Below are 56,309 nucleotides of genomic sequence, written 5' to 3' on the forward strand. Positions count from 1 at the left end.
CAGGTGGTATAAAGCAGGCCCATTGCGCTGCCGCTCATGACGCTTCTCCTTGCAGAATGTGTCGTCACGACAGATATACACGCCCCTCATGGAGGATGCGATGGATCACGGCGCACGCGCACTGGTGCTCTTGTCGGGCGGACAGGATTCGGCTGCCTGCCTGGCGTGGGCGCTGGCGCGCTACGGGCATGTGGAGACCATCGGCTTTACCTATGGCCAGCGCCACAGCGTCGAGATGGAGGCGCGCCAGCGCGTGCGCGAACAGATCGCGCACCATTTCCCCGACTGGGGCACGCGGCTGGGCGAGGACGTGGTGGTGGACCTCGCCGGTTATGGTGCCCTGGCCGAAAGCGCGCTGACGCGCGATGTGGCCTTCGAAATGGGCGCGCGCGGCCTGCCCAACACCTTCGTGCCCGGGCGCAATCTGGTCTTCCTGACCGTGGCGGGCGCCCATGCCTGGCGCCGTGGCCTGTCGCATATCATCACCGGCGTGTGCCAGACTGATTATTCAGGCTATCCTGACTGCCGCGAGGACACGATCGCGGCCCAGGCGCGGGCCCTGTCGCTGGGGCTTGATGCGCCGGTGACCATCGAGACGCCGCTGATGCATCTGACCAAGGGCGAGACCTGGGCGCTGGCTCAGGAACTGGGCGGGGACGCGCTGGTGGACCTGATCGTGGAGCACAGCCATACCTGCTATCGCGGCGTGCGCGATGTGCGCCATGAGTGGGGCTATGGCTGCGGCGCCTGTCCGGCCTGCGATTTGCGCGCCAAGGGCTGGCGCGACTGGCGCGGCGCATGACCTACGCGGTCAAGGAAATCTTTCTCACCGTCCAGGGCGAGGGCGGCCAGGCCGGGCGCCCGGCCGTGTTCCTGCGCTTTGCCGGATGTAACCTCTGGAGCGGGCTGGAGCGCGACCGCGCCAGCGCCGTGTGCCGCTTCTGCGACACCGATTTTATCGGGACCGACGGCGTCAACGGCGCCAAATTCGCCACGGCGCAGGCGCTGGCCGCCAAAATCGCCTCGCTGTGGCCGGGCGGCGGCGTTCCCTATGTCGTGTGCACCGGCGGCGAACCGCTCCTTCAGCTGGACCGCGCCCTGATCGATGCGTTGCACGACGCCGGGTTCGAAATCGCCGTGGAGACCAACGGCACCATCGAAGCGCCCGATGGCATTGACTGGATCTGCGTCAGCCCGAAATCCACCGCGCCGCTCAAACAGATCTCCGGCCACGAGCTCAAACTCGTCTATCCCCAGGCCGACGCCATGCCGGAGCTCTACGCCCATCTCGATTTTCAAGAATTCCGCCTGCAGCCCATGGACGGGCCGGACCAGATGGCCAATGCTCAGGCGGCATATGAATACTGCCTCAAGCATCCCCAATGGCGGCTGAGCTTGCAGACGCACAAGTGGATTGGCGCGCCTTAGGGGGGGCTGCGAAAGCAGCGCCAGGCACCGCCCCCTCACCTTACCTCTCCCCCATAAATGGGGGAGAGGTGGCTTTTGGTGTTGCATCGTCATGGGTTGGGCCAGGCGCTTGCATTTCCCGAAGAAAATCTGCGTCAAAGCCCCCTCGCCCCTCTGAGAGGGGAGAGGATAAAGGTGANGGGTGCGGCGCCATTGGGCGCCGCACTTGGTCTCACCCTTCCGCTTCAATAAAGCCGCGGCTGCGCAGCAGCGGCTCCACCGACGGTTCGCGGCCGCGGAAGTTGATGAAGTTGTCCATCGCCGGGATCGTATTGCCCGAGGAGAACACGGCGCGCAGGCGTGCAGCGGTTTCCGGATCGAAGATGTCGCCGGCTTCCACGAAGGCATCGAAGCCATCATTGTCCAGCACGCCGGCCCACAGATAGCTGTAATAGCCCGATGCATAGCCTTCACCGGAGAAAACGTGGAGGAAGTGCGTGGAGCGGTGGCGCATGGGGATGGCCTGCGGGCTGCCATAGCGCGCCAGCACTTCGGCCTCGAACGCCTCGACATCGATGGAGGTCGGGTCGATGTGGCGGTGATAGGCCATGTCCACCAAGCCGGAATTGAGGAATTCCACCGTGCTGAAGCCCTGGTTGAAGGTCTGGGCTTCCAGCACCCGGTCCAGCAGCTCGCGCGGCATGGGTTCGCCGGTTTCGTAGTGCAGGGCGAAGCGCTCCAGCACTTCCGGCTCGGCGAACCAGTGCTCCATCACCTGGGCGTGGAACTCCACGAAATCGCGGTCCACCGACGTGCCCGCCAGCGACGGGTATTCGGTATTGGACAGCAATCCGTGCAGGCCGTGGCCCAGCTCGTGGAACAGGGTGGTGGCGTCGGTGAACGAAATCAGCGCCGGAGCGCCTTCGGCGGGGCGGTTATAGTTGCAGTTGTTGATAATGATCGGGATGTCGCCGGTGATGCCGTTCTGCGGGCGGAACGAGCTCATCCAGGCACCCGAGCGCTTGCCGGGACGGGCGAAATAATCGCCGTAGAAAAGCCCGACCACCTCGCCGCCATCGGCGCGCGTCACTTCCCAGACGCGCACATCGTCGTGATAGGTTTCGATATCGGTGCGCTCGGTGAAGCGTACGCCGAACAGCCGCTCGGCGACGTAGAACTGCGCCGCGATCATGTTGTCCAGATCGAGATACGCCTTCACTTCGCTCTCATCGAGGTCGAAGCGTTCGGCGCGCACCTGTTCAGTGTAATAGCGCCAGTCCCAGCCCATCACGTCGTCTTCAATGCCGTCGCGGGTCATCAGGGCTTCGATATCGGCTTGCTCTTCCAGAGCGCGCGCGCGCGCCGGCTCCCAGACCTGCTCCATCAGCCCCTGCGCGGCGTCCGGAGTGCCCGCCATGGTCCCGGCGGTGCGGAAATGGGCGAAGGTTTCAAAGCCCAGAAGATTGGCCAGCTCCAGCCGCAGTTCCAGGATGCGGCGGATATTGTCCTTGTTGTCGAACTCGTTGTTGTTGTTGCCGCGATTGTAGAAGGCGGTCCAGGCCGCTTCGCGATGGGCGCGGTTGGGCGATTGCTGCAGGAAGGGCTCCATCATGGAGCGCTGCAGCGTGAGCACGGGCGTGTCCAGATCGCGCGCCTGGCCCGCGGCGCGGGCGGCCGAGGCGAGGCTCGAGGGCAGCTGCCCCAGATCATCCTCGCTCAGCTCCAAGGTCCACAGCTCGCTGTCGCGGCGCTCGTTCTGGGCAAAGCGGGTGTAGAGACCGGCCAGCTCGGCGCGGATCTCGGCGAAGCGCTCGCGGTCCTCGCCTTCCAGCTGGGCGCCGGCGCGCACGTAATTCTCGTGATAGACCTCAATGAGGCGCGCCTGCTGCGGGGTCAGATTGAGCTCATCGCTGCGCTGGCGCAGGTCATCGATGCGGGCGAACAGGTCGGCGTTCAGCGTGATCGCCGAGCTGTGGCGCGCCAGGCGTGGGCTCATCTCCGCCTGGATGGCGTCGAGGGCGTCATTGCTGGCCGAGCTGGTCAGATTGCTGAACACGCGCGCAACACGTCCGAGATCGGCGCCGGCGTTTTCCAGGGCCAGCATGGTGTTCTCAAAGGTCGGCGTATCGGGATTGGACGCGATGGCGTCGATCTCGGCGCGATGGGTCTCCATCGCCGCTTCGAAGGCCGGCACGAAATGCTCGGGCTGGAACTGGCTGAAGGGCGGCGCGCCGTGGGGCGTGTCCCACTGCGCCAGAAGCGGGTTGCTCTGGGCGGCGTCGGCGCGATCTTCGGCGGCACCCGCTTCGGCGGCGGCCGCGGCGTCGGCTTCGGTCTGGGCCACGTCCGGCGCGGGCGGGGTCTGTTCTGCGGGATCGCAGGCGGCCAGCAGCAGGGCGGCGGCAGCGGCGCCAAGGTACAGATGCGTCTTCATGGAATGGGCCTCAGGGGTTGATCGCCGCGCACGTGCGGCCATGTTGGATTGCCCCCTTTTCTAGTCATACAAGGGGAAAAGCGCAATGCCGGGGGGCTGTGCCGGCGAGGACCGGCTGCGGGCCGCGGATGCGCGCGCGCCCGCTCTCGCCTATCTCAGGGCATGGATGACCTACGAGCAGGAGCACGACCATGGCCGAGGCAATGACCACTGCGCCCGAGGGCGAAACCCGCGAACAGGCCTATCAGCGCCTCGCCCGCGAGATCGCCTCTGTGGTGGCGGGCGAGACCAGTGCCACCGCCCGCTACGCCACGGCGGCCTGCCTGCTGGCGCACGCGTTTGCGCCGCGGTTTTTCTGGACCGGCTTCTATGTGGTGGACCCGCACAAGCCGCGCGAACTGGTGGTCGGCCCGTATCAGGGCACGCTGGGCTGCCTGCGCATCCCTTTCGGCAAGGGCGTGTGCGGCGCGGTGGCGGCGTCGGGTGAGACGCTGATTGTGCCCGATGTGGAAGCCTTCCCCGGCCATATCGCGTGCGACAGCCGCTCACGCTCTGAAATCGTGGTGCCGGTGTTTGCGCCCGACGGATCGCTGGCCGCCGTGCTGGATGTGGATTCGACGGAGCCTGACGCGTTTGACGAAACGGACCGCGTCGGGCTTGAGGCGATTTGCGGCGCGTTGTTGGGGTAGTCACCCAATTCTGCTTTCCCGGACGGCGTAGCCGATCCGGGACCCATCCCCTGCCATCTCAACTGTTCAGGCGGCGGCGCAGTCTGGTGGATGGATCCCGGCTCTCCCTGCGGTCGGCCGGGAAGGCAGGTTGTTGAATGCCCCACCTACTCCGCCGCCAAAGCCATCCCCCGCCCCGACCGAACCAGCCGTCCGGGCCGCGCCTGCGTCACCTCGTCATCGCGCACCACCACCTCGCCAGAGACAATCGTCGCGCGATAGCCCTCGGCCTTTTGCAACAGGCGCTGGCCGCCGGCGGGCAGGTCCTGGACCAGGTAGGGGGCGTGCACGCGCAAGCGTTTCGGGTCGATGATGTTGAGGTCGGCTTTCAGGCCCGTTTTGATCCGGCCCCGGTCGGCCAGGCCCAGATAATCGGCCACATCGCCGGTGAGCATCTGCACCGCGCGCGCCATGTCTATGCGCGGCCCGCGCGTGCGGTCGCGGGTCCAGTAGCTCAGGAGATAGGTGGGAAAGCTGGCATCACACACCGTGCCCACATGGGCACCGCCATCGGACAGGCCGGGTATGGCCAGGCGATGGGTCAGCATGGCGTGGACATTGGCGTAGTCGCCTTCGGTGTAGTTGTAGATCGGCATGTAGATCAGCTCACGCCCCTCGCGCGCAATCACCGTGTCGTACAGCTCCTCCCACACGCTGACCCCGCGCGCCGTGGCCCTCGCGCCGATGGAGCGGTCCAGCGTCTGCTCGTAATCGGGATCATCGGACAGGGTGAACAGCTTGGAGGCCACAAACTCCATGTTCTCGATCAGCATGTCGGCGATGGGCGGTACCGACGAGCCGGGGCCTGCGAGCTTGTCGGAGGTCTGGCTTAGCAGCTCGGCCTTGAAGGCGGGCTTGGCCATCTCGCGCACCCGTTCGTCCAGCGGCAGATGGGCGATGGCCTTGTAGGCGGGATAGCCCATGAAGGGGTGGAAGGTGCATTGCAGCCCCAGAAACACGCCGATGGCGCGCGGCGCGACCTGCGCCCTGACGGGATAACCCTCGGCGTCCAGCGCCTCGAGGCCCTTGAGAATCTGGCGCCACTGGTCCGGCGCAAAATCGCGCTGCATCACCGAGATGGAGAAGGGCCGCCCGCCCGCCGCCTTCACATAGGCCTCGATCACCGACCATTCGGCAGGGAAGCTCTCTGAATCGCGCTGCAGATCGAAGTCCGACACCGCCTGGATGACGCCGTGATCGCGTCCCTTGAAGGCGCTGGCGATGCCCGCGAGCTCTTTGGCCGTGGCTTCGGACGCCGGGGTCCATTCGCCGTCGGCGGTGCGGTGCAGGTCTGACCGCCCGGTGGAGAAGCCGATCGCGCCTGCATCCAGCGCCTCGCCCACCAGATCGCGCATCCGCGCAATCTCGTCCTCGCTGGCCTGGGCGTCGAAGCTGGCGCGCTCGTTCATGACATAGACGCGCAAGGGGTCGTGGCCGACCATGGCGGCGATGTCCATGGTGCGCGGCGTGGCGTCCAGCGCGTCCATATAGTCGGGGAAGCTTTCCCAGTTCCACGACAGGCCCTCGGCCAGCGCCGTGCCGGGAATATCCTCCACCCCCTCCATCAGCCGGATCAGCCGGTCGTGATCGCTGGCGCGCACCGGCGCGAACCCGACCCCGCAATTGCCCATCACCGCCGTGGTCACGCCATGGCGGATGGACGGCTCCAGCCGGTCATCCCAGGTGGCCTGGCCGTCATAATGGGTGTGCGCATCAATAAAGCCCGGCGTGACGATGCAGCCCTTGGCGTCAATCGTCTCGCGCGCTGCGCCCGGCGCGTCGCCCATCGCCACGATCCGGCCGCCTGTGATGGCGATATCGCCGGTGAAGGGGGGCGACCCCGAGCCGTCATGGATCAGGCCGCCGGTGATTTTCAGGTCATAGGTCATGGGGTCTCCTTATTCGGCAGGCTCCGCTTTCGCGGCGGGCCAGTGCGCATCATAGAGGCGGAAGGCACCCGCCAGGCCGAGGCCCGCGAACAGATGCCAGATCGACCATACGCCCACCACCGCCGCCGCGCCGCCCAGCCCGTCAAATTGCGAGAGCAGGATCACCAGGCCCAGCCCGGCATTCTGGATGCCGACCTCAAACGTCAGCGACCGGCGGCGCGGTGTGGTGAAGCGCAACATCCGCCCGGCGGCCGCGCCGGTCAGGAAGGCCAGAGTGTTATGGAGGATCACGATCCCCAGCACCGCCCCCGCTGTCGCCGTCAGCAGCGCCCAGTTGGCCGCCAGCCCGCCCAGCACCATGGCCAGAATGCCCAGGAGCGCTGCGATCATCAACACAGGCCGCACCCGCGCTGCAATGGCCGGATAGCGGAACGCGAACGCCATGCCCAGCGCCAGCGGGATCGCCAGAATAAGTGTGGTCTGGATCACGAACGCCGCCGGGCTCACCGTGATCTCGTTCACGATGGCCGCGGTGGGCGCGTAAAGGCTGGTCCAGAACAGGATGGAGACGGGGGTGAGCAGGGCGGCGGCGAGGCTCGACGTGCCGGTCAGCGCCACCGAAAGCGCCGTGTCGCCGCGCCCCAGCTGGGTGAAGAAGTTCGATACATTGCCGCCGGGGCAGCACGCGACCACGAGCATTCCCAGCGCGATAGAGGGTAAAGGATTGATCACATAGATCAGCGCCAGCGTCATCAGGGGCAGGGCGATGATCTGCGCCGCCGCTGCGCCGGTGAATTTGCCAGGCTGATGTTTCAGGAACAGGAAATCACGCGGCCTCAGGCTCAGCGCAACGGAAAACATGATCGCCGCCAGGATCACGGGCAGGATCCAGTCCCCGCCCGGTGCCAGCTCGATGCGCGCAGCGTCCAGCGCAGCGGCGTCCATGATGATCTCCTCCCGACAGTCTGCGAACGGTGTCCGGCCCGCGTCTGGCGGCGGGCCTGTGAACACTGTTCGCCGCGCACCATGGCCGCGCCGGGCGGGCCTTGTCGAGGGGGCGAGGGCGGCGCGCTTGCGTGCGCGGGGCGAAATCTGCACCATGACCGCAGAGCTAAATCATTGAAGGGGCGTTATAATGTTACGTTTTGCGGGACTGGCCGGAGCCTGTCTGATCGGGCTTGCGGCATGTGGGGAACCGGCGGCGGAGCGGCCGGCAGAGCAGCCTGCGGCGGCGGTGCCGGAAGCTGAAGCGCCGGAAGCGGCGACGGCGCAGGCCAGTGGCGGCGACTGGCCCTATCACGCGCCAACCAGCGCCGGGATGACCGAAGCCGACTTCGCCTACCGGATCTCGACCCTGGCCGATGACCGGTTCGTGGGCCGCGCGCCCGGTCACGAGATCGGCGAGACGGCGGCCGACTGGATCGCCGAAGAGATGCGCCGCGCCGGGCTGGAGCCGGCAGGCGAGGATGGCGGCTGGTTCCAGAATGTGCCGCTGATCGAATCCACCCTGGACGAAGCGCGCTCTGATCTGGAGATCAGCGTGAATGGCGAGCCCATGGGCCTGCGCATGGGTCAGGACGTGGTGTTCTGGACCCAGCAGCCGGTGGATTCGGTCGCCATCGACCCGTCCGACATGGTGTTCGTGGGCTATGGCGTCGTGGCGCCGGAGTTTGGCTGGAACGACTATGCGGGCCTCGACGTCACCGGCAAGACGGTGGTCATTCTGGTGAATGATCCCGGCTATGCCCGGCCCGACAGCGGTTTGTTCAACGGCTCGGCCATGACCTATTACGGGCGCTGGACCTACAAGTATGAAGAGGCCGCCCGCCAGGGTGCCGCCGGGGCGATCATCGTGCACCAGACCGAACCGGCCAGCTATGGCTGGGCAACGGTGCGCAATTCCTGGTCCGGCCCGCAATTTATCCTGGCCTCCGCCGCTGACGAGCCGTTCGTGGACGTGGAGGGCTGGATCCAGCTGGAGATCGCCGAGCAATTGTTCGAGGCCGCCGGGCTGAACTTTGCCGAAATGGCCGAAGCCGCCGCCGAGCCGGGCTTCACGCCCGTGCCGCTCGACGGCGCGCAGATGACCGCCACGCTGCATAACGGCCTGCGGGAGCTGAGCTCGCGCAATGTCGCGGGCATGGTGCGTGGATCGCAGCGGCCGGACGAGCACGTCTTGTTCATGGCCCACTGGGACCATCTGGGCGAGCGGCTCAACTTCGCCAGCGAGGATAATATCTATAACGGCGCGGTGGACAATGCGACGGGCACCGCCTTCATCCTCGAGCTGGCCGAAGCCTTCGCAGCTGAAGAGGCGCCCGCGCGCTCGCTCATCTTCGTGGCGGTCACCGCCGAGGAGCAGGGGCTTCTTGGCTCGGCCTATTACGCGCAGAACCCGCTGGTGCCGCTCAACCGGACCGTGGCCGGCTTCAATTTCGACGCCATCCAGCCCGTGGGCGAGACCGAGAATGTCGTCGTGATCGGCTATGGCGCGTCGCAGCTGGAGGACATGCTGCGCGAGGATGCGGCAGCGCAGAACCGCTATCTCAGCCCTGACCCCACCCCGGAGGCGGGCTTCTTCTATCGCTCCGACCATATCTCGCTGGGCCGCCGCGGCGTGCCCATGCTCTACGCCAAGGGCGGCACCGTCCATGTGGAGCACGGGGAAGCGCACGGCGCCGCCATCGCCAACGCCTATCGCACGCTGCATTATCACCAGCCGTCCGACGAGTATGACGACAGCTGGGATCTGTCCGGCTTCGTGCAGGACGGGGAGTTGTTCTACGGCCTGTCGCGCCGCCTGGCCGAATCTGACGAGTGGCCCAACTGGTATGAGGGCAACGAGTTCCGCAGCCTTCGCGACGCCATGATGGAATAGGCGCAAGCTTGCGCGCACGAGAAGGCCGGGCGGAGGCGATCCGCCCGGCTTTTTTGTGTCTGGTGATTGCCTGGATCGTTCAGATCAGAACGGCTTCACCGCCGCGAAGAAGCAGGTCATGGCGATCAGCACCCAGTAGACATAAGCCACGCCCCGGCCGATCGCGATGGAGCGGTTGAGCTTGGCCTCCACCTCCGCATTGGGTCCGGCGGCCAGGATGCGGAAGGTGTCCTGCCACTCATGCATCACCCAGCGCAGGATCACGCCGATGATCAGGGCGAGGCCATAGGTCAGCACCTTGGCGGCATACCATCCCTGGCCCGTGCCGGCCTCGAACGGGCCCAGCCCCATGAAGGAGGTGATGGCGGTGATGATCAGGGCGGGGATCAGCACATAGCGCGTGCAGTCCTCGATGAAGTTCAGCGTTTTCCAGATCGGCTTGCCGCGCGTCAGGAACGCGCCGTAGGTGACGCCCATCCACACCGCCCACACGGCCCACATGGCCACCAGCCATCCGCCGCCCAGCGGCTGGACATTCCACAGATAGCCCATGTGCAGGCCCAGCGGCAGCAGGGTGATGATGCCGGTGCGCGCCAGGATGTCGATGCGGTAGGCGGTGTCCATGTGGCGCATGCGCTCGTCAAAGGACAGGCGCGGATTGACCACCTTGTAGGAGGTCTGGAACACGCCCCATTCCCCGCCCAGCCAGTACACCATGGCCAGAATGTGCAGCCAGCGCAGGATCTCCAGCTCGTACTGGGTCCAGAACTCCAACATCGACGCCTCCCCGTGTCGTGAGGGCAGGGGCACCGGCGCGGCGGCGCGTCATCCTGCTCGATTTAAATGGTATATCATTTAAATCGAGGGCCAGCGCAAGCGCTTCCGGACTGTGCGGGTGGGGTTACCCGCCCCAGGCGCTGACGCGCGGGGGTTTGCGCGGGCGCTCGGACGGGTCTTCGCTGGCGGTCCCGATATAGATGAAGCCCGCCACCCGCTCACCGCTGGCCAGGCCCAGGGCGGCGCGGGCGATGCGGTCATAGGCATACCATTCGGTCAGCCATTGCGCCGCGAAGCCCATGGCGTTGGCGGCGATGAGCAGGGTCTGGCACACCGCGCCGGCCGACAGGATCTGTTCCCATTCGGGGATTTTGTGGTTCTCGGTGACGTCGGAAATCACCGCGATCACCAGCGGTGCGCGGGTGAAGCGGTTGCGCTCCAGCTCAAAGCGCTCCGGCGGTGCCTCGGGCTCCAGATCGCGCAGGCGCGCCTCCAGGATATCGCCGAACCGGGCGCGCGCCTCGCCTTCGAATGTGATGAAGCGCCAGGGAAACAGCTTGCCATGATCCGGCGTGCGGGCCGCCAGGCGCAACAGGGCGTCGCGCTGCTGCGCGTCCGGTCCCGGCTCCGCCATCAGGCGCGCCAGCGTGGACCGGCGTTGCGCCAGCAAGGTCAAAGTCTCCGCGCTGGGGGTGCAGGCGGGCAGGGCGGCGTCGGTTTCGGGTGCATGTGGCGGCATCAGGCGGGACATGGGCGTCGGCTTTCGGGCTGCGGGCTGGAGGCGCCCAGTTTGGCGGGATAGGGCGAACTTGCGCAATGCTCCGGTTCATGGTCATGCTCGATCATTGTATCCATATATAGTTTGCGCTCTCAAAGGATGGACCATGCCGGCAGACCCCGTCACGCACGAGGACCTCAGCCCCGCCGAACGGCGCCGGCGGCGCGTGCGCGATGCGATCATCGGCGCGGCCGAAGAGATTTTTGCCGAGGAGGGCGAGGCCGGCCTGTCCATGCGCCGCATCGCCGAGCGGATCGATTACTCGCCAGCCGCGCTGTACAAGTATTTCGATTCCAAGGAAGCCCTGTTCAAGGAAATCCGCGAAGGGTTTTTCGAGCGTCTTCTCAAGCGCATGCAGGATGTCTGCGCCTCGATCGAGTCCGGTCCCATGCTCTGCACGCGCTGCCTGCGCGCCTATGTGGAGACAGGTCTGGAACAGCCAGACCATTACCGCCTGGCCTTTGCCGGTTTCGGCGGTGACAGCGATGTGACCGAGGACACCTACGCCTTCGCCGCCAATGAGCATCTGCGGCTGATGATCAAGGAAAGCATGGATACGGGCTGGTTCCGGCACTCCGATCTTGATCTGGCGGCCACAAGCGTCTGGTCTTCCGCTCACGGGTTGACCATACTGGCCGTCACGATCCCGGATTTCCCGCGCGAGAAGCCGGGCCGGCGTCAGCTGGAGCTGGATGAGCTTATCGCGTTTCACAGCGAGATGATGATGCGCGGCCTGGGCGCGCGCAAACTGATCGAACTCATGGAAGCCGGCCAGCACTTCTGAATCACCGCCTTTCGAAAATATTTAACACTGTTCACTTTCCGAACGGCGTTTGCTGACGTATATTCCCATGCAACAGCGCGGGAGATGGCGTCATGGCCGGTGGGGCATCGGGAATTTTAACAGCGCGGTTCAGCCGCCTGGCACTCTCCGTGCTGGCGGCGGCCGTGCTCGTCGTGGTGGCCGTTATCGCGGTGAGCACGCTGCGCGCGGCGGATGCCGGGCCTGGTCCGGTCGCCGACTCTCCGGCACTTCCCGTCGAGACGTTCTCCGCCCGTTATCAGTCTGAAGCGGCCATGGAGACGCGCTATCCCGGTCTGGTCTCGGCCTGGCGCACCAGCGCTCTGGGGTTTGAATCCGGCGGACGGATCGAGACGGTGGCAGTGCGCGTCGGCGACCGGGTCGCGGCTGGCGATGTCCTGGCCACGCTCGACACCCGCACGCTGGATGCCCAGATCGCCGCCGCGCGCGCCGAGGCCGCTGCCGCCGAGACCCAGGCCGGTCTCGCCGGGGTGACCCTGGAGCGTCAGCAGGTTCTGGTCGATCGCGGCCACATCTCGGCCCAGCGCCTGGACGAACTGGCCGCCAACCAGCGCGCGGCCCTGTCCGGCGCGGCGGCCGCGCGCGCCAGTGCGCAGGCGCTGGCCGTGCGTCTGGAGCTGGCTTCGCTGACGGCGCCGTTTGATGGCGTCATCACCGCGCGCCATCTGGATGAGGGTGCTATCGCGCCGCCGGGCGCGCCTGTGGTGACGCTGGTAGAGGATGCGCGCCTGGAAATGCGCGTCTCCATCCCCGCCGGCGAAGCCGCCCGGCTGGAGCCCGGCCAGACCTATCCGGTGGAGTTTGCCCAAGGGCTGGCCGAGGCGCGCCTGCGCGCGGTGACCGGTGTGATCGAGCGTGAACAGCGCGCGGTCACCGCCGTATTTGATCTGGACGCTGGCGGCGGCGCGGTCAGCGGCTCGGTCGGGCGGCTTCTGGTGCGCACTGATCTGGCCGAACGCGGCTTCTGGGCGCCGGTGACGGCGCTGGCTGAAGGGCGGCGCGGGTTGTGGTCCATGTATGTGCTGACCCCCGATAACGGCGCCTTCCGGCTCGAGCCGCGCCCGGTGGAAGTGCTGCACGCCGAGGGCGATACGGTGTTTGTGCGCGGCGCCGTCAATGATGGCGACGATGTTCTGGCCGCCGGCGTCAGCCGCGTGGCGCCAGGCCAGCGCGTGCGGCCTGAAGGCCAGCCGTCATGATCACCCTGTTTGTGCGCTATCCGCGCCTCATCGTCCTGTCGATCTTCCTGGTATGCGCGGCGGGGCTGGCGGCGCTGGGCGTGCTGGGCCGTCAGGAGGACCCGTCGCTGACCGAGCGCTTCGGGTCGATCACCATCATCCTGCCCGGCGCCGACGCCACACGCATGGAAGCGCTGGTGACCCGGCCCATGGAAGCGGCGTTGCTGGAACTGGTGGAGCTGGACGAGGTGCGCTCCACCACCCGCGCCAACGTGTCCCAGATCGGCATCAGTATCCGTGAGGACCTGAACGCCACGCGGGTCGAACAGGCCTGGTCGCTGATCCGCGACCGCGTCTCGTCGGTGCGCCCGTCCTTGCCCGACGGCGTGCAAAGCATCGAGGTCGACCGCCAGTATACCGGCGCGGCCACGCTGGTCGTGGCGTTGCGCTGGCCGGACGGGTCGGAAGCCTCGCTGGGCGCGCTCAGCCGTCTGGCGCGCGACCTGGAAGACAATCTGCGCAATCTGCCCGGCACCAAGCAGACCGACGTGTTCGGGGCGCCCGAAGAAGAAGTACGCGTCATCCTCGATCCCGAATCCGCCGCCTCGCTGGGTCTCAGCGCGGCGGATGTGGCGGGATTGCTGGCGCGCTCAGACGCCAAGGTTCCCGCCGGGCGGCTGGCGGGCCAATCACTGGACGTGACGGTGGAGGTGGCCGGCGCGTTCACCGATCTCGATCGCCTGCGCACCGTGCCGGTGGCCGCCGGGCCGGGCGGCTTCCTGCAGCTGGCCGACATCGCGCGCATAGAACGGGGCCTGCGCGAGCCGCCCGCCACGCTGGCCCTGCGCAATAATGAGCGGGCGATCTTTGTGGCGGCCTATCTGGAGCCAAACCTCCAGGTCGACGCTTGGGACGGGCGCGCCCAGGCCGCGGTGCGCGCCTTCGCGGACGCCAATCCGGGCGTGGAGACCGAGATCATTTTCGCCCAGGCCGACTATGTGGTGGACCGCCTGTCGGGCCTGGCGATCAATCTGGGTTTTTCGGCGCTGATCGTTTTCGCGGTGCTGTTCTTCCTGATGGGCTGGCGCAGTGCGGTGATCGTCGGCTCGGCCCTGCCGCTCACCGTGCTTCTGGTGATGGTCCTCATCAATGTCTTCGGCTCGCCCCTGCACCAGATGTCGGTGACGGGCCTGGTCGTGGCGCTGGGCCTGCTGATCGATAACGCCATCGTGGTGGTGGATGACTACCGCCTGTTGCGCGCGCGCGGCATGGAGCGCACGGCGGCGGTGGACAAGGCGGCGCGCACCCTGTTCGGGCCGCTGCTGGCCTCCACCCTGACCACCATTTTCGCCTTCGCGCCCATCGCCCTGATGCCCGGCGCGGCGGGCGAGTTCATCTCCATGATCGGCGTGTCGGTGATCTTCGCCGTCGGTGCCAGCTTCGTGCTCGCCTTCACCGTCATCCTGGGGCTGGCTGCCGTGTTCGACGACACGGTCCCGGGCCAGGGCCATCGCGGCCTGCTGCGCGACGGGCTGCGCTCGCAGCCTCTGGCGTTCGCCTACCGCAAGGTGCTGGACGCCATAACCGCCCAGCCTGTGCTGGGCATCGCGCTGAGCCTGATCCTGCCGGTGGCGGGCTTCGCAGCGGCCACGACCCTGCCCAGCCAGTTCTTTCCGCCCACCGAGCGCGACATGTTCCAGGTGCGCCTGGTGCTGCCGGCGTCTTTCTCCATTGAGCAGACCCGCGCGCGCATGGAGCAGGCCACCGACATGCTCTACACCTATGACGGGGTGGAGGATGTCGTCTGGCTGGCCGCAGCCGGATCGCCGCGCGTTTACTACAACATGATCAATGCCGTGCAGGGCCGGCCCAATTTCGCCTCCGGCTTTGTGCGCGCCCGCTCCGAGGCGGATTCCGAGCGTATCGTCACCGCCTTCCAGCGTGACGCCATCACCGCCTTCCCCGACGCCCAGGTGCTGGCCCTGCCGTTCGAGCAGGGCCCGCCCAACCAGGCGCCGGTAGAATTGTCCATCGCCGGGCCGGACTTCGCCGTACTCGACCGGATCGGCGCGGACATACGCCGCATCCTCGCCAGCGTGCCGGGCGTCACCTACACCCAGGCCAATCTGGAGCTGGGCCAGCCGGTAGCCCGTCTGAACGCTGACGAGGCCGAGGCGGGTCTGGCGGGCCTGCGCCTGACCGATCTGGCCGGACGCTTGCGCGCTGACATTGACGGCGTGCCCGGCGGGTCGGTTCTGGAGGGCGTGGAGGAATTGCCTGTGCGGGTGCTCGCCCCGGACGTGCGCCGCGACGCCATTGAGGGCCTGGGCGCCATACCCCTGCCGGTCCGGGGTCCGGACGGTCAGCTGGCGGGGCTGTCGACGCTGGGCCAGTTCACCCTGGCGCCGGTGACCGCGTCCATCCCGCGTCTCGATGGCGAACGCACCAATCCCATCTTCGCCTATCTGGAGCCATACGTTCTGCCCGCCCCGGTGCTGGCCGAGTTCCAGCGCCGCTTCGCCGAAGAGGGCGTCGCGCTGCCGCCGGGCTATCGCATCATCATCGGCGGTGAGGCGGAAAGCCAGGGCGAGGCCATGGCCGACCTCATGTCCACTGCCATCCCGCTGCTGATCCTGATCGTCGCCTCGGTGGTGCTGGCGTTCAATTCCTTCCGCTATGCCGGGGTCATCTTCACCGCGGGATTCCTGTCGGTGGGGCTGGCCATGTTCGGGGTGTGGATGTTCGGCACGCCGCTGGGCTTCAACGCGATTGTCGGATCGCTGGGCCTGGTGGGCCTGTCGATCAACGGCTCCATTGTGGTCCTCTCCGCGCTCAAGGCCAATCCGCTGGCGCGCGCCGGCGACCGCGACGCCATCCGCGAAACCGTGGTGGACGCCACACGGCACATCATCGCCACGACCCTGACCACCATTGGCGGGTTTGCGCCGCTGCTCATCGAGGGCGACTCCTTCTGGCTGCCCTTTGCAGCCGCGGTGGCCGGCGGGGTGGCCGGGTCGGCCGTCCTGGCGCTGATCTTTGCCCCGGCGGCCTTCGTGCTGCTGGTACGGTTTGACCGCAAGGCACCCGCGGGCGAGCCTGTTGCCGCGATTGCCTGACGCCGGAGCGCCCCATGACTGAACGCCGCCGCGGCCTGTGGACCATCACGTCCGAACGTCTCGCCTACGAAAATCCCTGGGTGCAGCTGCGCCACTACGAGGTGCGCCAGCCCGACGGTGCACCCAGCGTCTATGGCGTGTTCGAGCCGCGCAATCTGGCCATCGGCGTGGTGCCGGTGTTCGCGGACGGCACAACCATGCTGGTGGGCCAGCACCGCTTCGCGCTGGACGCCTGGAGCTGGGAATTGCCAGAAGGGGGCGGCGCGCGCGATGTCGATCCGTTGGAAACCGCCAAGCGCGAGCTTCAGGAAGAAACCGGGCTGACCGCCAGACACTGGCGTCATCTGGCCGATTACGACGTCTCCAACTCCGTCACCACCGAGCGCGCCATTGGCTTCATCGCCTGGGGGCTGGAAGCCGGCGAACCGGACCGGGAGGGTGCGGAAGCGGATATGCAAATGCGCCGCGTGGGCTTGCAGGAGGCCCTTGCCATGGCCATGTCGGGAGAGATTCGCGACGGCTTCACCCTGACGCTGCTCGCCGCCGCCGATTATGCCGCGCGCCATGGCCAGCTGGAGCCTGAGCTGGCGCGTGCTATCCTGACCGGGTCCCCAGCGCCAGGAAGGGCGTAAGCGTCATGGCCGCCGACACCATCCCCGCCTCCACCGGCAATCTGCGCCCGATCCAGTCGGGCATGGGCCAGGTCTGGTCGCGTCTTCGCTTTGACGCGGCGTCCGCCGCCGCCGAGGAGCCCATGCTGGCCAGCATGCTCAACGCCGCCGTGCTGCGCCATGACAGCTTCTCCGAAGCGCTCGCCCACCGGGTCGCCGAGAAGATGGCTGACGCCCAGCTCGACGCCCTGCAGATGCACCACATCGCCCGCGCCGCCTTCGCCGCCGCGCCGCCCATTGCCGAAGAGGCTGCGCGCGACATGCTGGCGGTGGACGAGCGCGACCCGGCGGTGCGCTCCCTGCTTCAGCCTTTCCTTTATTTCAAGGGCTTCCACGCCCTCTTGTGCTACCGCGTGGCCCACTGGCTGTGGCGCGAGGGGCGCGAGACGCTGGCCTTCCACCTGCAAAGCCGGATGTCGGAGCGGTTCGGCGTGGACATCCATCCGGCCGCGCGCCTGGGCAGCGGTATCATGATCGACCACGCCACTTCGGTGGTCATCGGCGAGACCGCGGTGGTGGGCGACGACGTCTCCATCCTGCACGAGGTGACGCTGGGCGGCACGGGCGCAGACTCCGGTGACCGCCATCCCAAGATCGGGCGCGGCGTGCTCATCGGCGCGGGTGCCAAGGTGCTGGGCAATATCAAGGTGGGCGAGGCCGCGCGCATCGCCGCCGGCTCGGTCGTGCTCCAGGACGTCCCCGCGCGCTGCACCGTCGCCGGTGTGCCGGCGCGGGCCGTTGGCGGGCCATGCGCCGAGCCCTCGCGCACCATGGACCAGACATTCAGCGACACTGACTGACCGCCCCGGTATTGCGCCGCGCGGCGATCCGGCTAGGGTGCGCGCAAATCATCCCCCCAAACGCCTTGTCCGTACCGGAGAGAACCATCATGGCCGCGCCCGTTTTCACCCAGTCCGAAGCCTCCAAAGTGCAGGCCTTCCTGCGCGGCCGGCTGAACCCGGAACTCAAGGTGCAAATCCGCAACCGGCCCGACGAGTGCGCTGAAATCTATATCGGCAAGGAATGCCTCGGCGTCGTCTCCAAGAATGTCGAGGAGGGCGAGACGTCCTACTCGTTCGAGATCACGATCCTGGATATTGATCTGGAGTAGGCAGGCCTAGCCGCCGCTCGCCTCCGGCTTCACGCGGTGCCGCAGCGCCCGGTAGAGCGCCAGGTTCCACTCAACGCCTGACAAGCCCGTGTGCTCGAGCGGATCATCGGTCTCGGCGGGCAGGCCGAGCCGTGCGGCGACAGACGCGTTGGCGAGATCCTCAATGCCCGCGCCATAGGCCATGGAGGGCAGGTCCAGCAGGAAATAGGTGAACAGCGCGCGAAAGCCGTCATGGCCGGCCTCTTTGAGAAAGACGTCCAGGAAGGCGCGGTCGAAATAGGCGTTGTAGGCGGTGAAGATCGCGGTGCGTTCGCCGGTCATTTCCTGGTGAAAGGCGAGAAAGGCGGACGCCGCCTGCGCCTTGTCCACCGCGCCCAGCGCCTGCCAGCGCGCTTCATCATAGCCATTGATCGAGCGGGCGATCGTGCCGGCGCGATCGGGATGGTCCGGGTGGATGCGCACGAAGAAGCGGCCGAGCTCGGTCCCGTCCAGATCGGTATAGATCGCGCCCAGATCAATCATCTCGTGATGGCCAGGCTCAAGGCCTGTGGTCTCCACATCGATGATGGCGAGCACAAAGGCGCCGGGCGCGCCTCCCGGCGTGCCGGAGGAAAATTGGGCGGCGGCGGGCGACGCGGCGCTGGCGGCCAGGCTGGCGGCCAGGCTGGCGGCGGCGGCAAGGGTGCGGATCATGAAAAGGCTCTCCCGGATACTGTCCGGGAGAGCCTTGCATGAAGTGGCGACCGTTTTGTATCAGCGCTGACAGGGCGCGCGGCCGCCGCGTTCAAACCACCCCCTTTCAGAGCACTTCGAGCATCGAGGCGACCAGCGGGTGGCGCACGATGTCTTCGGGCTTGAGTTGCACGACGGCGATATCATCCACCTCGGCGAGGCGTTCGGAGATCGGTTTCAGGCCTGAAAGCTCGGGCAGCAAGTCGGTCTGGGCGGGGTCGCCGGTCACCACCATGGTGGAGTTCCAGCCCAGGCGCGTGAGCAGCATTTTTAGCTGGGCGTAGGTGCAGTTCTGCGCCTCGTCGACCACGACGAAGGCGTTGTTGAGCGTACGCCCGCGCATGTATCCGATGGGCGCGATCTCGATCAGCCCTTCGGCCATCAGCGATTTGAGGCGTTTGGGGCTGAGCCGGTCTGACAGGGCGTCATAGAGGGGGCGCAGATAGGGCGCGAGTTTCTCTTCCATGGCGCCGGGCAGGAAGCCGATGGATTCGCCCGCCTCCACAGCCGGGCGCGACAGGACAATGCGTCCGATCTCACCCGATTCCAGCGCCTCGACCGCCTTGGCGACGGCGAGATACGTCTTGCCCGTGCCGGCCGGTCCCAGGGCCAGCACCAGGTTATGCGCGTCAATCGCGTCCATCAGGACCGCCTGGCCTTCCGAGCGGGGTTTGACCGACTTGATATAGCGCTGGTCGCGCATGGGATCGGTCTCGTCCGGGCTCCATCCCGATCCCGGGAACAGCGCGCGGACTTTCTCCTCTTCATAGGCTTCGGCGTTAAATCCGCCCTGACGGCGTTTGACGGCTCGCTTGCCCATTTCAGGCCCTCCAATTGGCAAGAAAAAACCCCTCGCGCGGGTGCGGAGGGGTGATGCATGCAGCGGATTCAAGGGTGCGGACCGGGGCCGGCGCGACGCACGGCGGCGGAGCGATCCGATTTGGCGGTGCGGATGGCATGGGCCCTCCTTTCCAGCATCCCGGCGCAGGGTGAGCTGCGCGCGAGGCGACCCGCGCCCTTGATCGCGAATCGCACTCACAGTCTCATCCTAGGACAGTGAATGAAGTATGAGTCACCGCTTCACTGACATGTCGCAAAACTGCGGCGCCGCAGACACAGTTGTTTCGAGGAGACCGGCCATGACCCTTTACGCGCTTGGCGAAGACACACCGCAGATCAGTCCCGACGGTGGCTGGGCCGCGCCCGATGCGGCGTTGATCGGCAAGGTGACCTTGCAGCGCGGTGCCTCGGTCTGGTTCGGCGCGGTGCTGCGCGGCGACAATGAAATGATCACGCTGGGCGAAGACGCCAATGTCCAGGACGGGGCGGTGCTGCACACCGATATGGGCTTTCCCCTGACGCTGGGGCGCGGCGTGACGGTGGGCCATAACGCCATGCTCCATGGCTGCACGGTGGGCGACTACACCCTGATCGGCATTGGTGCGACGGTGCTCAATGGCGCGAAAATCGGGAAGAACTGCATCATTGGTGCCCACGCCCTGATCACCGAGGGCAAGGAGATCCCTGACGGTTCGGTGGTGATGGGCGCGCCCGGCAAGGTGGTCAAACAGATCGAGGACGGGGTGGCCGAGCTCCTCAAGGCCAGCGCCGACCATTACGTCGAAAACGCCGCGCGCTATGCCCGCGATCTCAAGCCGGTGAGCTGAGTGCGGGCGCAAACGGGGGAGGGGCGATGGCGCGCAGCGATGTCCTGATTATCGGCGCCGGATTGTCCGGCCTTCACGCCGCACGCCTCCTGTCCGATGCGTTCGAGGTGCGGGTGCTGGAGGCACGTGAACGCCCCGGCGGCCGCGCCCTGTCCCATGTCTTGGCCAATGGCGACACGGTGGATCTGGGCGGCCAGTGGGTGGGACCCGGGCAGGACCGGCTCTACGCCCTGATCGAGGCCATGGGCGCGCGCACCTATCCGCTCTGGGATGAGGGTGATCATCTGGTGGCATTCAGCGGGCGCCTGCGCCGCTATCGCGGGACCATCCCCTCCTTACCCCTCCATGTTCTCCTCGACCTCAACCGCCTGCTCGCGCGCTTCGAAGCGATGGCGAAACAGCTCGATCCCGCCCGGCCCTGGGCGCATTCGCAAGCAGAGGAATGGGACCGGCGCACCGTGGCTGACTTCATGGCCCGCACCGGCTTCACCGCACGCGCCCGAGAGATGTTCGCCATCGCCATCGGCGCGGTGTTCTGCGCCGAACCGCATGAATTATCCCTGCTCCACGCCCTGTTCTACGCTCGCGCCGGCCGGTCGCTGGAGGCGCTGATCTCGGTGGATGGCGGCGCCCAGCAGGACCGGGTGCATGGCGATATGGGCGGTCTCGCCCGCGCGATGGCCGATAGTCTGGGTGGGGCTATCACCTATGACGCGCCGGTGCAGGCCCTGCGCTGGTCGGATGACGGCGTGACCGCGCAGACGCCGGCGGGTGAGTTCTCTGCCCGCCTCGCCATTTTGGCTCTGCCGCCCAATCAGGCGCTGGGCATCCGTTTCGATCCGCCGCTTCCCGCCGCGCGCGACGCCCTCTGGCGGCGCATGCCGGCGGGCGCCTGCATCAAATGCGTCGCCCAGTATGACCGCCCGTTCTGGCGCGAGGCGGGGCTGTCGGGCCAGTCGGTGGGCGGTCCGGCGCCGGTGCGCGTGACCTTCGACAATACACAGGCCGGGCGCGCGGCGGGCCAGCTTCTGGGTTTTATCGAGGGCGATGAGGCGCGGATCTGGTCGCAGCGCGACCCGATGGAGCGCCGCGCCGCCGTGCTGGAGAGTTTCGCGGCCGTGTTCGGCGACGCCGCGCGTCATCCGCTGGACTATGCCGATCAGGACTGGACGGCCGAGCCCTACACCCGCGGCTGCTACGCTGCCTTCATGGGGCCGGGTGTATGGACCAGCCTGGGGCCGCACTTGCGCGACCCCATCGGCCCGATCCATGTGGCGGGGACAGAAACCGCGCGCGAGGGCTATGGCTATTTTGAAGGCGCGCTGGAAGCGGCGCAGCGCGCGGCAGGCGAGGTGAGGGCGGCGCTCAGTCCCTAATCCCCCTCCAGCCACAGCACCACCACGGCGCCGTCATCGGTGCGAGGGCCCAGCCTCACCCCGTCCCGTGTGGCGGCCAGCGCCTGGCCGTCGCCGCCCATGTCCCACAGCGATCCGCGCGCGAAGGCGGTCATGCCTGCCTCGGCCCCGGCTGCGGTCAGGCGGCGGGGCAGGGCATGGGCGATCCAGGCCTCGCCTTCGGTGAGCGTGCCGGCATCGCTGCGCGGCGCGTCCTCGGGCCAGGGCGTGACATAGCCGCCCCAGGGCGCGTCCCACACGCCCGATGGCTGGAGATAGGCCGGCACAGCGATCAGGTCCGGTCGCCGGCTGAGGCCCTCATAGACATCGCCGTGCCAGGAATCGGCGCAGATCAGCACGCCCAGCGCGCCTGCGGGCGTGTCGAATACCGGCTGGGGCGAGGCGGGCGCGGAGGCTGTAATTCCGGCTTCGGACGGGATGGGATAGACTTTGCGCACCAGTTCCCCGTGCACCGACCCGTCCGGCGCGAAGACGGCGGAGACATTGTAAAGGGGGCCACTCGCGTTCACCGTGATCACGCCGTCTGCCACCTGCGGGTCCGGCAGGACGATGGATCCGGCCACGATCGTCACGCCATAGCGGCGGGCGAGGCTGGAGAAGACCTGCTGATAATCGTGCGCCATGGCATCCCCGCGCGCGCGGAACAGGGCGGCGGCCATGCGGTCCTCCTCGCCGCTGCGGGCCAGCGCCGCCAGCGTACGCAAGGGCCGGGTGAGCGCCAGCCCCGTCATCGCGCCCTCAACCGTGCCGGCGCGATAGACGCCAGCCTGGGCCTGCGCCGCCACCAGCCAGGTGCCGGTATGTTCTGGAAACACCGCCACGGCCGGTCCGTCGAGTGCGCCCGCCCCCTCCGCCACATCGAGATAACGTGCCAGCGCTGTCTCCAGCGCGCCGGCGCTGCGATAGTCGGCTGGCGTCAGGGCGGGCTCGATGGCGATCAGAGCGCGGCTCGACGTCACACCAAATTGCGCCAGGCTGATCGCGGCCGGCTCGGGCGGCGGGGCATGCGGCGCGAGACGCCAGATGCCCCACGTGCCCGCGAGCGCGGCGATCACCGCCAGGCCAATCCCCCCCAGGCGCATGGCTAGACCGCGTAGCGCAATATCGCCGCCAGCTCGCCGCCGCCGGGAATGTCGTCGCGGCGCACGCCCAGTACGCGCCCGCCCATGGACAGGGTGCGCGCGGCGATCTCGTCCACCACGCCATAGCTGCCCGGCCCGGCCTCCCTGGCGAGCGTCAGCTTGCCGGTCTCCTCGTCAATGCGGCCGGGCACGACTGTGTCGATATCCACCAGCAGCGCCTCGATCCGCCCGAACGTGGCGGCGTGGGCGGCGTCGGCCATGTCGGTAGTGGTGCGGTTCTGGCCAGTGCGCGTCTCGAACAGCTGTTTCAGCGCCGACAGCTCCAGCGCGTAGGCCGCGTCCAGCACCGGGCGCGCGCGCTCGGACAATTGCGCCTCGCTGAGGCGGTCCGGGCTCTCCTCGATCGTTTCGGCGACCAGATGGGGATAGGTGTTCACGGTGCGGAATATCGAGGCGAGGCGCCCCGTGGCGGCCAGGATGAGCGGGATATTGCGCCCGCTCAGCACCGGGCGCAGGGCGGCATCCACCTGGCGGGCATATTGGCGGAAGCGCACATTCTGGCCTTCAGAGCCCTGGATGCGGCCTGACGCGCTGCGGTCATTGAGCGTGGACTTGCCCACCGAGCCGGCGGCGTCGCTGGGCAGTTCGAGGCCACGCACTTCGCGCGGGCCCAGCTCGGCGAACACTTCGACCAGACGCACCGCGTTCTCCGACAGCGCCAGCACGAAGGCAGCGTGGGGGAAGGTCACGGCGCGCAGGAGGGGTTTGAGGAAGAAGCGGTCTGCCACTTCGGTCTGGGGCGTCAGCTTGTTGGCCAGGCGGAAGGTGCGGATGCGGTCCGGCGTGGCCAGCACGGCCAGCGAATTGGCTTGCAGGCGCCAGAAATCCTCGTCTGCATCCAGATCGTCGAACAACTCCATCAGCTCGGCCAGCCGGCGCTTGTCGAACCCGGCGGCTTCCAGCTGGTCGCGCGCCTCTTTGGCGGCGTTGGACAGGGCAATGCGCGCTTCATCGCTTTGCTGGCTGAGCGGCGTGGTCGCCAGATAGATCGAGACGCAGGCGTCGGCGCGCACGTGCAACAGGGTGTCAAGATCGCCGCGTGTGGGCAGGTCAATATGCAGCATGGGCGTCGCGCCTCCGGTGTTGAGATATGGGCCTCTCAACATGGGCGTGCCATGTCCGGGCCGCAACCCGTGCGCAGTGCGTGCGGCGGACAATCGCGCTGAGACATGAAAAGGGCCGGAGCGTCGCCGCTCCGGCCCTCCTCCACGTCCTGTGAGGCGCGGACTAGAAGCTGGCTTCCACGCCCACGAAGAAGAACCGCCCGCGCGGGCCGGCGGGCCAGGCCCGTTCGGTTACGTAGGGGAACTCGTCAAACACATTGTTCACGCCGCCATAGATGCGGATGTCATCGTTGAAGCGGTAGGAGGCATTGAAGTTGTGGATATACATTTCCGGTGCCCAGCCGCCTTCGCCGAACAGGGTGTCAACGGTCTCGATCTCCACGCCGGTCAGCGTCTGGGGTCCGACATACTGGGTGTTCCAGCCCAGCGAAATCGCACCGCGGGTGACGCCGAGGCTGGCATTGCCCGCCCAGACGGGACGGCGGATTTCTTCCAGCGCCGGGTTCACGTCAGTGGCATCCAGCGGGTTGTTGAAGAAGTCCAGCTGCTCCTGCTTGGTGCCGCTGACCCCCAGGCGGAAGTCCATCTCCCGCCAGGAGAAGCTGTAATTGGCGGCGAAGTCGTATCCTTCCGCCTCGATGGAGGCGAAGTTCACGAAGGACTGACGCAGGAAGCGGAAGCCGCCGAACTGCGGCGAGGTGGTGTCGGTCTCCCGGTCGAACAGGGTGCAGAACCCGCTATTGGGGAAGTCTGTGGAGTCATAGCAGCCATTCACGATCTGCTGGGCGGTGACGAAGCCGATGCCCTCCTGGATCTCCACGTTCCAGTAATCGAGCGTGAAGTTGAAGCCGGGCACGACGCGCGGGGTGAACACCAGACCCACCGTGATCGTGTCGGCGGTTTCCTCTGACAAATTGGCATTGCCGCCCGCCACGCCCGGGAAACGGGCCGACAGCGGATCGGTGAAGCTGCCCGGCAGGCCCGGCAGTCCGTTGCCCCCGGCCTGGCAGTTGGCGGCGCGAACACCCGGATCGGGCGCGTTGCCGATTTCGGATGCATCGCACGGGTCGATCGGACGGAAGAAGGCGGGGTTGTCGGGGCGGAACAGCTCGTCAATGTTCGGCGCACGGATCGCCTGGGAGACCGTCCCGCGGAACGAGATGTCCTCGATCGGTGTCCACAACAGGCCCAGCTTCCAGGTTTCGGCACCGCCGACGGTGGAGTAGTCGGCATAGCGGTAGGCACCGTCCAGGGTTAGTTCCTGGGCCAGCGGCAGGTCGGCCAGAAGCGGCACGGACAGTTCGATGAACGCGTCGGTGACGTCATACTCGCCCGCAGAGTTGAAGAACTGGCTCAGTGCGTTGAAACCCAGAGAGCCATTGCCCGACACGCTGGAAATCAGCGTGCCTTGGCCGAACGGCGAGCCGGCCGGCAGAATGCCGAGATCCACATTGTCACGGTTGAGGCGGCTGGTTTCCTTGCGGTACTCGATCCCGGCAGCAAAGCTCACCGGTCCGGCCGGCAGGCTGAACCAGTTGCTGAAATCGCCGACCAGAAGGCCGCTCAGCACGGTCTGCTCCAGGCGCAGCTCGTCAATCGTGGTCGTGGTGATGAAGTCCACCGCGTCCGCGCTGATCGAATTGGGGCCGCCCCAGATATTGGCCGGACGGCACTGACCGTCGCCCGGCGTGAAGGTGTAGAAGCCCGGATCGAAGTCGGGAATCCCGAAAATCGTCGTCGGCGGTACAGCCGTCGGGTCCAGATCGGAGCGGCAGACCGGAGTGCCGCCAGGGCCGCTGACCACGTCGATGGCCGCGAAGAAGCGGTCCAGCAAGACGGTGTTGCGTCCCTTTGTGGTGTTGGTGAACTGGCCGTAATTGGCGGAAATCTCCCAGCTCCAGCCAAGGGGCAGCTCGCCCGACAGACCGCCCACCACGCGATAGGTATCGCGGGTGAACTGGGTGATGTTTGGTCCCAGATCGGTCGGGTCACGCGTGATGAACAGGCCGCCGGTGGATTGGGCCAGGCCGCGCAGCTCGGCGGGCAGGAACGGGTTGTCCGGGGCCCCGTAGAGCAGGTCGTAGAAGGTGTTGAGCGGTGTGCCGCGCTGGGTCACCGACTGGGAGGCCTTGAATTCGAAAAAGGCGCGGGTCGTCGGCGTCAGGTCGTAGCGCGCGTTCAGATTGGCGGTGATCCGCTCGGTCTGCGGGATCAGATAGGTGGCGTCAAAGACGTCCTCGATGCCGTCGCCGCCGAACTGGTTGAAGTTGGCCGCGACCAGACCGTCGCGATAGGGGCGCACCGACCCGTCATCATTGACCACCCAGCAGCCGCCGGCGAAGCCGAACGAACCAGTGCCATTGAGCGAGTTGTTCCAGCCCACAAAGGACTCCAGGCAGTCGTCAATGCCACTGCCATTGGTGTCGATGCCCGCCGCCAGGCCGAAATCGCCCGGCGAAATGACGCCGCGCCGGGACGAGATCGAGAAGGTCGGCTGGGGCAGGATCGCGCGCGACGGCGATGTGTTGCGCCGCTCGATCAGCGCCAGTTCGGCGGCGCTGAGATCGCCCGGGGTCAGCGTGGTCCCGAACGTCGCGTTATACGCGTTGATAAAGGCCTGGGCCGACGTCGGAATCGACAGGCCGTAGGGATAGCGGCCGGTTTGCTGGAAGTTATAGAAATTGCTGAAAAGCGGCGTCGACGTGCCCAGATCACCCTGCTGGAAACGCAGGGCCGGGTTCGGCAGCGAGCGCGACAGCCCGTTATTGGCCGACCAGGGGCGGTCGCCGAAGCGCAGCACCGAGTCATAGGTGTAGTCGAGCGCGAAGGTGATATTGCCGCGCCCCTGCTGGAAATTCCGCCCCCAGAGCGCCTGAACCGAGGCGTTCTCGGCGTCGCCGCGGCTGGAGATGCCGGCGCGCACATCATATCGCGCCCCTTCGAAATCATCGCGCAGAATGAAGTTCACAACGCCGGTGACCGCGTCCGATCCGTAGATCGCCGAGGCACCGCCGGTGAGCACTTCGACACGCTCGACCAGGCCGCGCGGGATCGAGCCGATATCCACCGCCTGGTCGCCCTCGAAACCGGCCACGTGACGGCGGCCATTGACCAGGGTCAGGGTGCGCACGCTGCCCAGACCGCGCAGGTTCAGCGCGTTGGCGCCGGTCAGGGTCTGTTCCGAGGTCGTCGACGCCAGCAGGGCCGGGATGCGGTTGACCACATCGGCCAGGCTGACTTCGCCGGAGAGTTGGAGCGCTTCGGCGTCCAGCGACTGAACCGGCACAGGCGAGGCGAGGTTGGGATCGCGAGCGATGCGTGAACCGGTGACCACCACGACGTCCGAGGCGCGCGCCTCGGGAGTGGCCTCTTCAGCCTCTTGCCCCAGCGCCAGGCCTGGCGCTGCCGCCATGGCCAGAGCCAGACCGGAGCCGCCTGCCAGCAGCCGTGAAACATGCCTGAAACGATTGAACATAACGCCCATCCCCTGTGTTGCTGCCGTGTCGCAGCGAGCCGGGCCAGACCCCGGTTCGCCTTGTCGTAGAGGTGCGGCCCGCCATTCGTGTTGCGCCGCACCATGAGGCAGATTACAAAACTGAATGGGTTTGACGCCCCCTTCGACCCGGAAATTTCCGGAACGTGCGAATATTGTGATGCAGGCGTAGCAAATTTGTTACAGTTTCTTGCGTCGCTATGCCTTGCCCAACAGAGGAATTGAGCCGTTTGACCGGACAAATTCGCTGGAAATTTAATGACTTGAGGGCAGGGTTCAGGGTGTTTTCAACATCCGGCTGGTCCAGGCGCTGTGCTGCTGCAGCATCCGGCCTCATGCTCGCCTCTTGCGCGATGGAAGCCGAGCCTCTGGACGATTCCTGGCAGGCGCGGCTTGATTCTCTGCTCGCGCTGGAGGCCGTCCGCGCGCCGGGCGCTGCCATTGCGATCCTGCGCGACGGTGAAATTCTGTGGGCATCGGCGGCAGGCGCGGCGGCGTTCGATGCCTCGGGCCAGACCCCGGCACGGGCGCTGGGGGCGGCGACGCCTGTGCGCGCCGCGTCCATGTCAAAACTGGCGGTCGCCTTGACGGCGGGGGCCCTGGCCGACGCCGGCACCGTGGATCTGGATGCGCCGATCCGCTCCATTCAGAGCCGCGCGCCGCGCCACCCGCTGGCGCCGGATGCCCCCATCACCTTGCGCCAGCTCCTGTCCCATACGTCGGGCGTCTGCGATCCGGCACGGTACTGGGCGGAGCTGGGCGAGGATTTCTACGCCCTCTTCAACGATGAGGCCGCCTGGTGCGGGCATGTGCCGGGCGCCGCCTTCAGCTACTCCAATCTCGGTTACGCCCTGGCGGCCACCGTGCTGGAAGCGGCGAGCGGCGAGCGCTTTGACCGGCTGGCGCAGCGCCACGCCCTCATCCCGGCCGGCATACCCGGTGCGGGCTTCAACTGGTCCGGCGTGGAGCGCAGCGTGCGCGACAGTGGCGGCGCGCTGCACCGCTGGACCGATGGTGCCTGGCGGGTGCAGATCGACAGTGCCGCCATGCTGTCAGGCGACGGGCCGGTCGTGCTGGTCCAACCCGGCCATGTCCTGGAGGATTACCAGCCCGGTACCAATGGATCGCTGATGTCGCCCCAGGGCGGATTGCGCGCCAATGTGATCGAGCTGGCCCGTCTGGCCGCGGCGTTCGCGCCGGAAGGGCCAGGCGGGGCGCTGGCCGATCCGGTCTGGCGCGGCGATGCCGGACCGGGCCTGCGCGCCTGGGCCAGCGGTCCACAAGTGCTGGAGCCGGGGCAGGTTCCCGGCCGCCCGGACCTGACCGCCATCGGCCACCCGGGGCAAGCCTGGGGCCTTTATGGTGGCGCCTGGTATCTGCCCGGGCTCAACGTCTCCATCGCGTATTTCGTCACCGGCGAGGATCCCGACGAGCCCAAACCCTACGATCCGGTCAGTGGCCTGACTGCGGGAGAGACAGCCTTGTTCACCCTCGCGCTGGACTGGCTGGCCGCCCATGACGCCGCGCGCACCTGACCCAGCGTGCAGTCAATTCGCGTGACAGCGTGGGGACCGGCAGATAAGACCGGCCCCCTTGCCGTTTTGAGCCTGACGGAAACCTCATGGATCGCATCGACGCCCTGCGCCTGTTCTCTGCCGTGGCGGAACTGGAAAGCTTCACCCGCGCCGCCGAGCGGCTGGGCCTGACGCCGGGCGCGGCGTCCAAACAGATCTCTGCCCTGGAAGAGCGCATGCAGGCGCGCCTGCTGGAGCGCACCACGCGCTCTGTGCGCCTGACCGACGCAGGCCGCGCCCTGCTCGACCGGGTGCGCCCCTGGCTCAAGGAATACGAGGAGCTGGAATCCGGTCTGGCGCATGAGCATGCGGCGGCCGTCGGCGTGCTGCGCGTGTCTGCGCCGGTGGATTTTGGCGCTCAAAGACTGGTCGCGCCCGTCACCGCCTTCATGAACCGCTGGCCGGCGGTGGAGGTGCGTCTCGACATGACCGACCGCATGGTCGATCTGGTGGACGAGGGCTATGACCTCGCCGTGCGCATCGGGCATCTGACCGATTCCACGCTGATTGCGCGCCGTCTTGCCCATGCGCCCATGGTGCTGGTGGCCAGCCCGGCCTATCTGGCCGGTGCCGGCGCGCCGTCTCACCCGTCCGATCTGGCGCGCCATGATTGCATCATCGACCGCAACCGGCCCGCCCCCATGCTCTGGCGCTTCCACCGTGACAACGAGCCGGCCGAGGTAAAAGTGGCGGGGCGCTTCTCCCTCAACGGCGCCAAGGCGGCCGTCAGCGCCGCCGCCGCCGGCGCGGGGCTCGCCTGCACGCCCGAATGGGCGGCACGCGAGGCCATTGATGCGGGCACGGTCACGGCGGTGATGGGCGGCTGGACGCCGGAGGGACGCGATTTGTGGGCGGTCTATCCGTCCAACCGCTATCTCGCCCACCGTGTGCGCCTGTTCGTCGATCACTTGGCCGATTGGTTCAAGGGCGGCCTGTGCCCGCGTGGCGGCGGTGCCTGATCTCCTAGTCGAAGTCTTCTGCCAGCCTGGCGTGGAACTCACGCCGGAACGCCTCGAAGCGGTTGTCCTCGATGGCACCGCGCATGCGCGCGGTCAGCGACTGGAAATACGCCGTGTTGTGCCAGGACAGGAGCATGGCGCCCAGATACTCGTTCGCCTTGACCAGGTGATGCAGATAGGCGCGCGAATAGTCCCGGCTGGCCGGACAGTCTGACGTCCCGTCCAGCGGGCGGGGGTCCTCGGCGAAGCGGGCGTTTTTCAGATTGACCGGGCCGTTATCGCTCCAGGCCTGACCGTGGCGCCCGGAGCGCGTGGGCAGGACGCAGTCAAACATGTCGATCCCGCGCGCCACCGCCTCCACCAGATCCACCGGCTTGCCCACGCCCATCAGGTAGCGCGGCCGGTCCGAGGGCAGGAACAGCGTGGTGGCGTCGAGCACGCGGCACATCATCTCGAAGCCTTCGCCCACCGCCAGCCCGCCCACGGCATAGCCGTCAAAGCCGATGCGCTTGAGCCCCTCGGCACTGTCGCGGCGCAGATCGTCATAGGTCGACCCCTGCACAATGCCGAAAATTGCCTGGCTCTTGCGCTCGCCGAAGGCGTCGCGGGAGCGCTGCGCCCAGCGCAGCGACAACTCCATCGACCGCGCTGCTGCGTCACGCTCGCACGGATAGGGCGTGCATTCATCGAGCTGCATGGAGATGTCGGCGCCCAGCAGATCGGCCTGGATCTCGATCGAGCGCTCCGGGGTCAGATGATGGGACGAGCCGTCAATATGGCTTTTGAAGGTGACGCCTTCCTCCACCAGCTTGCGCAGGCCCGACAGCGACCAGACCTGGAAACCGCCTGAGTCCGTCAGGATCGGCCCGTCCCAGCGCATGAAGGCATGCAGCCCGCCCAGGCGTTTGACGCGCTCGGCACCGGGCCGCAGCATCAGGTGATAGGTGTTGCCCAGAATGATGTCGGCACCCGCGCCGCGCACCTGGTCCGGGTACAGTGCCTTGACCGTGGCGGCGGTGCCCACGGGCATGAAGGCGGGTGTGCGGATGTCGCCGCGCGGGGTTTTCAACACCCCGGTGCGCGCGCCGCCGTCGACGGCGAGGAGTTTGAAGGGGAAACTGGTCATGAGCGTCCGGTTATCAGCTGGCGGAGACATAAGCCAATGAGTTGGGAAGACGAAATCAGCGAGCTGCGCAAGCGTCAGGCGCTGGCGCGCGGCATGGGCGGACCTGACAAGCTGGCGCGCCAGGCGGCGGCGGGCCGGCTGAATGTGCGCGAACGCCTCGACCTGTTGCTCGATGCGGGCAGCTTCCGCGAGATCGGCTCCATCACCGGGACGGCGCAGACGGGAGAGGATGGCGCGCTCACCGGCTTCACGCCGGCCAATTGCCTGTTCGGGCGCGGCCGGATCGGCGGGCGCACCGTGGCCGTGGTGGCCGACGACTTCACCGTGCGCGGCGGAGCGGCGGATGCAGCCATCATCGAAAAGCAGATCCAGGCTGAAACCATGGCCGGCGAGCTGGGCTTGCCGCTGATCCGCCTGATCGAAGGCACGGGCGGGGGCGGGTCGGTCAAGTCGATCCTCGACATGGGCGCGAGCTATGTGCCGTTCAATCCGGGCTGGGACCAGGTGGTGGCGAACCTGGAGCGCGTGCCGGTGGTCTCACTGGCGCTGGGCCCGGTGGCGGGCCTGGGTGCGGCGCGTGCTGTGTCGAGCCATTACTGCGTCATGGTGAAGGACCAGTCCCAGATGTTCATCGCCGGCCCGCCCGTGGTGGCCGGGATCGGCGAAACGGTCACCAAGGAGGAACTGGGCGGTGCCGACATCCAGCTGGCCGCCGGGGCCGCCGACGACGCCTATGCCAGCGAGGCCGACGCCATGGAGGCGGCGCGCTGGTTCCTGTCCTATCTGCCCGACCGCGCCGGCGAGGCCGCGCCGCGCGGCGCGGTTCATGATGACCCCGCCCGCGCCGATCCGGCCTTGCGCGCCATCATCCCGCGCGACCGGCGCTATGGTTATGACATGCGCGCCATCCTCAAGGCCGTCTGCGACAGTTCCAGCCTGTTCGAGATGGGCCGCCATTTCGGCTCCAGCGTGATCACCGCGCTCGCCCGGCTCGATGGCTGGCCGGTGGCGGTGCTGGCGAGCAATCCCAATGTCTATGGCGGCGGCTGGACGGCCGAGGCCGCCCAGAAGGTCACGCGCTTTGTGGATCTGGCCGAAACCTTCCGCCTGCCGGTGGTGCATTGTGTGGATATTCCGGGCTTTGTCATCGGCACGCGGGCCGAGCGCGCAGGCACGATCCGCCACGGGGCGCGGGCGCTCAGCGCCATCTATCAGGCCAGCGTGCCCTGGTGCACGATCCTGATCCGCAAGGCGTTCGGTGTGGCTGGCGCGGCCATGATGGACCATACCCGCTTCCGCTACCGCTATGCCTGGCCCTCGGGCGACTGGGGCTCGCTGCCGCTGGAGGGCGGCGTGGAGGCCGCGTTCAAGGCCGCGCTTGAGCAATCGGATGATCCCGCCGCCATGAAGGCGGATCTGTCCCGCCGCATGCGCGAGCTCGCCTCGCCCTTCCGCACCGCCGAGCGCTTCTGGATCGAGGAGATCATCGACCCGGCCGAGACCCGCGCCGTGCTGACGGAGTTTGCCGGGATCGCCGCGCCGCTGCGCACACGCGATGCGCCGCAGACGCGCTACAGGCCGTGATCTGGCACCGGATGGCGGTATGACGCTTGTATAACACCCGATTAACCACGTTCATTATATGAATTTACCGAAACCGCACCTGTGTGGTTTGGGGAAGAGTGCCATGATCAGCGACGGACTCGAGACGAGATTTGATTTTCTGAATTTCACTGCGCAGGACCGGACACGTCTGAAGGCGTTGAAACCGATTGTGCAAGCCGCCTTGCCAGATGTCCTGGACGCCTTCTATGCGGACATTGCGCGCCACGAAATAGTCAGCTCGATGTTCACCACGGAGGCTTTGCGGGTGCATGCGCGCGAAAAGCAGTTCGAGCACTGGATGCGGATATGTGAAGCAAGGTTCGACGCCGACTATCTCGCCTCGGTTCGGCGCATCGGCAAGGTTCACGCAGCCCTCGACCTGAAGCCAGAATGGTATTTTGGCAGCTACGCCAAGATCGTCTCCGGCCTGATCGAGGCGATCACCGCGAGCCATTTTTCAGGCATGGGTCTGTTCGGGGCCGGCAAGGCCCAGCGCGATCTGACCGCCGACCTGGATACCGTGACCAAGACCGCCATGCTGGATATGGACCTTTGCATTTCCACCATCGAATCCTTCGCCGAAGAAGCCAAAAAGGCCGAGCGCGAACGGCTGGCCGACGACTTCCAGCAGACGGTCTCTGCAATTGTGGAGTCCGTCGCAATGGCATCAGGACAGCTGGCCGATACCGCGCGGGGGCTGGCTGGAACAGCCGATGCGACGTCCGAGCGATCGGCCACCGTCGCCGCGGCCGCCGAAGAAGCGACAGTGACGGCCGAGACGGTGGCGTCCGCCGCCCAGCAACTGACGGGCGCGATCAAGGAAATCGCCGGGCGTGCGACGGAAGCGGCGGGCGGCGCGGCTTCGGCGCAGTCCAAGGCGCACGAAACCGGGCAGACCATGTCCCGTCTGGCGCACGCCGCCGAAAAGATCGGAGAGATCGTCAATCTCATCGAATCCGTCGCCGAACAGACCAATCTTCTGGCGCTGAACGCCACCATCGAGGCGGCGCGCGCGGGCGAGGCGGGCAAGGGCTTTGCGGTGGTGGCCAGCGAGGTGAAATCCCTGGCAGCCCAGACCGCACGGGCAACCGAGGAAATCTCGTCCCAGATCGCACAGGTCCAGACCGCCGTCAGTCAGGCCGTGGCCGCAATCAGCGAGGTGTCCGGCGCCATTGAACAGGTCAACGGCGTTTCGGCGTCCATCTCGGCAGCGGTCGAAGAGCAGAACGCTGCCACCTCGGAGATCAGCCGCAATACCGACCAGACCGCGAAAAGCGCCAGCAGCGTGGCCCAGACCATCACCGATGTGCTGGCCGGAGCCCGCGAAACCAGTGCAGCGGCGGGTGTGCTGGTCGCCGCATCTGAAGATCTCGGCCGTCAGGCCGGTGAGATGCGCGAGGGCGTGAACCGCTTCCTGGCGCATATCAAGGCGGCGTGACCTAAAACAGATTGCCCTGATCCGCCGCAGGCGGCTTGGGTTTCGGTTTGGCCTTGCGGGCAGGTGGCGCGGGCGGCAGGTTTGCCGCCGGTGCCTCGCCGCCAATCACCGCGCCGCGCTTGGCGTCCTTGAACTCCAGCGTCACCGCATCGCCGTTCTTCAGCGCAGACGCGGTACGCACCAGCTTGCCGTTCGCGTCGGTGACCAGGGCAAAGCCGCGCGCCAGAACGCCTTCATGGGACACCGAATTGAGCCGGGCGGCGAGCCCGTCCAGCGTGCGCTTGCGGTCGGTGAGGGCACGGGTTTGCGCTGGCCGGAGCCGCGCCGTGAGGCGGTCGAGCCGCGCCCTCTTGTCCGAAATATCGCGCGTCAGCGCTGCGGGGCGCAGCCGTCCGCTCAGCCCGTCCAGGCGCCCGCGCACGCGCTCGATACGCAGGCGTGCGGCGCTGTCGAGACGGCCTGACGCATAATCCAGCCGCTGGCGCGCCTCGCCCAGCAGCGTGTCGGGCCGGGGCAGGGCGCGCGCCGCCGAGCGCAAATCTGCGCCCTTGCGGTCGACGAGGCGGGTGAGGGCGCGGGTGAGGCGTGCGCCCAGGGCGCTGTTTCGCTCGGCCAGTTCGCGGCGCACCGGCACGGCGATCTCGGCCGCGCCCGTGGGCGTCGGCGCCCGCCGGTCAGAGGCGAAATCAATGAGCGTGGTGTCGGTCTCGTGTCCCACCGCCGAGATGAGCGGAATGCGCGAGGCGGCCGCCGCGCGCACCACGATCTCCTCGTTGAACGCCCAGAGATCTTCCACCGACCCGCCGCCCCGCGCCACGATCAGCACGTCGGGCACCGGCACGCGCCCGCCGGGCTCCAGCGCGTTGAAGCCTTCAATGGCCGCCGCGATCTGGCCGGCGGCCTGCTCGCCCTGCACCAGCACGGGCCATAAGAGGACATGGACCGGGAAGCGGTCCTCCAGCCGGTGCAGGATATCGCGGATCACGGCCCCGGTGGGCGAGGTGACCACGCCGATCACCCGCGGCAGGAACGGGATGGGGCGCTTGCGCTCGGGCGCGAACAGGCCTTCAGCCGCCAGCGCCGCCTTGCGCGCTTCGAGCAGCGCCATCAGCGCGCCCGCGCCCGCCGGCTCCATGCGCTCGATGATCAGCTGGTATTTCGACCGGCCCGGGAAGGTGGACAGCCGCCCTTCGACAATCACCTCCAGCCCCTCCTCGGGCCGGAAATTCAGGGTGGAGGCGAGGCCCTTCCACATCACGGCGTCGATGACTGCGCTCTCGTCCTTCATGTCCAGATACACATGGCCGGACTTGGCAATGATCACCCGCCCCAGCTCACCGCGCACCCGCACATGCCCATAGGTCTCCTCCACCGTCCGCTTGAGCGCCCGGGCGAGCTCGGAGACGGAATATTCGTGCACGTTGGAGGCGGGTTCGGTCATGGACGACTCACTGGCGCTGAAGCGTCAGCCTAGCGGCAGAGGGGGGAAGGGTGAAATGGGGCGGTCAGGGAGGTCGTCCCGCTGGATGAGTTCAGGAAGGGCTGTCCTTGACGGCGTGGTCAGGCTCGGCTCGCCATCGCTATCTGTGTTTAAAGAGCACAAAAGCTGCGAATGCGCGCCGGTCCCGAATGGGCGCATTTTCAAAGTCTGTAATGGTCTGGTGCGCCTGTGCCAGGTCGAGCAGAACTTCCGACTTGTATGTCCTGTAAGTGGGGTCGTAGTCGGCTGAATGCCGCTTTTTCTGCATGGTGACGAAGAAATTTGCAAAGTCCTGGATATCTCTCGGGAAGGCGGAAATCGCGCTGTTCATACAATTATTTTTGCAAACACCGTGATCCAGCGCGCGATAGGTCTGCTTCCAGGCGTCCCCGTTGCGCGCCGCTGTTGTGGCGCCGATCAGCAAGTCGGCGTTGTGGCGGGCCAAGGTATGGAAAACGGCGTAATAAACTGTGCTCACCGCCCTCAACAGATTTGACTGGCGCGGCTTCCTGTTTCCGGACTGCACAAGGCCCTCAGCGGTCGACAGGAGATCAAGCGGTTTCACGGATCAGTCTGCCCGCATCGCCCTTGGAGACGAATGAGAATACCGGGAAGGCGGTTTCACCGATCTCCATCAGGCGCGGCCGCACATGGCGAACCGTACCGGAGAGCTGGTGGGGGTCGATGTCGCGGGCGCGGCCGTCAAAAATCACGGTGATGCGCAGAACCTTGTCGCCATCGTGATCGGTGTCGCGTTCAAATTTGAAGTCAACAATATTCACACGCAGAAAGTCGCGGTTCAGCGCTTCGCTGACCACCTGCCGGATGCGCTCCATATTGCCATCTGCATTCATTTTGCATCACTTGCGCGCAAGCCTGAACATACAGTCAATTGTATGGATTAGGCTCGGCCATGACAAGTGGCTCCAATCGTCCAGTCTTGCCACGGCGGGTACCGTCCTGCCGGCTTTTCGAAGGTGAATCCGCCCGCGCACGCTGGTCGACAGGCGCGCGCCTGCGCCCTATCACGTCGGCGTTGAAACGCCTTCGGAGCATGCCTCATGAACATCCTCATCATCGGGTCGGGCGGGCGCGAGCATGCGCTGGCCTGGAAGATCGCCCAGAGCCCTCTGACGGAGGTGGTCTGGTGCGCGCCGGGCAGTCCGGCCATGGACCAGATCGGCCCGTGCTTCGATGTGGCCGCCGACGATGTGAAGGGGCTGCACGATCTGGCGCTGCAGCTGGAGCCGGACCTCATCGTGATCGGTCCCGAGGCGCCGCTGGCGGGCGGGCTCGCCGACGGGTTGCGGGCGCGCGGATTTGATGTGTTCGGCCCGGGCGCCGAGGGCGCGAAGCTGGAAGCGTCGAAGGGTTTTGCCAAGGATTTCATGGCGCGTCTCGGCGTGCCGACCGCGATGTACCGCAAAGTGACCGATCTTGTCTCCGCGCGCGCGTTTTTTGACTCGCTCCCGCCGCCTTATGTCATCAAGGCGGACGGTCTGGCAGGGGGCAAGGGTGTGGTCATAGCGCCAGATGTCGACACCGCTATCCACGAAGCCGGGGCGATGTTGTCCGGCAAATTCAGTGGCGCGGGCACCGAGCTTGTCCTCGAGGAATTCATGCACGGCGAGGAGGCGAGCGTGTTCGTCCTCACCGACGGCGTCAACCGTCTGACCCTGCCCGCCTGCCAGGATCACAAGCGGCTTCTGGATGGCGATGAGGGCCCGAACACAGGCGGCATGGGCGCCTACGCCCCCGCCCCGATGATGACGCCGGAGCTCCTCAAAGAGGTGGACGAATCCATCGCTGCGCCGATCATTGATGCCATGGCGCAGGCCGGTTTCCCTTATCAGGGCGTCTTGTATATCGGGCTGATGATCACGCCGGAGGGGCCAAAAGTCGTTGAATTCAATGTGCGTTTTGGCGATCCTGAATGTCAGGTGCTGATGATGAGCCTGGCCGATGACATCGTCCAGGCCCTGCTCGCCTGCGCGACGGGGGGCATGCCCGCGCGCGATTTCGCCCGGCTCCTGCCGCAGCTCGACGAGGCGCGCCCGGCAGCCTGTGTGGTGATGGCCAGCCAGGGCTATCCGGCGTCTTACGAAAAAGGTTCGGTGATCAAGGGACTTAAGGCGGCCGGCGCGGTGGAGGGCGTGATGGTGTTTCACGCCGGAACCGGCGTCAACGATGAGGGCGAATGGATCGCCGCCGGCGGGCGTGTGCTGACGATCACCGCGGCGGGCGACACGCTGGAACAGGCCGTGTCGCGCGCCTATGAGGCGGTTGATCTCATCGACTGGCCGCAAGGCGTGCACCGCCGCGACATCGCCTGGCGCGCGCTGGCGCCAGGCTAAGCCCTTAATTTACCGCTTGATTTCGTCCTGGCGCGAGACGATTTTGTGGCATAGCCCGTACTCCACTGCGCCCTTGGCGGTCAGCCAGAAATCGCGGTCGGTGTCTTCCTCGATGCGGGACAAAGGCTGGCCGGTGGCGTCGGCGAAAATATGGTTCAGCCGGTCGCGCATCATGCGCATCTCGCGCACCTGGATCTCGATATCGCTGGCCGGTCCGCCTGCGCCGCCCGAGGGTTGGTGCAGGAGGAAGCGGGTATTGGGCAGGCAGTAGCGGTCTTCCTTGTCGGCCGCCACGAAGATCAGCGCGCCTGCACTCGCCACCCAGCCCGTGCCCAGCACGATCACACGCGGTTTCACGAACTTCATCGTGTCGTGGATCATGTCGCCTGATTCCACATGGCCGCCGGGCGAGGAGATCACCATCAGAATGGGGTCATCGCTCTTGGCCGCCAGGGCGAACAGCTGGGCGCACACGCTGCGCGCCACCTTGTCGTTGATGCCGCCGGTGATCAGGATGGTGCGGCTTTCAAACAGCGCCTTGCCGACATAATCGCTGGTCTGGGGCGCGTTCTTGTCCTCGCGCTCGTCCTCATCTTCGTCATCATTGCGAATCAGGCGGTCATCGAACGCGTAGGCCATGGCCAATCCTCGTCATATCAGGAGTGCGCACCCGCTGCCGGGCACCAAGAACTTTGATGGAAAGCCTAGGCTGCACGTTCCGGTCCGGCAAGGCGTCAGCCCAGCGCTTCCAGCTGGCCGCGCAGGTAGTCCAGAAAGGCCTGGTCACGGCCGCGCGCCACCAGCACCACGCCGCGGCGCAAGGTTCCGCCATCATCCTCGAACCAGGGATAGGAGCCGAAGGAGACTTCCGGATGCTCCCCGGCCAGCGCTCCCAGCGCCTGCGCGATATCCCCCTCGCGCACGTCTTCCAGGCGCACCGACACCGTATGAGTGACCGGCCCGCCCTCAATCCGGTGCGCCACATCCTCCAGCATGCCGCGGGTGATCTTCGGGACGCCCGCCATCACGAACACATTCTCGATCTGAAAGCCCGGCGCGCCGGTCACCGGATTGTTGATCAGGCTTGCGCCCACAGGGATTCGCGCCATGCGCAGGCGGGCGTCGGTGATCTGCGTCCCGGAGCGCGCATACCAGTGCTCCAGGATTTTGCGGGCATCCTCACGCACATCGATGGTGCGCCCGAAGGCGACGGCCATGGCGTCGGCGGTGATGTCATCATGGGTGGGTCCTATCCCCCCTGTGGTGAAAACATAATCATACGCCGCTGACAGGGCGCGCACCGCCGCTATGATCGCATCCTGATCGTCCGCCACCACCCGCGCTTCCTTGACCGGCACGCCCAGCGGCTGCAAAAACTCGGCGATCTGCTTCAGGTTGGCGTCCTGGGTGCGTCCAGACAGAATCTCGTCCCCGATCAACAGGACCGCTGCGCTGACATCGGACTTCATGACACCATCCTCACTTGCCGGGATCGGGCAGGGGATTATGGTCCGCCTGTCCCGCTGCGCCAGAGCCGATCATGCAATTGCCGCCCCTGACTGAAGCCCGATTGCTGCGCCGTTACAAGCGCTTCCTGGCGGACGTGGAGATTCCGGGCCAGGGGCTGACAGTCGTGCACTGCCCCAATCCCGGGGCCATGACGGGCCTGGCGCTGCGCGGGGCGCGTTGCTGGCTGTCTCATCATGAAAGTCCGGCACGCAAGCTTGCCTGGACGCTGGAGATCGTCGAGGCCGATGACGCGCTGGTGGGCATCAACACCAACACACCCAACGCCCTGGCTGAAGAAGCGATCCGCTCCGGCGTGATTGAAGAGCTGGCGGGCTATGACTCCATCCGGCGCGAGGCGGCGGCGGGGGAGGCCTCCCGGCTGGATTTCCTGCTCACGGGCGAGGCCTGGCCGCGCACCTGGGTCGAGGTGAAGAACGTCCACCTGATGCGCCAGCCGGGACTGGCCGAGTTTCCCGACAGCGTCACGGCGCGCGGTGCCAAACACCTTACCGAGCTGGCGTCTCTGGCGCGCAAGGGCGAGCGGGCGGTGCAGCTCTTCATCATCCAGCGCGGCGACTGCAACCGCCTCATGCCCGCCGCCGATATCGATCCCGCCTATGCAGCAGCGCTCAAGGCAGCGCATGGGGACGGGGTGGAAGTGCTGGCCTATGCCTGCGAGATCACGCTGGAGACGATCACCGTGACGCGCGCGATCGAGGTGGTCCTGTGACCGCCTGGGATCTGCCGTCACCGTTCATCCATCGCATCACCGCGCAGGCGGGCGATATCGACATTTTCGGGCACGCCAATAACGCGGCCTATCTGCGATGGGCGGACGAGACTGCCTGGGCGCACTGGGAGGCGGACGGGCTGACGCGTCAGCACTGTCTGGACGCGGATCGTGGTATGGCAATCGTGCGCACCGAAGCCGACTATCTTGGCCATATCCGCGCGGCTGAGGCGCTCGATTGCGCAGTCTGGATCGCGCAATCCGACGGGCGGTTGCGGGCCGAACGCTGGTATCAGTTCCGCCGTGGCGCGACAGGCGAGACAGTGTTCCGGGCCGTGACGAAGCTCGTCTGCTTCCAGCTCTCCACCGGCCGGCCCGCGCGCATGACGGGGCCGTTCGCGGCGCATTACGCGGTGCCGGAGCCGGAACTGGCCGCTGCCGCCGGCGCATTCATGACGCATTTGACACGTTGAGACCGGCGCGTGCCTGCCTATAGTGCGCGCGAATTGAACATGCCTTGGAGGGGTGGTCGTGCGTAAAGTCTTTATCTGCGCTGCAGTTTTGGCAGTTTCGGCCTGTTCGGTCAGCCAGGAGCCGGCCCGTCCGGCTCTGGAGGTGACCCCCGGTGCCATCGAGGCGCATATCCGCTTTCTGGCTGATGATCATATGGAAGGCCGCGAGGCCGGATCACGTGGCTATGCGCTGGCCACCAATTATGTCGAAGCGCAATACCGCCTGATCGGGCTGGAGCCCGGCGGACTTGAAGGCTATCGCGCGGCCGTGCCGCTGCAGACCCTGACACCGCTGCCCGAGCAGGCCGAGATGCGCATTGATGGCACCGCCATGGTGCCGGGTGACGACTTCATCGTCGGGGCCCATCCCGCCCATGGCCATAGCACGGTGGAAGCCGGAGCCGTATTCGTAGGCTACGGCCTTGTCGCGCCGGGTCTGGGCCTGGATGCCTATGACGGGCTGGATCTTGATGGCCGGATCGCGGTTGTGCTGGCCGGAACCCCGGCAGGCTTGCCGTCCGACGTGGCCGCCCACCTCAATAATCCGCGCACCAAGGCCGAATTTGCCGCGCAGGCCGGGGCGGTGGGGCTCATCGTGATCCCCGCCGAAGGCCTGACCCGCTGGTCCTTCCGCCGCATGGCCCCGATGGCGGGCCGGCCCTCCATGACCACCGCTGCCGCCGCAGCGCCGGAACAGATCCGCGTCATCGCGTCCGTTTCCGATGAGACCGCGGCACAATTGTTTGCCCGCGCTCCGCAGGATTTCGAAACGATGGTGGCGGCGGCCCGCAATGGCGACGCGCTGACGGGGTTTGATCTGGGCGTCTCTGTAGCCCTGTCTCAGGGCACGGCGCGCGAAACCATCCATGATGACAATGTGGTGGGCGTGCTGCCGGGCAGCGACCCGGCGTTAGCCAATGAGGCGGTAATCGTCACCGCGCACCTGGATCACACCGGCATCTGCCGCCCGATGGAGGACGATTCCATCTGCAATGGCGCGCTGGACAATGCGTCAGGCATCTCGGTGATGCTGGAGACAGCGCGTGCGCTGGCATCAGGCCCGCGCCCGGCGCGCCCGGTCGTGTTCATCGCTCTGGCGGCCGAGGAAAAGGGCCTGCTGGGTGCCGCTCACATCGCGTCCAACCCGACCCCGGCCATGGGCCGCATGGCGGCGAACGTCAATCTCGACATGCCGGTCATCCTCTATGAGTTCAACGACATGATCGCGTTTGGCGCCGAGCACTCCACGCTGGGCCCGATCGCAGAGGCCGCGGCAAGCAGCCGCAATGTGCGCCTGTCGCCCGATCCCATCCCGGAGCAATCCCTGTTCGTGCGATCGGACCATTATCACTTTGTGCGCGCCGGCGTGCCCTCGCTTTTCCTGATGACGGGCTTCTCCAGCCCCGATGAGGCCGATGACGAGGGGCGCGGTTTCCTCGGTTTCCTCAGCGGCAATTATCACCAGCCCGGCGACGATCTCAGCCAGCCGCTGCGCTTCGACCAGGGTGCGAAATTCGCCAATATCAACCTGGCCATTATCCAGGCCATTGCGAACGCGCCGGAGGCCCCGCGCTGGAATGCGGACAGCTTCTTCGCAGGCGAGTAGCGGCGCTACCGGTTCCCTCAGCCCTCGCTTTTGAGTATATCAGCGCCACACAAAGTGGAGCCTGAACGCGTGAACGACGGCGGACTGGATATCGATCTGGACTTGGACCTGGACGCTGCACCGCGGCGCGACGGTCAGATCAAGCGGCATGCGCCGGCTGATTTCGAAGGCATGCGCAAGGCTGGCCGGCTGGCCGCGTCGGCGCTGGACATGCTGGTCGATCATGTGCGGCCCGGCGTCACCACCGAGGCGCTGGATAATCTGGTGCGCACGTATTTCCTGGAGCATGGTGCCAAGCCGGCGACCCTGTTTTACAAGGGCTACACCAAGTCCAGCTGTACCTCGATCAACCACGTGGTTTGCCACGGTATTCCCAACGAGAAGCCGCTCAAAGACGGGGATATCGTCAATATCGATGTCACCTGCATTCTCGATGGCTGGCATGGCGACACCAGCCGGATGTTTCCGGTGGGCGAGGTGCGCCGCAAGGCCGAGCGCCTGGTGGAAGTGACCTATGAGGCCATGATGCGCGGCATCGCCATAATCCGCCCCGGTGCCACGTTTGGCGATATTGGCTGGGCGATCCAGTCCTTCGCCGAAAGCCAGCGCTGCTCCGTGGTGCGCGATTTCTGCGGCCATGGTATCGGGCGGCTGTTCCACGATGCGCCGAATGTGCTGCACTTTGGCGAGGCCGGTTACGGTCCGGTGCTCGAAGAAGGCATGTTCTTCACCGTCGAGCCCATGCTCAACGCGGGCAAGTCGGGCGTGAAAGTGTTGTCGGACGGCTGGACAGCGGTGACCCGCGACAAGTCCCTGTCCGCCCAGTTCGAGCACACGGTCGGCGTGACGGCGGACGGGGTGGAAATTTTCACGCGCTCGCCCAAAGGTCTCGACTGCCCGCCCTGGCGCTAGGCGTCTTTCACAGACACACGTCCGGGCGGAGCGCCAAGCACTCCGCCCGTAACCTGTCCTAGTATGTGCAAAGCACGTCGATCAGAACCGTCCCGCCCTGCTGGCGGCGGTTGTCACCCAGGTGAATAACCGGTCCACGCCAGGGCTCCGAGGAGAACCAGGTTGCCCGGCGCATGCCGGCGCGCTGACACATCTGGTCTGCTGCAGGCTGACCACATAGTGATCCGGGTGTGATGCAGGCGGCCACCGCTGCGCCCTGGGTTTCGGGGCGCGCGTAGAAGCGCGACGACACCCCTTGCGTTGCCCCGTCAATACCGCCTGGGTAGGCACCCCAGCCTGGAGCGCCGCCGCCCCAGCCGGGATCGGGTTGGCTGTGGGGCAGGCCGTCCGGTGTGGCGGAGCTGATAATGCCCTGCATGCGGAACCGGGCGAGATCGCCGCTATTGCGGTCCAGCTCCACGCAGCGTCCCCGGTAACTGGCGTGTTCGCACAGCGTCCAGCTGCCCGAATGCACCTCCACCGAGCGCGCCATGTCATTGAAATTGATCCGGGTGAAATTGTCTTCTGGCCGCGTCAGCGTCACAGCGCGCCCTGTATAGTCGGGGCCGGACCAGAAGGTGACACCCTGGCGCGAATCCGGGCGCTGGCGGTGGACGGCGCGCACCGAGCTGATCTGGCTGTTCAGCCGCCCCGTGAACTGTGCGACATCGCTGGTCAGCGACACACATGTCCCGCGATAGTCGGCATGCTCGCACACATCCCACTGGCCGCCCTCGACCCGGGCTGAACTGGCTCGGTCATTGAAGTCGATCCACGCGAAATTGGGCGCGTCACCATCAATCCGGATTGAGCGGCCCTGGAAATTGGCATGCTCATAGAGGACGATGGCCGGCCGGTCCGGGCCGCGTCCCCCCCTCTGGGCATCAGCTGCGCTGGTCGCGGCGAACACCACAGCAGCGGCTGCGGCGCAAAGGCGCATGAGTGTGAACATGATCGCTCTCCTGTCTGGTCAACAGGCGCGAGCAAGCCCCAGCCCCCTTGAACGGAAGGTGAATTCGCTTTCAGGCAAGCGTTCATGTCAATCAGGCTGACCGGCTTCAATACCCTTGCGCGGCACCGTCCGTGCGCATTTCGGTGGCACCGTGCAGGACGCCGGTGCGCGGGTCGCGCCAGATCGCCTGATAGCCGCCGAACGACCGGTCGCCGTCGCGGATGACATGGCCGCGTGCTTCCAGCGCGGCGCGCACATCGTCCGGCATACCGCGTTCGACGAAGACTTCGCCCCTGCCGGCCTCATCGCCAATGCGGCCAACCTCCGAGCTGGACCCGTCATGACGCCAGCGCGCGGTGTCGCCCGCCTCCTGCACGTTCAGGCCGAAATCGATCATATTGACGAGGATCTGCACATGGCCCTGAGGCTGCATGGAGCCGCCCATGACGCCAAAGCTCATCACCCCCTGGCCGTCGCGCGTCACCATGGCCGGGATGATGGTGTGGAAGGGCAGCTTGCCCGGCGCGTAGGCGTTGGGGCGGTCAGGATCCAGGCTGAACAGCTCGCCGCGGTTCTGCAGCATGAAACCCAGCCCGTCCGGCACCAGGCCGGAGCCCATGCCGCGGAAGTTTGACTGGATCAGCGACACCATCATGCCGCTGGAATCGGCCACGGTCAGATAGGTGGTGTCGGCGGTCTCCAGGATCGCCGGATCGCCGTGGGACACGGTTTCCATCGCCCGGTCCATGGAGATCAGGGCGCGGCGCGTATCGGCATACTCATCTGTGAGCAGGGCGCGCGCGTCGATGTCCATGAAGTCCGGGTCGGCGTAGAAGCGGGCCCGGTCCTCGAACGCCAGGCGCTTGGCCTCGATCATCACATGCAGGGCGTCGGCGCTCATGAAGCCCATGCCGGCGAGGTCGTAATCCTCCAGAATGTTGAGCATCTGAAGCGCGGCAATCCCCTGACCCTGGGGCGGCAATTCCCACACATCATATCCGCGGTAATTCACGCTCAGCGGTTCGACCCAGTCCGACCGGTGCGCCGCCAGATCCTCAGCGCTCAGCCAGCCGCCTATCCGGCGCATATACCTGTCGATAGACTGCGCAATCTCGCCTTCGTAATACGCGTCGCGGCCGCCCTCGGCGAGCAGGCGGTAGGTGCGCGCAAGATCGCGGTTGCGGAAGATTTCGCCCTCCACCGGGGCGGCGCCGTCGGGCGTGTAGTAGGTGGCGCGCGCGTTCGCCAACTCCTCGATCTGCCCGTTGGCGTGGCGCTGTTCGAGGATGCGCATATTGCGCGCCCAGTAGAAGGCGATGGTCTTGGAGACCGGGAAACCGTCCTCGGCATAGCCAATCGCCGGGGCGAGCACTTCGCTCATCGGCAGCCGCCCGAAGCGCTCGTGCAGCGAGAACCAACCGTCGACAGTACCGGGGACAGAGACCGCCATGGCACCCAGCGGCGGAATCGCACCCGCTTCGCCCGAGCGCTCCAGAACCGTCTCATAGCTGAGCGACATCGGCGAGCGCCCGGCCGCGTTCAGCCCGTGCACCTCGCCGGTCTCCGGGTCCCAGACAATGGCGAACAAATCCCCGCCAATGCCATTGCCGGTCGGCTCCATCAGGCCCAGCGCCGCATTGGCCGCTATGGCGGCATCCACGGCGCTGCCGCCCGCTTTGAGGATATCCAGTGCCACTTGTGTGGCGAGAGGCTGGGCAGTGGCGGCCATGCCGTTGCGCGCGATGACGGGCGAGCGTCCGGCGAAATGATCGCCTGTTACACGTTCGCCGGGATAGAAGGTCTGAGCGCTGGCCAGATCGCCGAATATGGAAAAACTCATGGCGGCGGCTCCGGCGGCGATGATGCGGATCATGGCGATTGCTCCTCATTGGCTGCGCCGGTAACGGCTGGCGCAGATTTGCGAGGCAGTAGATAGCCCTACGCCAATCCGATCAAGACCATACCGAGCTAGCGCCCGTCATCGTCGCCTTCAGGCTCCGCTTCTGGCTCCGGTTCCGGACGGGGCTGAGGGCGGCGTCCTAGCACGCCTTCGAGCAGGCGGCGTGCCGGATCCTCGCGGGCCTCCTGCTCGCCGTTCTCGCCCTCGCGCGGGCGCCGGGTCAGCGCGTCGCGCAGCGCACCCTGGGCGGCGTCGCGGGCGACATCTTCAATGCGGCGGCCCTCGGTGAGCGCCTGACCGGCCTGTCCGCCGATCAGCGATCCGGCGCGCAGACGCACCAGATCGCGGGCCACCGCTTCAAAATCAACCGACACGGAGACATTATTGAACCCGCCCCGGAGGCGCACCGGCACGGCGAGGCCCTGCAGGTCGGTTGCACCGCCCTGGCCGGCCAGCGTCTGCACCGCGCGCGGGGTCAGGCGGTAGTCGATCATCTGTTCGGCCAGGTTTAGGGTTCCGGTGCCCTCGACCCGGAGCAGCGGGCTGAGCATGGCCAGATCGATATTCTGCGCCACGCCCTGGCGCACATTGAACGATCCGGACAGAGCCGAGAAGTCGGTCTGCTCGCTGTCGGCGAAGCCCGAGGGCAGCGACCCGGTCTCGATCGCCTGCTGCACGGTACGGATCACCTGGGCAAGGTTGACGCCGACAATGGCACCGTCAGCGAAGTTGAAACGGCCAGTCCCGTCCAGTGACCGCATCAGGGCAGCCGGGCTGGTTCCGGTTCCGCTCAGATCAAGCTCAAGGCGGCCCAGGCCCTGAAGCCGGTCGAACCCGGCGGCGGCGGTCAGGAAGGGCAGCGCGTCCAGTGCTGAGATGTCAGCAGCGATGGAATAGCGCGGCGTACGCTGACGCGCGTTGACGATCATCGTCACCTCGCCCTCGCCGCCATAGAGGCGGAACTCGTTCAGGCGCGCGGTCAGGAGCGCATTGTCCAGCGTCACCTCCAGATTGACGTTTTCGGCCACGATATCACGCGCCTTGAAGCGCGCGGCGCGCACGCCGATGCGCGCATCCACTGTGCTCAGCGCTGACAGGTCGATGCGGTCATCGCTCCACGGACCCAGGCCGCCGCCATCGGCTTGACCCGTTGCGGCGGGGTCATCAGCCGGAATGTAGGGCGTGATATCCAGATCTGCCGTCTGCAGGTTGCCGGTGATGAGGGGGCGCGTGCGCTCATAGTCCAGCGTCAGGTCGCCATTGGCGCGGATATCGTCAAACACCACCGAAGCGCCCGACAGGACCAGGCGTCCCGGCGTGCCCGCCACTCGGGCGTCCGCTGCAAAGCGGCGGAAGACCGGGCCGTCAGGCAGGTCGGTGCCGAGGAAGCGCGCCAGTGCGGGCAGCGGCAGATCCACCGAAGTGCTTCCGTCAAAGCTCAATGTCTCGCCTTCAAGGAAGCGTCCATCGAAACTCAGATCGGCCAGCGCGCCGGTCATGTCCAAAGTCATGGCGGTTTCGGCGCCTTCGAAAAAGCCGCGCAGTGAACTCAGTTGCACGTTGAACTGCATAGGGCGGCCGTCAGCGCTGAACGAGCCGCTCAGATTGACCGGATCATCGACGGAGGGCAGGCCAACCGACAGATCGAGGTTCTCGATCCGGCGTGTCTGACCGGGATCGCGGTATAAGACCGAGCCGTTCTCGATGCGCACATCGCCAAATGCCGCCTCGAAGGGCAGGGCACCCGGGCGGCGCACCAGTCCCTCACCCGCTGCGCGGGTTGGCCGGTCGGCGCTGGCGGGCGCGCCCAGTGTCCAGTTATTGCCGTCGGAGCGGGCCTCCAGTCTGATGACCGGATCGATCAGCACAAACTCCTCGATCTCGATACGCCGCGACAGAAGCGGCAAAAGCGCGAGAGAGGCACGCAACTCGCCCATCTGCGCCAGCGGCTCGTCGCCATAGCCCGGCACGTTCGCGATGGAGGCATCGGCGGCTCGGACCTGAACGCGCGGGAAGACCTGAAGCGATACCTCGCCGGCAAGTCGCACCTCGCGATGGATCAACGCGCTGGCCTCAGCGCTGACGCGCTCGCGCAGCCAGTCCGAAGAGAACAGCGCGGGCAGAGCCAGGACCGCGCCGGCGATCAATGCGGCGAGAAGGAGAAGAATGATGAGCAGGGTGCGCATGATGGTACGGCTCCGTCTTCAGGCTCTCGGATCGACGCCTCCGGCTTGCGCCAGACGCCGCTTGTGAGATGATGATGACGATATTCGTGCGGCGTTTCCATGGCGAAGTCGCCGGAAATCTTTAAACCGCGCCCGCTTCGGGTGATGTCGAGAGAAGGGGACAGCATGCTGACTCAGACAGAATTCAACGCCTTGCCCAAGGTTCGATTGGGCCGGCGAGAGCTGCTGGCTGGCCTGGCTGCCGGCACGGTGTTCCCGTTCGCGGCGGCCGGATGTACAGCAGACAATCCCGAACTTGGCCGCCGCCAGCTCATGCTGGTATCCGACGCGCAGATTGCCCAATTGTCAGACCAGACCTGGCAGGCCGCGCGCCAGCGCGAGCGGGTCAGCACCAACCGCACCCTGCGCGCCCAAGCCGACCGCGTCGGCGGACGCATCGCCAATGCTTCGGGCATGACCCATCACGACTGGGAGTTCGTGGTGTTCGATTCCGATGAGGTGAACGCCTGGGTGCTGCCCAATGGCAAGGTCGGCGTGTATCGCGGCCTTCTGGAGGTCACCCGCAATGACGACCAGCTTGCGACAGTAATGGGACACGAGGCCGCCCATGTTGCGGGCCGCCACGCTCAGGAGCGGGCCTCCCAGCAAATGGCCGCCGGACTGGCGACAGGGCTCGCCGCTGTGGCGCTGGACTCGGCTGATGTCCAGAACGCCGGTGCCTGGGCAGGGGTTCTGGGTGCCGGGCTGACCTTCGGTGTCTTGCTGCCCTATTCACGCCGCCACGAGCTGGAGGCCGATCGGATCGGCGTGGACTACATGGCGCGCGCCAATTATCGGCCCACCGAATCGGTGACGTTCTGGCAAGGCATGATGGCGCAGCAGAGCCGCGGCGCGCCGCCGGCGCTGTTGTCCACCCACCCGTCCGATGAGGTGCGCATGAACGCGCTCAATGCCCATCTGCGCAGCCGCGGCTACGCCTGACGCCCCCCTGCAAGCCAGCCGCGCGCAGGTCTTGCGCGCGGCGCGCCCCGAAGCTAGTTTCCGCGCCCTGCGCACGGCGGGTCTCTCGCTCGTGCGCGCCCGTCATGGCATGCCGCCTTAGCTCAGTTGGTTAGAGCGCTAGATTGTGGATCTAGAGGTCCCCTGTTCAATCCAGGGAGGCGGTACCATTTTCCGGGGCGCACGCCCTCAGGTTTTCCACAACCGAGATGCGCCGGCATGCCGCTCGCGGCTTCGCGTGCGTTAATCTTTCAGTCACAGTGTGTCACCTGACTGGGCTCATCCTTGAGTCGCACAGGTCAGGCCGGGAGGACACGCATGGCGCGGTTGTGTGAGGACGGGGCGGCACGGTTCGTCATTCTGGATGGCGATCAACTGTATGATCCGGCCGATATCGACCGCATCTGCGCGCGTCACGCTATCACTGACACCCATCGTGGCACCCTCTGGCAGCTGCTTGAAAGCGCTGGCCGCGCGCTGCTGGATCAGCGCCGTCTGCACACCACCCCCGTCCAGCTGGCCCGCATAAGACAGGATTTGCTGCTGGGCCTGCGCGTAACGCGCCAGCTGGCCGATCTGACGCCGCGCGCGGGCCAGTGCGCGGGCGACCAGCCCAGTGCCACGCTCAGCCGCGCCCATCTGGCCGCGCTGCGTGAGGGTGAGCGGCGCGCGGGCGGCGGTGCCGGGTCCGGATCACGTCTGGAGGAGGCCCACGACACGCTGGCCTGGCTGGCCGAGGTCTACGAGTCCGCCATCGAATCCTGCGCCCGCGTCCAGCGCGAGGGACAGGACCCGGACGGCGCTTGGCGTGCGGCGCTGACTCGCTTTTTCACCCGCACCCTGGCGCGGTCCTGGACCGATGATGGCGGCGCTGCCGGAGAGCGCTTCCTCGCTGATTGCCATGCGGTGCTGGAGGTGCGCGATGCGCCGGTGCCGGGGCCCGCGCTGCGGCTGGCGGGCGAGACCTGAGCCGGCCCTTCGCAATCAGGCTTTGTCGCGGCCGAGCATGCGGCCCTTGATCACGGCGGACGTGCCGAACCGCGCCCGGGCGGCGTCCATGGCGCGTTCAGCGGCGGCGCGGCGCAGCGCGCCAGGATCAGCCAGATCGCCCGCATCGCCGGCTTCAGGCGTCAGATCGCCATACCCTGCCCCAATCAGGCGGTAGCGCACGCCATCGGCTTCCGAATCCAGCATGGCGCAGGCATGGCGGAACAGGGTGTCAGCCAGCTGGGCCGGGTCGTGGAGCGTGCGCCGGCGGGTGAGGGTCTTGAACCGGTCGGTTTTGAGTTTGAGCGTCACCACCCGGCCTGCCATGCCTTTTGATTTGATCTGGTCAGCGACCTTGAGACACAGGGGCCAGAGCCTGTCCTTCAGGACCTCCTTGCTGGCGATATCCTCCTCGAATGTGGTCTCGGCGGAAACCGATTTGCGGTCGCGGTCGGGATTGACAGTGCGGGCATCCTCGCCGCGTGCCAGGCACAGGAGCCGCCACCCGGTCTCGCCATGGCGGGCGATCAGCTCGCGCTCAGGGCGGGCGAGGACATCGCCCAGCGTCCGGAGACCGTCGGCTTCAAGCTTTTTGGCCGTCGCCGGGCCGACGCCGAAGACCGCCGAGACTTTCATCGCCTTCAGGAAGTCCGGCGCCCCGGCCCGCCCGATCACGGCAAATCCATTGGGCTTGTCGAGCTCGGACGCTGTCTTGGCGAGAAACTTGTTGAAGCTCAGCCCCACCGATACTGTCACGCCCACGCTCTCGCGGATGGCGCGCTGCAACCTGAGCAGGGTCAGGGCGGGCGGGGCACCGTGGAGGCGGGCAGTGCCGGACAGATCGATGAAGGCCTCGTCGATGGAGAGCGGCTCTACAAGCGGCGTCACGGCCTCCATCATCTCGCGGATGCGCTTGCCTTCAGCCGCGTAGACGCTCATGCGCGGAGGAACCACCACGGCGTCAGGACAGGCTGCCAGCGCCTTGAACATGGGCATGGCCGAGCGAACGCCATACAGGCGGGCCACATAGCAGCAGGTCGCCACCACGCCCCGGCGCCCGCCGCCGACGATGACCGGCCTATGCTCCAGCGAGGGATCGTCGCGCTTTTCGATCGCGGCGTAGAAGGCATCACAGTCGATATGGGCGATGGACAGCGTATCGAGTTCGCGATGGCGCAGGGCCTGGCGCGCGCCGCAGGCCGGGCAGGCGGGATCGTCCGCAGCCACCGGCATCAGGCATTTGCGGCACCAGCCCGGCGCGCTCATGCCGGCCACAGCCAGGCGGCCCCGCGCACACCGGAGGAGTCGCCGTGGTTATGACGCCGGATCCGCGTGACCAGTTCATCTGTGAACGCCCAACGCGCCAGCGCCTGTTCCACCCGTTCAGGCAAGCCAGGCAGGTTCGACAGCCCGCCGCCCAGCACAATGACATCCGGGTCGACAATATTGACCACGCTGGCCAGCGCCCGGGCCAGCCGGGCCTCGTGCCGGTCAAGACTGGCACGCGCGGCTGGCTCTCCCGCCGCAGCCGCCGCCGCGATGGCTTCGGCCGTGAGGGTTTCGCCGGTCACGCGGGCATGATCTCTGGCGAGCGCGGGGCCGGAGCACCAGGCCTCGACACATCCGTGCAGCCCGCAATAGCAGGCGGGGCCGGGGACCTCCTCGGGCACCGGCCAGGGCAAGGCGGTATGGCCCCATTCGCCCGTATTGCCGTCAGCGCCGGTAACAAGTTCGCCACGTATCACCAGCCCGCCGCCCACGCCGGTGCCCACAATGACCCCGAACAGGCTGGCAGCGCCGGCCCCGGCCCCGTCGCGCGCCTCGGACAGGGCAAAGCAGTTGGCGTCATTGGCACAGCGCACCTCGCGGTCCAGCGCAGCGGAGATGTCGCGGTCAAGCGCGTGTCCGTTCAGCGCTGTGGAATTGGCATTGCGCATCAGGCCGGTGCGCGGGTTGTGGGAACCGGGATGGCCCAGGCCCGTGTTCAGCGGCCCCAGACCCCGGCGGCTCTCCACGGCCCGGACCAGATCAGCCATAGCGGTGATTTTCGCGTCATAGGTGGCGGGCGTGGGTATGCGCTCGCGCACGCTCATCGCGCCGTCGTCTTCGAGGATGGCGGCTTCGATCTTGGTGCCGCCCAGATCTATGCCCAGACGAGGCATCGCGCTTCCCTGACCAGATTTTTCGTGTTCATATCCTGTTCCGCCTGTCCGGGAAACCGGCCAGACTCATTCTTGATTAAGGAAAGTGAGGTTTACTGCGTTGTGGATGGTCACTGCTCACGCCAATAGGCGGAGCGATTGGGGAAGCGCGGTCTCATGCTGCAGGTCATGCCCAAAAAAGTTCTGATCGTTGAAGACAACGAGCTGAACATGAAGTTGTTTCGTGATCTGCTCGAGGCGCATGGTTTTGAAACCGTGCAGACGCGCGAAGGGCTCAAGGCGCTGGATATGGCGCGTGAGCACATGCCGGATCTCATTCTCATGGATATCCAGCTACCCGAGGTGTCGGGGCTGGACGTCACCAAATGGCTGAAGAATGACGAGACGCTGGCGAGCATTCCCGTGGTGGCCGTCACAGCCTTCGCCATGAAAGGCGACGAGGAGCGGATCCGCCAGGGAGGCTGCGAGGGCTATCTGTCCAAGCCGATCACCGTGGCGAGCTTCATCGAAACTGTACGCAAGTTCCTCGGTTGAGGCGGATACAGACATGAGCGCGCGCGTTCTGGTGGTCGATGATATCGAGACCAACCGGCGCCTCCTGGAGGCGCGGCTGAGTGCCGAGTATTTCGAGGTGCTACAGGCCGCTGACGGGTATGAATGCCTGACGCTGGCGCGCAGCCACGAGCCGGACATCATTCTGCTCGACGTGATGATGCCTGGCATTGACGGGTTTGAAACCTGCCGCCGCCTGAAGGCTGACCCGGTCACGCGCCACATCCCCGTCGTGATGATCACCGCGCTGGACCAGCGCGCCGACCGGATCACGGGACTTGAAGCGGGCGCTGATGATTTTCTGACCAAGCCGGTGGACGATGTGGCGCTGTTTGCCCGCGTGCGCTCTCTCCTGCGGCTCAAAGTAATCATGGACGAGCTGCGGCTGCGCCATCGCGAGCGCGAAGCGGAGGCCGAGCCTGATGCGCCACTTCAGGGCGGCTCTGTGCTGGTGGTCGGCGCGGATCAGGCAGGGGCCGAGCGCCTCGCCGCCAAGCTGGTGGAGCCTTTTGTCGCGCGTGCAGTCTGCGATCCGCGCGAGGCGGCGCACCTGGCCGATGGTCATGATCTGATGATCGTAGATGTATCCTCGCCCCGCTTTGACGGCCTGCGCCTGTGCGCACGCGTCCGCTCGGAGGCGGCGACGCGCCAGTTGCCGATCCTGGCGGTGGTGGAGGCCGATGACCGGCGCACCATGGTGCGCGCGCTGGACCTTGGGGTGAACGATGTCATCGCCCGCCCCATCGATGGCGGCGAGCTGGCGGCGCGCGCCCGCACCCAGATCCGGCGCAAGACCTATGCGGACGCCCTGCGCGACCGGCTTGAGGAAAGCCTCGAGATGGCGGTGAAGGATCCGCTGACCGGCCTGTTCAATCGCCGTTATGCCAGCTCGCGCCTGGGCCAGGCGCTCGACGGCCTGGCGGCGGGAGGCGAACCGGTTTCGGCGGCGCTGATGGATATCGACCATTTCAAACGCATCAATGACACGTGGGGCCACGCGGCTGGCGACGCCGTGCTGGAAGGCTTCGCCGCGCGTATCATGCGCGAGATGCGCGCCATCGACATCGCCGCACGATTTGGTGGCGAGGAGTTTATCCTGATCCTGCCAGGCACGCGGGCCGATGCGGCACTGGAGGCGGCCGAGCGCGTGCGCGCCGCGGTGGCCCGGGATGCGTTCAACGGGCCTGAAGGTGACTTGAGCGTGACCGTGTCTGTGGGCGTCGCCGAGGCGCGCCCGGGTGATGATGTGGAAGACCTGATCGGGCGCGCTGATGCCGCGCTTTATGAGGCCAAAGCCTCGGGCCGCAACCAGGTTGTCGGCGCAAAGAAAAAGGCCGCGTGATCCACGCAGCCTCTCTCAATAAATTGGTTTCAGCTTGATCAGCAAACGGCAGCCTACTTGATCTTGCCTTCCTTGAACTCAACGTGCTTGCGCGCGACCGGGTCGTACTTTTTCAGCACGAGCTTCTCGGTCATGGTCCGGGCGTTTTTCTTCGTCACGTAGAAATAACCCGTGCCCGCCGTCGAGTTCAGGCGGATCTTGATGGTTGTCGGTTTGGCCATGGTCGAGCACCCGGTCGAATGAGATGGCGCGCCCAGGCAGGCCCGGGCGCATTGCGAGCGGCGGAACATACGCACGCGCGCGCCGGTGTCAATCCTTGGCCATGCGCACGGCTCAGCGCTCCTTGGCCCGCCATGCCACGGCGAGATAGAACGCGGCGAACAGTGCGAAGGCCAGCAGCAGGCCCCACGGGTTGAACGCGTCCATAGCCGCGCCCGCACTGACCGGTCCGGCAAGCGATCCCGCGCCATAGGCGAAGATGAAGGCGGCGTTGGCGCTGGCAAGCTGTCCGGGCCGCACCCGCTCACCGATCAGGGCCAGGCCAACGGTGTAGAATGCGCTGGCGATGCCGACATAGAGGAAGATCATCGGATAGAGCGCCCACAGCCGTGCGCCGGCGATGGCAATCAGCAGTGCCAGCACAACCGCGGCGCCCGCGATCAGGCGCAGGGTGACCAGACGGCCTGCCCGGTCGGCGAAGCGTCCGATAGGGATCTGCATGGCGATGGCCCCCAGCGCGCCGACTGCGACCAGCAGGCCCACCACCGTTTCGGTGAAGCCCAGGCGCTCGGCATAGACCGGCACAAGAGCAAAGATTCCGGTCTCCAGGGCACCAAACACAAAGCCCGCGAGGATCGCCACCGGTGCCAGCCGTCCGGCATTCCACAATGCCAGCGGTCCGGAATCGGCCCGGTCTGGTGCCACCAGATCCGGTCCTTTCAGGAGCAGAATCGGCACGGTGCCCAGCAGGAAGATCGCCCCGCCGGCGATCCAGGGCGCGAAGCCTTGCGATCCCAGCACTGCCAGCAGGATGCCGCCTGACCCAAAGCCGCCCGACAGCACCGTGGCGTACACCGCGAGCAGGCCCGCCCGGCTTTCGGGCTTGGCCAGCTGGTTGATCCAGGTTTCGCTGGCCACGAAGATCACCGTCACCGCCAGGCCAATCACAAAGCGCAGCACAAACCAGATCGTGACATCAGGCAGGAACGGAAAAATCAGAATTCCCAAGCCGGTCAGGGCTGCGCAGGCGGCGATCGTCACACGCGGTGGTGTGCGCGCCAGCAGCGGCGGGATGAGCGGCGTGGCGACGATGGTGGAGATCGCAGCGGCAGCGGCGTTCAGGCCGACCACGGCCGCCGATCCGGTCATGGCCTCCAGATTGAGCGCCACCAGCGGCATCAACAGGCCAAATCCGCACCCCGCCATGGCCGCACACAATATGGCGGCGCACAGCGAACGCGTGCGCCCGAGCGCGGGATCAGTGAGAAATCGGATGGCCATGATGCTGGCGGCTATAGCGGCTGTTCCAGCCTGTGTCCTGCGCGAAATGTCACTTTCAGCGCCGGCGTCCCGGCGCCTTGCAGCGCCCGCAGAAGGAAGGGAGTCAAGGCGGGATCGTCCAGGCTGTGTTCGGCGGCCGCCGGGTCCAGCCAGACCAGACGCTCGCACCGGCCTCGCCGCTTGATTGAGTTGGATACAGCGCTCAACGGAGCGGTGAAGACGCGCACATGGCGCCGGTGCGGGGCGTCGACGGGATCAATCGCGCGGCCCAGATACACCAGTGCGCCGCGGTCCGGGACGAGCTGGTGGCGCGCGATGCGGCCCCAGCCACCCTCACGGGTGAGCTTGGCGTCAACGGGGCCCGGACGTGCGACCAATTGCCCGAGGCACTCGAACAAGGCGCGCAGGGATGCGTCTTGAAAGGCCGCCGTCCGGCTCTCCGGTGCCCCCAGAGCTGTTTGCGGCAGGGCAGGCGTGGTTACGGGGCCAGCGCCATCGCCGCGCGCCGGCCGGACCATGGGCGTAACCAGACCCGTCTCATCACGCCCCAGCGCCAGGCGTCCGCTGTGAGGATCGATCAGC

50 protein-coding genes and 1 tRNA gene (2 of these 51 running past the window's edge) are annotated in these 56,309 nt (G+C 66.6%); 26 read left to right on the top strand and 25 right to left on the bottom strand.

Annotation, left to right across the window (positions count from 1 at the left end):
* Positions 1–38 carry the beginning of a divalent-cation tolerance protein CutA gene (locus tag L2D00_00760; GenBank protein ID WBQ13233.1) on the bottom strand. Its footprint begins 304 nt before the window's first position, so 38 of the gene's 342 nt are visible here — the first part of the coding sequence; it begins with the start codon at positions 36–38; the stop codon falls past the left edge of the window.
* 62 nt (positions 39–100) lie between these two features.
* Here L2D00_00760 and queC point away from each other — a divergent pair, with 62 nt between their 5' ends.
* Positions 101–802 carry a 7-cyano-7-deazaguanine synthase QueC gene (queC, locus tag L2D00_00765; protein WBQ13234.1) on the top strand — a complete coding sequence of 234 codons (702 nt, stop codon included), beginning with the start codon at positions 101–103 and terminating at the stop codon, positions 800–802.
* Positions 799–1,428 (top strand): 7-carboxy-7-deazaguanine synthase, encoded by a 630-nt coding sequence (queE, locus tag L2D00_00770; GenBank protein ID WBQ13235.1) that lies wholly within the window; start codon positions 799–801, stop codon positions 1,426–1,428. The genes queC and queE overlap by 4 nt, the downstream gene beginning before the upstream one ends.
* Before the next feature lie 211 nt (positions 1,429–1,639).
* Here queE and L2D00_00775 read toward each other — a convergent pair whose 3' ends face one another.
* The gene (locus tag L2D00_00775; protein WBQ13236.1) at positions 1,640–3,841 is read right to left on the bottom strand and encodes a M3 family metallopeptidase; all 2,202 of its coding nucleotides are present in this window, start codon (positions 3,839–3,841) and stop codon (positions 1,640–1,642) included.
* A gap of 191 nt (positions 3,842–4,032) precedes the next feature.
* Between L2D00_00775 and L2D00_00780 the strand changes: the two genes are divergently transcribed.
* Positions 4,033–4,530 carry a GAF domain-containing protein gene (locus L2D00_00780; GenBank protein WBQ13237.1) on the top strand — a complete coding sequence of 166 codons (498 nt, stop codon included), beginning with the start codon at positions 4,033–4,035 and terminating at the stop codon, positions 4,528–4,530.
* 146 nt (positions 4,531–4,676) lie between these two features.
* Here L2D00_00780 and L2D00_00785 read toward each other — a convergent pair whose 3' ends face one another.
* Both L2D00_00785 and L2D00_00790 read right to left on the bottom strand, forming a co-directional pair.
* Entirely contained in the window at positions 4,677–6,458 is a 1,782-nt protein-coding gene (locus tag L2D00_00785) for an amidohydrolase family protein (protein ID WBQ13238.1), read from the bottom strand.
* 9 nt (positions 6,459–6,467) lie between these two features.
* The gene (locus L2D00_00790) at positions 6,468–7,403 is read right to left on the bottom strand and encodes a bile acid:sodium symporter family protein (protein ID WBQ13239.1); all 936 of its coding nucleotides are present in this window, start codon (positions 7,401–7,403) and stop codon (positions 6,468–6,470) included.
* 190 nt (positions 7,404–7,593) lie between these two features.
* On the opposite strand from L2D00_00790, the gene L2D00_00795 reads away from it, so the two are divergent.
* Entirely contained in the window at positions 7,594–9,336 is a 1,743-nt protein-coding gene (locus tag L2D00_00795) for a M28 family metallopeptidase (GenBank protein WBQ13240.1), read from the top strand.
* 84 nt (positions 9,337–9,420) lie between these two features.
* On the opposite strand, the gene L2D00_00800 is transcribed toward L2D00_00795, so the two are convergent.
* On the bottom strand, positions 9,421–10,113 hold the full coding sequence (locus tag L2D00_00800; protein ID WBQ13241.1) for a hypothetical protein: 693 nt from the start codon (positions 10,111–10,113) through the stop codon (positions 9,421–9,423).
* A gap of 124 nt (positions 10,114–10,237) precedes the next feature.
* Positions 10,238–10,864: a nitroreductase gene (locus L2D00_00805; GenBank protein ID WBQ13242.1), complete on the bottom strand. Its 627-nt coding sequence runs from the start codon at positions 10,862–10,864 to the stop codon at positions 10,238–10,240.
* 133 nt (positions 10,865–10,997) lie between these two features.
* Here L2D00_00805 and L2D00_00810 point away from each other — a divergent pair, with 133 nt between their 5' ends.
* The 6 genes from L2D00_00810 (at position 10,998) to L2D00_00835 (ending at position 17,790) form a co-directional block, all read left to right on the top strand.
* Positions 10,998–11,675 carry a TetR/AcrR family transcriptional regulator gene (locus L2D00_00810; protein WBQ13243.1) on the top strand — a complete coding sequence of 226 codons (678 nt, stop codon included), beginning with the start codon at positions 10,998–11,000 and terminating at the stop codon, positions 11,673–11,675.
* 92 nt (positions 11,676–11,767) lie between these two features.
* Positions 11,768–12,913, top strand: coding sequence for an efflux RND transporter periplasmic adaptor subunit (locus tag L2D00_00815; GenBank protein ID WBQ13244.1), 1,146 nt, complete (start codon positions 11,768–11,770; stop codon positions 12,911–12,913).
* Positions 12,910–16,008 (top strand): efflux RND transporter permease subunit, encoded by a 3,099-nt coding sequence (locus L2D00_00820; GenBank protein ID WBQ13245.1) that lies wholly within the window; start codon positions 12,910–12,912, stop codon positions 16,006–16,008. The genes L2D00_00815 and L2D00_00820 overlap by 4 nt, the downstream gene beginning before the upstream one ends.
* A 14-nt stretch (positions 16,009–16,022) precedes the next feature.
* Entirely contained in the window at positions 16,023–16,640 is a 618-nt protein-coding gene (locus L2D00_00825; GenBank protein WBQ13246.1) for an NUDIX hydrolase, read from the top strand.
* A 5-nt stretch (positions 16,641–16,645) separates the two neighbouring features.
* Complete coding sequence (gene cysE / locus L2D00_00830) at positions 16,646–17,479, top strand: serine O-acetyltransferase (GenBank protein WBQ13247.1); 834 nt, start codon at positions 16,646–16,648, stop codon at positions 17,477–17,479.
* Positions 17,480–17,568: 89 nt separating this feature from the next.
* Positions 17,569–17,790, top strand: a complete 222-nt coding sequence (locus L2D00_00835; protein ID WBQ13248.1) for a DUF3126 family protein — start codon at positions 17,569–17,571, stop codon at positions 17,788–17,790.
* 6 nt (positions 17,791–17,796) lie between these two features.
* Here the strand turns inward: L2D00_00835 and L2D00_00840 are convergent, their stop codons facing one another.
* Together L2D00_00840 and L2D00_00845 are read right to left on the bottom strand one after the other, a co-directional pair.
* The gene (locus L2D00_00840) at positions 17,797–18,483 is read right to left on the bottom strand and encodes a hypothetical protein (GenBank protein ID WBQ13249.1); all 687 of its coding nucleotides are present in this window, start codon (positions 18,481–18,483) and stop codon (positions 17,797–17,799) included.
* Positions 18,484–18,589: 106 nt separating this feature from the next.
* Positions 18,590–19,342, bottom strand: coding sequence for a PhoH family protein (locus tag L2D00_00845; GenBank protein WBQ13250.1), 753 nt, complete (start codon positions 19,340–19,342; stop codon positions 18,590–18,592).
* A 319-nt stretch (positions 19,343–19,661) separates the two neighbouring features.
* Between L2D00_00845 and L2D00_00850 the strand changes: the two genes are divergently transcribed.
* Together L2D00_00850 and L2D00_00855 are read left to right on the top strand one after the other, a co-directional pair.
* Positions 19,662–20,189 (top strand): gamma carbonic anhydrase family protein, encoded by a 528-nt coding sequence (locus L2D00_00850; GenBank protein WBQ13251.1) that lies wholly within the window; start codon positions 19,662–19,664, stop codon positions 20,187–20,189.
* A 26-nt stretch (positions 20,190–20,215) separates the two neighbouring features.
* Positions 20,216–21,565, top strand: a complete 1,350-nt coding sequence (locus L2D00_00855) for a flavin monoamine oxidase family protein (protein WBQ13252.1) — start codon at positions 20,216–20,218, stop codon at positions 21,563–21,565.
* On the opposite strand, the gene L2D00_00860 is transcribed toward L2D00_00855, so the two are convergent.
* The 3 genes from L2D00_00860 to L2D00_00870 form a co-directional block, all read right to left on the bottom strand.
* A complete protein-coding gene (locus L2D00_00860; GenBank protein WBQ13253.1) occupies positions 21,562–22,686 on the bottom strand; it encodes a hypothetical protein in 1,125 nt (374 codons plus the stop codon). The genes L2D00_00855 and L2D00_00860 overlap by 4 nt on opposite strands.
* Before the next feature lie 2 nt (positions 22,687–22,688).
* Positions 22,689–23,810: a hypothetical protein gene (locus L2D00_00865; GenBank protein ID WBQ13254.1), complete on the bottom strand. Its 1,122-nt coding sequence runs from the start codon at positions 23,808–23,810 to the stop codon at positions 22,689–22,691.
* Between the two features lie 163 nt (positions 23,811–23,973).
* On the bottom strand, positions 23,974–27,285 hold the full coding sequence (locus tag L2D00_00870; GenBank protein ID WBQ13255.1) for a TonB-dependent receptor: 3,312 nt from the start codon (positions 27,283–27,285) through the stop codon (positions 23,974–23,976).
* 353 nt (positions 27,286–27,638) lie between these two features.
* Here L2D00_00870 and L2D00_00875 point away from each other — a divergent pair, with 353 nt between their 5' ends.
* Complete coding sequence (locus L2D00_00875) at positions 27,639–28,838, top strand: beta-lactamase family protein (protein ID WBQ13256.1); 1,200 nt, start codon at positions 27,639–27,641, stop codon at positions 28,836–28,838.
* An 86-nt stretch (positions 28,839–28,924) separates the two neighbouring features.
* Positions 28,925–29,836, top strand: coding sequence for a LysR family transcriptional regulator (locus tag L2D00_00880; GenBank protein WBQ13257.1), 912 nt, complete (start codon positions 28,925–28,927; stop codon positions 29,834–29,836).
* A gap of 4 nt (positions 29,837–29,840) precedes the next feature.
* On the opposite strand, the gene tgt is transcribed toward L2D00_00880, so the two are convergent.
* A complete protein-coding gene (tgt, locus tag L2D00_00885) occupies positions 29,841–30,962 on the bottom strand; it encodes a tRNA guanosine(34) transglycosylase Tgt (GenBank protein ID WBQ13258.1) in 1,122 nt (373 codons plus the stop codon).
* Between the two features lie 36 nt (positions 30,963–30,998).
* On the opposite strand from tgt, the gene L2D00_00890 reads away from it, so the two are divergent.
* Positions 30,999–32,546 (top strand): methylmalonyl-CoA carboxyltransferase, encoded by a 1,548-nt coding sequence (locus tag L2D00_00890; GenBank protein WBQ13259.1) that lies wholly within the window; start codon positions 30,999–31,001, stop codon positions 32,544–32,546.
* Positions 32,547–32,649: 103 nt separating this feature from the next.
* Positions 32,650–34,005, top strand: a complete 1,356-nt coding sequence (locus L2D00_00895) for a globin-coupled sensor protein (protein WBQ13260.1) — start codon at positions 32,650–32,652, stop codon at positions 34,003–34,005.
* A 1-nt stretch (position 34,006) separates the two neighbouring features.
* Here L2D00_00895 and xseA read toward each other — a convergent pair whose 3' ends face one another.
* The 3 genes from xseA to L2D00_00910 all read right to left on the bottom strand — a co-directional run bounded on the left by xseA (position 34,007) and on the right by L2D00_00910 (position 36,339).
* The gene (gene xseA, locus L2D00_00900; protein WBQ13261.1) at positions 34,007–35,446 is read right to left on the bottom strand and encodes an exodeoxyribonuclease VII large subunit; all 1,440 of its coding nucleotides are present in this window, start codon (positions 35,444–35,446) and stop codon (positions 34,007–34,009) included.
* A gap of 139 nt (positions 35,447–35,585) precedes the next feature.
* The gene (locus L2D00_00905) at positions 35,586–36,050 is read right to left on the bottom strand and encodes a hypothetical protein (protein WBQ13262.1); all 465 of its coding nucleotides are present in this window, start codon (positions 36,048–36,050) and stop codon (positions 35,586–35,588) included.
* Positions 36,037–36,339 (bottom strand): hypothetical protein, encoded by a 303-nt coding sequence (locus L2D00_00910; protein WBQ13263.1) that lies wholly within the window; start codon positions 36,337–36,339, stop codon positions 36,037–36,039. Before L2D00_00910 ends, L2D00_00905 begins: the two co-directional genes overlap by 14 nt.
* Before the next feature lie 207 nt (positions 36,340–36,546).
* Here L2D00_00910 and purD point away from each other — a divergent pair, with 207 nt between their 5' ends.
* Positions 36,547–37,839: a phosphoribosylamine--glycine ligase gene (gene purD / locus L2D00_00915; GenBank protein ID WBQ13264.1), complete on the top strand. Its 1,293-nt coding sequence runs from the start codon at positions 36,547–36,549 to the stop codon at positions 37,837–37,839.
* Positions 37,840–37,848: 9 nt separating this feature from the next.
* Here the strand turns inward: purD and L2D00_00920 are convergent, their stop codons facing one another.
* Both L2D00_00920 and L2D00_00925 read right to left on the bottom strand, forming a co-directional pair.
* Positions 37,849–38,478 (bottom strand): ATP-dependent Clp protease proteolytic subunit, encoded by a 630-nt coding sequence (locus L2D00_00920; GenBank protein ID WBQ13265.1) that lies wholly within the window; start codon positions 38,476–38,478, stop codon positions 37,849–37,851.
* 95 nt (positions 38,479–38,573) lie between these two features.
* Complete coding sequence (locus L2D00_00925) at positions 38,574–39,308, bottom strand: molybdopterin-binding protein (protein WBQ13266.1); 735 nt, start codon at positions 39,306–39,308, stop codon at positions 38,574–38,576.
* A gap of 71 nt (positions 39,309–39,379) precedes the next feature.
* On the opposite strand from L2D00_00925, the gene sfsA reads away from it, so the two are divergent.
* From sfsA to map, 4 genes are all read left to right on the top strand, one after another.
* Positions 39,380–40,078, top strand: coding sequence for a DNA/RNA nuclease SfsA (gene sfsA / locus L2D00_00930; protein ID WBQ13267.1), 699 nt, complete (start codon positions 39,380–39,382; stop codon positions 40,076–40,078).
* Positions 40,075–40,551: an acyl-CoA thioesterase gene (locus tag L2D00_00935; protein ID WBQ13268.1), complete on the top strand. Its 477-nt coding sequence runs from the start codon at positions 40,075–40,077 to the stop codon at positions 40,549–40,551. The genes sfsA and L2D00_00935 overlap by 4 nt, the downstream gene beginning before the upstream one ends.
* A 58-nt stretch (positions 40,552–40,609) precedes the next feature.
* The gene (locus tag L2D00_00940; protein WBQ13269.1) at positions 40,610–42,196 is read left to right on the top strand and encodes a M28 family metallopeptidase; all 1,587 of its coding nucleotides are present in this window, start codon (positions 40,610–40,612) and stop codon (positions 42,194–42,196) included.
* A 171-nt stretch (positions 42,197–42,367) separates the two neighbouring features.
* Positions 42,368–43,108, top strand: coding sequence for a type I methionyl aminopeptidase (map, locus tag L2D00_00945; protein ID WBQ14478.1), 741 nt, complete (start codon positions 42,368–42,370; stop codon positions 43,106–43,108).
* A 58-nt stretch (positions 43,109–43,166) separates the two neighbouring features.
* Here the strand turns inward: map and L2D00_00950 are convergent, their stop codons facing one another.
* From L2D00_00950 to L2D00_00960, 3 genes are all read right to left on the bottom strand, one after another.
* Entirely contained in the window at positions 43,167–44,099 is a 933-nt protein-coding gene (locus L2D00_00950; protein WBQ13270.1) for a beta/gamma crystallin family protein, read from the bottom strand.
* Between the two features lie 106 nt (positions 44,100–44,205).
* A complete protein-coding gene (gene ggt / locus L2D00_00955; GenBank protein WBQ13271.1) occupies positions 44,206–45,972 on the bottom strand; it encodes a gamma-glutamyltransferase in 1,767 nt (588 codons plus the stop codon).
* A gap of 95 nt (positions 45,973–46,067) precedes the next feature.
* Positions 46,068–48,185, bottom strand: a complete 2,118-nt coding sequence (locus L2D00_00960; protein ID WBQ13272.1) for an AsmA family protein — start codon at positions 48,183–48,185, stop codon at positions 46,068–46,070.
* 165 nt (positions 48,186–48,350) lie between these two features.
* On the opposite strand from L2D00_00960, the gene L2D00_00965 reads away from it, so the two are divergent.
* The 3 genes from L2D00_00965 to L2D00_00975 all read left to right on the top strand — a co-directional run bounded on the left by L2D00_00965 (position 48,351) and on the right by L2D00_00975 (position 50,153).
* On the top strand, positions 48,351–49,166 hold the full coding sequence (locus L2D00_00965; GenBank protein ID WBQ13273.1) for a M48 family metallopeptidase: 816 nt from the start codon (positions 48,351–48,353) through the stop codon (positions 49,164–49,166).
* Positions 49,167–49,277: 111 nt separating this feature from the next.
* Positions 49,278–49,354 (top strand) — tRNA-His (locus L2D00_00970).
* Between the two features lie 148 nt (positions 49,355–49,502).
* Positions 49,503–50,153: a hypothetical protein gene (locus tag L2D00_00975; protein WBQ13274.1), complete on the top strand. Its 651-nt coding sequence runs from the start codon at positions 49,503–49,505 to the stop codon at positions 50,151–50,153.
* A 15-nt stretch (positions 50,154–50,168) separates the two neighbouring features.
* Here L2D00_00975 and L2D00_00980 read toward each other — a convergent pair whose 3' ends face one another.
* Both L2D00_00980 and L2D00_00985 read right to left on the bottom strand, forming a co-directional pair.
* Positions 50,169–51,437, bottom strand: coding sequence for a DNA polymerase IV (locus L2D00_00980; protein WBQ13275.1), 1,269 nt, complete (start codon positions 51,435–51,437; stop codon positions 50,169–50,171).
* The gene (locus L2D00_00985; GenBank protein ID WBQ13276.1) at positions 51,434–52,333 is read right to left on the bottom strand and encodes an ROK family protein; all 900 of its coding nucleotides are present in this window, start codon (positions 52,331–52,333) and stop codon (positions 51,434–51,436) included. The genes L2D00_00980 and L2D00_00985 overlap by 4 nt, the downstream gene beginning before the upstream one ends.
* A gap of 168 nt (positions 52,334–52,501) precedes the next feature.
* Here L2D00_00985 and L2D00_00990 point away from each other — a divergent pair, with 168 nt between their 5' ends.
* Both L2D00_00990 and L2D00_00995 read left to right on the top strand, forming a co-directional pair.
* Positions 52,502–52,867, top strand: coding sequence for a response regulator (locus L2D00_00990; GenBank protein WBQ14479.1), 366 nt, complete (start codon positions 52,502–52,504; stop codon positions 52,865–52,867).
* A 13-nt stretch (positions 52,868–52,880) separates the two neighbouring features.
* Complete coding sequence (locus L2D00_00995; GenBank protein ID WBQ13277.1) at positions 52,881–54,227, top strand: PleD family two-component system response regulator; 1,347 nt, start codon at positions 52,881–52,883, stop codon at positions 54,225–54,227.
* Between the two features lie 53 nt (positions 54,228–54,280).
* Here the strand turns inward: L2D00_00995 and rpmG are convergent, their stop codons facing one another.
* From rpmG to L2D00_01010, 3 genes are all read right to left on the bottom strand, one after another.
* A complete protein-coding gene (gene rpmG / locus L2D00_01000) occupies positions 54,281–54,448 on the bottom strand; it encodes a 50S ribosomal protein L33 (protein WBQ13278.1) in 168 nt (55 codons plus the stop codon).
* Positions 54,449–54,560: 112 nt separating this feature from the next.
* Complete coding sequence (locus L2D00_01005) at positions 54,561–55,727, bottom strand: MFS transporter (GenBank protein WBQ13279.1); 1,167 nt, start codon at positions 55,725–55,727, stop codon at positions 54,561–54,563.
* 11 nt (positions 55,728–55,738) lie between these two features.
* Positions 55,739–56,309, bottom strand: the 3' portion of a protein-coding gene (locus tag L2D00_01010) for a hypothetical protein (protein ID WBQ13280.1). 32 nt of this gene lie beyond the right edge of the window; the window shows 571 of its 603 coding nt (coding positions 33–603); its start codon lies off the right edge, out of view; its stop codon occupies positions 55,739–55,741.

It is taken from the genome of Hyphomonadaceae bacterium BL14 (assembly GCA_027627705.1).
Taxonomy (GTDB): Bacteria; Pseudomonadota; Alphaproteobacteria; order Caulobacterales; family Maricaulaceae; genus Oceanicaulis.

What these genes read in the sequence shown, in the direction of transcription:
- L2D00_00835 (WBQ13248.1), top strand. Translation starts at nt 17,569, where the DNA reads ATGGCCGCGCCCGTTTTCACCCAGTCCGAAGCCTCCAAAGTGCAGGCC.
- map (WBQ14478.1), top strand. Translation starts at nt 42,368, where the DNA reads ATGCGCAAGGCTGGCCGGCTGGCCGCGTCGGCGCTGGACATGCTGGTC.
- rpmG (WBQ13278.1), bottom strand. Translation starts at nt 54,448, where the DNA reads ATGGCCAAACCGACAACCATCAAGATCCGCCTGAACTCGACGGCGGGC.
- L2D00_00875 (WBQ13256.1), top strand. Translation starts at nt 27,639, where the DNA reads ATGCTCGCCTCTTGCGCGATGGAAGCCGAGCCTCTGGACGATTCCTGG.
- L2D00_00845 (WBQ13250.1), bottom strand. Translation starts at nt 19,342, where the DNA reads ATGGGCAAGCGAGCCGTCAAACGCCGTCAGGGCGGATTTAACGCCGAA.
- queC (WBQ13234.1), top strand. Translation starts at nt 101, where the DNA reads ATGGATCACGGCGCACGCGCACTGGTGCTCTTGTCGGGCGGACAGGAT.
- L2D00_00880 (WBQ13257.1), top strand. Translation starts at nt 28,925, where the DNA reads ATGGATCGCATCGACGCCCTGCGCCTGTTCTCTGCCGTGGCGGAACTG.
- cysE (WBQ13247.1), top strand. Translation starts at nt 16,646, where the DNA reads ATGGCCGCCGACACCATCCCCGCCTCCACCGGCAATCTGCGCCCGATC.
- L2D00_00820 (WBQ13245.1), top strand. Translation starts at nt 12,910, where the DNA reads ATGATCACCCTGTTTGTGCGCTATCCGCGCCTCATCGTCCTGTCGATC.
- L2D00_00890 (WBQ13259.1), top strand. Translation starts at nt 30,999, where the DNA reads ATGAGTTGGGAAGACGAAATCAGCGAGCTGCGCAAGCGTCAGGCGCTG.
- L2D00_00910 (WBQ13263.1), bottom strand. Translation starts at nt 36,339, where the DNA reads ATGAATGCAGATGGCAATATGGAGCGCATCCGGCAGGTGGTCAGCGAA.
- L2D00_00960 (WBQ13272.1), bottom strand. Translation starts at nt 48,185, where the DNA reads ATGCGCACCCTGCTCATCATTCTTCTCCTTCTCGCCGCATTGATCGCC.
- L2D00_00850 (WBQ13251.1), top strand. Translation starts at nt 19,662, where the DNA reads ATGACCCTTTACGCGCTTGGCGAAGACACACCGCAGATCAGTCCCGAC.
- L2D00_00780 (WBQ13237.1), top strand. Translation starts at nt 4,033, where the DNA reads ATGGCCGAGGCAATGACCACTGCGCCCGAGGGCGAAACCCGCGAACAG.
- purD (WBQ13264.1), top strand. Translation starts at nt 36,547, where the DNA reads ATGAACATCCTCATCATCGGGTCGGGCGGGCGCGAGCATGCGCTGGCC.
- L2D00_00800 (WBQ13241.1), bottom strand. Translation starts at nt 10,113, where the DNA reads ATGTTGGAGTTCTGGACCCAGTACGAGCTGGAGATCCTGCGCTGGCTG.
- L2D00_00990 (WBQ14479.1), top strand. Translation starts at nt 52,502, where the DNA reads ATGCCCAAAAAAGTTCTGATCGTTGAAGACAACGAGCTGAACATGAAG.
- L2D00_00805 (WBQ13242.1), bottom strand. Translation starts at nt 10,864, where the DNA reads ATGTCCCGCCTGATGCCGCCACATGCACCCGAAACCGACGCCGCCCTG.
- L2D00_00815 (WBQ13244.1), top strand. Translation starts at nt 11,768, where the DNA reads ATGGCCGGTGGGGCATCGGGAATTTTAACAGCGCGGTTCAGCCGCCTG.
- L2D00_00840 (WBQ13249.1), bottom strand. Translation starts at nt 18,483, where the DNA reads ATGATCCGCACCCTTGCCGCCGCCGCCAGCCTGGCCGCCAGCCTGGCC.
- L2D00_00870 (WBQ13255.1), bottom strand. Translation starts at nt 27,285, where the DNA reads ATGTTCAATCGTTTCAGGCATGTTTCACGGCTGCTGGCAGGCGGCTCC.
- L2D00_00895 (WBQ13260.1), top strand. Translation starts at nt 32,650, where the DNA reads ATGATCAGCGACGGACTCGAGACGAGATTTGATTTTCTGAATTTCACT.
- L2D00_00860 (WBQ13253.1), bottom strand. Translation starts at nt 22,686, where the DNA reads ATGCGCCTGGGGGGGATTGGCCTGGCGGTGATCGCCGCGCTCGCGGGC.
- xseA (WBQ13261.1), bottom strand. Translation starts at nt 35,446, where the DNA reads ATGACCGAACCCGCCTCCAACGTGCACGAATATTCCGTCTCCGAGCTC.
- L2D00_00975 (WBQ13274.1), top strand. Translation starts at nt 49,503, where the DNA reads ATGGCGCGGTTGTGTGAGGACGGGGCGGCACGGTTCGTCATTCTGGAT.
- L2D00_00795 (WBQ13240.1), top strand. Translation starts at nt 7,594, where the DNA reads ATGTTACGTTTTGCGGGACTGGCCGGAGCCTGTCTGATCGGGCTTGCG.
- L2D00_00920 (WBQ13265.1), bottom strand. Translation starts at nt 38,478, where the DNA reads ATGGCCTACGCGTTCGATGACCGCCTGATTCGCAATGATGACGAAGAT.
- L2D00_00985 (WBQ13276.1), bottom strand. Translation starts at nt 52,333, where the DNA reads ATGCCTCGTCTGGGCATAGATCTGGGCGGCACCAAGATCGAAGCCGCC.
- L2D00_00965 (WBQ13273.1), top strand. Translation starts at nt 48,351, where the DNA reads ATGCTGACTCAGACAGAATTCAACGCCTTGCCCAAGGTTCGATTGGGC.
- L2D00_00775 (WBQ13236.1), bottom strand. Translation starts at nt 3,841, where the DNA reads ATGAAGACGCATCTGTACCTTGGCGCCGCTGCCGCCGCCCTGCTGCTG.
- L2D00_00790 (WBQ13239.1), bottom strand. Translation starts at nt 7,403, where the DNA reads ATGGACGCCGCTGCGCTGGACGCTGCGCGCATCGAGCTGGCACCGGGC.
- L2D00_00925 (WBQ13266.1), bottom strand. Translation starts at nt 39,308, where the DNA reads ATGAAGTCCGATGTCAGCGCAGCGGTCCTGTTGATCGGGGACGAGATT.
- L2D00_00995 (WBQ13277.1), top strand. Translation starts at nt 52,881, where the DNA reads ATGAGCGCGCGCGTTCTGGTGGTCGATGATATCGAGACCAACCGGCGC.
- L2D00_00810 (WBQ13243.1), top strand. Translation starts at nt 10,998, where the DNA reads ATGCCGGCAGACCCCGTCACGCACGAGGACCTCAGCCCCGCCGAACGG.
- L2D00_00950 (WBQ13270.1), bottom strand. Translation starts at nt 44,099, where the DNA reads ATGTTCACACTCATGCGCCTTTGCGCCGCAGCCGCTGCTGTGGTGTTC.
- L2D00_01005 (WBQ13279.1), bottom strand. Translation starts at nt 55,727, where the DNA reads ATGGCCATCCGATTTCTCACTGATCCCGCGCTCGGGCGCACGCGTTCG.
- L2D00_00855 (WBQ13252.1), top strand. Translation starts at nt 20,216, where the DNA reads ATGGCGCGCAGCGATGTCCTGATTATCGGCGCCGGATTGTCCGGCCTT.
- tgt (WBQ13258.1), bottom strand. Translation starts at nt 30,962, where the DNA reads ATGACCAGTTTCCCCTTCAAACTCCTCGCCGTCGACGGCGGCGCGCGC.
- L2D00_00980 (WBQ13275.1), bottom strand. Translation starts at nt 51,437, where the DNA reads ATGAGCGCGCCGGGCTGGTGCCGCAAATGCCTGATGCCGGTGGCTGCG.
- L2D00_00825 (WBQ13246.1), top strand. Translation starts at nt 16,023, where the DNA reads ATGACTGAACGCCGCCGCGGCCTGTGGACCATCACGTCCGAACGTCTC.
- L2D00_00785 (WBQ13238.1), bottom strand. Translation starts at nt 6,458, where the DNA reads ATGACCTATGACCTGAAAATCACCGGCGGCCTGATCCATGACGGCTCG.
- queE (WBQ13235.1), top strand. Translation starts at nt 799, where the DNA reads ATGACCTACGCGGTCAAGGAAATCTTTCTCACCGTCCAGGGCGAGGGC.
- ggt (WBQ13271.1), bottom strand. Translation starts at nt 45,972, where the DNA reads ATGATCCGCATCATCGCCGCCGGAGCCGCCGCCATGAGTTTTTCCATA.
- L2D00_00865 (WBQ13254.1), bottom strand. Translation starts at nt 23,810, where the DNA reads ATGCTGCATATTGACCTGCCCACACGCGGCGATCTTGACACCCTGTTG.
- sfsA (WBQ13267.1), top strand. Translation starts at nt 39,380, where the DNA reads ATGCAATTGCCGCCCCTGACTGAAGCCCGATTGCTGCGCCGTTACAAG.